At 68.2% G+C, this 56140-nt stretch carries 54 protein-coding genes and 1 tRNA gene (2 of these 55 only partly in view); 26 read left to right on the forward strand and 29 right to left on the reverse strand.

Going from position 1 to position 56140, the window contains the following annotated elements; all coding sequences use genetic code 11:
- Window positions 1-1815: the 3' portion of a catalase/peroxidase HPI gene (gene katG / locus B3Z70_RS06550; RefSeq protein ID WP_292045099.1), read on the forward strand. The gene continues 456 nt to the left of window position 1, outside the view; only the last 1815 of its 2271 coding nucleotides appear in the window; its start codon lies beyond the left edge, outside the window; the stop codon is at window positions 1813-1815.
- Between the two features lie 138 nt (window positions 1816-1953).
- On the opposite strand, the gene B3Z70_RS06555 is transcribed toward katG, so the two are convergent.
- Together B3Z70_RS06555 and B3Z70_RS06560 are read right to left on the reverse strand one after the other, a co-directional pair.
- Window positions 1954-2730, reverse strand: coding sequence for a glutaminyl-peptide cyclotransferase (locus B3Z70_RS06555; RefSeq protein ID WP_292045101.1), 777 nt, complete (start codon window positions 2728-2730; stop codon window positions 1954-1956).
- 5 nt (window positions 2731-2735) lie between these two features.
- The gene (locus B3Z70_RS06560; RefSeq protein WP_292019923.1) at window positions 2736-3563 is read right to left on the reverse strand and encodes a TerC family protein; all 828 of its coding nucleotides are present in this window, start codon (window positions 3561-3563) and stop codon (window positions 2736-2738) included.
- A gap of 379 nt (window positions 3564-3942) precedes the next feature.
- Here B3Z70_RS06560 and B3Z70_RS06565 point away from each other — a divergent pair, with 379 nt between their 5' ends.
- The 8 genes from B3Z70_RS06565 to B3Z70_RS06600 all read left to right on the forward strand — a co-directional run bounded on the left by B3Z70_RS06565 (window position 3943) and on the right by B3Z70_RS06600 (window position 11238).
- Complete coding sequence (locus B3Z70_RS06565) at window positions 3943-4497, forward strand: F0F1 ATP synthase subunit delta (RefSeq protein WP_292045104.1); 555 nt, start codon at window positions 3943-3945, stop codon at window positions 4495-4497.
- Between the two features lie 72 nt (window positions 4498-4569).
- Entirely contained in the window at window positions 4570-6102 is a 1533-nt protein-coding gene (gene atpA, locus B3Z70_RS06570; protein ID WP_292045105.1) for a F0F1 ATP synthase subunit alpha, read from the forward strand.
- A 33-nt stretch (window positions 6103-6135) separates the two neighbouring features.
- Window positions 6136-7014 (forward strand): F0F1 ATP synthase subunit gamma, encoded by an 879-nt coding sequence (locus B3Z70_RS06575; protein WP_292045108.1) that lies wholly within the window; start codon window positions 6136-6138, stop codon window positions 7012-7014.
- A 37-nt stretch (window positions 7015-7051) separates the two neighbouring features.
- On the forward strand, window positions 7052-8587 hold the full coding sequence (gene atpD / locus B3Z70_RS06580) for a F0F1 ATP synthase subunit beta (RefSeq protein ID WP_409514372.1): 1536 nt from the start codon (window positions 7052-7054) through the stop codon (window positions 8585-8587).
- Window positions 8588-8589: 2 nt separating this feature from the next.
- Window positions 8590-9108 (forward strand): hypothetical protein, encoded by a 519-nt coding sequence (locus B3Z70_RS06585; protein WP_292045109.1) that lies wholly within the window; start codon window positions 8590-8592, stop codon window positions 9106-9108.
- A complete protein-coding gene (locus B3Z70_RS06590) occupies window positions 9108-9377 on the forward strand; it encodes an ATP synthase F1 subunit epsilon (RefSeq protein ID WP_292019913.1) in 270 nt (89 codons plus the stop codon). The genes B3Z70_RS06585 and B3Z70_RS06590 overlap by 1 nt, the downstream gene beginning before the upstream one ends.
- A 225-nt stretch (window positions 9378-9602) precedes the next feature.
- Entirely contained in the window at window positions 9603-10073 is a 471-nt protein-coding gene (locus B3Z70_RS06595) for a hypothetical protein (protein WP_292045112.1), read from the forward strand.
- Window positions 10074-10104: 31 nt separating this feature from the next.
- Window positions 10105-11238 (forward strand): serine hydrolase domain-containing protein, encoded by a 1134-nt coding sequence (locus tag B3Z70_RS06600; RefSeq protein ID WP_292045113.1) that lies wholly within the window; start codon window positions 10105-10107, stop codon window positions 11236-11238.
- Here B3Z70_RS06600 and rarD read toward each other — a convergent pair.
- Both rarD and B3Z70_RS06610 read right to left on the reverse strand, forming a co-directional pair.
- Window positions 11235-12158 carry an EamA family transporter RarD gene (gene rarD / locus B3Z70_RS06605; RefSeq protein WP_292045116.1) on the reverse strand — a complete coding sequence of 308 codons (924 nt, stop codon included), beginning with the start codon at window positions 12156-12158 and terminating at the stop codon, window positions 11235-11237. The genes B3Z70_RS06600 and rarD overlap by 4 nt on opposite strands.
- Window positions 12159-12222: 64 nt before the next feature.
- Window positions 12223-13269, reverse strand: coding sequence for an aspartate-semialdehyde dehydrogenase (locus B3Z70_RS06610; RefSeq protein WP_292045118.1), 1047 nt, complete (start codon window positions 13267-13269; stop codon window positions 12223-12225).
- A 149-nt stretch (window positions 13270-13418) separates the two neighbouring features.
- Between B3Z70_RS06610 and zapE the strand changes: the two genes are divergently transcribed.
- On the forward strand, window positions 13419-14510 hold the full coding sequence (gene zapE, locus B3Z70_RS06615; protein ID WP_292045120.1) for a cell division protein ZapE: 1092 nt from the start codon (window positions 13419-13421) through the stop codon (window positions 14508-14510).
- Window positions 14511-14783: 273 nt separating this feature from the next.
- Here the strand turns inward: zapE and mdh are convergent, their stop codons facing one another.
- The gene (mdh, locus tag B3Z70_RS06620; RefSeq protein ID WP_292045122.1) at window positions 14784-15746 is read right to left on the reverse strand and encodes a malate dehydrogenase; all 963 of its coding nucleotides are present in this window, start codon (window positions 15744-15746) and stop codon (window positions 14784-14786) included.
- 140 nt (window positions 15747-15886) lie between these two features.
- Between mdh and B3Z70_RS06625 the strand changes: the two genes are divergently transcribed.
- Window positions 15887-16780, forward strand: coding sequence for an SIMPL domain-containing protein (locus B3Z70_RS06625; protein WP_292045124.1), 894 nt, complete (start codon window positions 15887-15889; stop codon window positions 16778-16780).
- Complete coding sequence (locus B3Z70_RS06630) at window positions 16780-17178, forward strand: HIT domain-containing protein (RefSeq protein WP_292045126.1); 399 nt, start codon at window positions 16780-16782, stop codon at window positions 17176-17178. Before B3Z70_RS06625 ends, B3Z70_RS06630 begins: the two co-directional genes overlap by 1 nt.
- A 130-nt stretch (window positions 17179-17308) precedes the next feature.
- On the opposite strand, the gene B3Z70_RS06635 is transcribed toward B3Z70_RS06630, so the two are convergent.
- Entirely contained in the window at window positions 17309-18145 is an 837-nt protein-coding gene (locus tag B3Z70_RS06635; protein WP_292045127.1) for an aldo/keto reductase, read from the reverse strand.
- Between the two features lie 47 nt (window positions 18146-18192).
- Here B3Z70_RS06635 and B3Z70_RS06640 point away from each other — a divergent pair, with 47 nt between their 5' ends.
- Complete coding sequence (locus B3Z70_RS06640; RefSeq protein WP_292045128.1) at window positions 18193-19182, forward strand: alpha/beta fold hydrolase; 990 nt, start codon at window positions 18193-18195, stop codon at window positions 19180-19182.
- A gap of 71 nt (window positions 19183-19253) precedes the next feature.
- Here B3Z70_RS06640 and B3Z70_RS06645 read toward each other — a convergent pair whose 3' ends face one another.
- Window positions 19254-20948: a GNAT family N-acetyltransferase gene (locus B3Z70_RS06645; RefSeq protein WP_292045129.1), complete on the reverse strand. Its 1695-nt coding sequence runs from the start codon at window positions 20946-20948 to the stop codon at window positions 19254-19256.
- Between the two features lie 156 nt (window positions 20949-21104).
- Here B3Z70_RS06645 and B3Z70_RS06650 point away from each other — a divergent pair, with 156 nt between their 5' ends.
- Window positions 21105-21608: a hypothetical protein gene (locus B3Z70_RS06650; RefSeq protein WP_292045131.1), complete on the forward strand. Its 504-nt coding sequence runs from the start codon at window positions 21105-21107 to the stop codon at window positions 21606-21608.
- A gap of 148 nt (window positions 21609-21756) precedes the next feature.
- On the opposite strand, the gene B3Z70_RS06655 is transcribed toward B3Z70_RS06650, so the two are convergent.
- Entirely contained in the window at window positions 21757-21999 is a 243-nt protein-coding gene (locus B3Z70_RS06655; protein WP_292020101.1) for a GlsB/YeaQ/YmgE family stress response membrane protein, read from the reverse strand.
- Window positions 22000-22175: 176 nt separating this feature from the next.
- On the opposite strand from B3Z70_RS06655, the gene B3Z70_RS06660 reads away from it, so the two are divergent.
- Together B3Z70_RS06660 and hisN are read left to right on the forward strand one after the other, a co-directional pair.
- On the forward strand, window positions 22176-22553 hold the full coding sequence (locus B3Z70_RS06660; RefSeq protein WP_292045133.1) for a helix-turn-helix domain-containing protein: 378 nt from the start codon (window positions 22176-22178) through the stop codon (window positions 22551-22553).
- A 48-nt stretch (window positions 22554-22601) separates the two neighbouring features.
- On the forward strand, window positions 22602-23387 hold the full coding sequence (hisN, locus tag B3Z70_RS06665; protein ID WP_292045135.1) for a histidinol-phosphatase: 786 nt from the start codon (window positions 22602-22604) through the stop codon (window positions 23385-23387).
- Between the two features lie 273 nt (window positions 23388-23660).
- On the opposite strand, the gene B3Z70_RS06670 is transcribed toward hisN, so the two are convergent.
- The 3 genes from B3Z70_RS06670 to B3Z70_RS06680 all read right to left on the reverse strand — a co-directional run bounded on the left by B3Z70_RS06670 (window position 23661) and on the right by B3Z70_RS06680 (window position 26540).
- A complete protein-coding gene (locus tag B3Z70_RS06670; RefSeq protein ID WP_292045138.1) occupies window positions 23661-24710 on the reverse strand; it encodes an alpha/beta fold hydrolase in 1050 nt (349 codons plus the stop codon).
- On the reverse strand, window positions 24707-25633 hold the full coding sequence (locus B3Z70_RS06675; protein ID WP_292045139.1) for a class I SAM-dependent methyltransferase: 927 nt from the start codon (window positions 25631-25633) through the stop codon (window positions 24707-24709). Before B3Z70_RS06675 ends, B3Z70_RS06670 begins: the two co-directional genes overlap by 4 nt.
- 91 nt (window positions 25634-25724) lie before the next feature.
- Complete coding sequence (locus tag B3Z70_RS06680; RefSeq protein WP_292045140.1) at window positions 25725-26540, reverse strand: class I SAM-dependent methyltransferase; 816 nt, start codon at window positions 26538-26540, stop codon at window positions 25725-25727.
- A gap of 267 nt (window positions 26541-26807) precedes the next feature.
- Between B3Z70_RS06680 and B3Z70_RS06685 the strand changes: the two genes are divergently transcribed.
- On the forward strand, window positions 26808-27272 hold the full coding sequence (locus B3Z70_RS06685; protein ID WP_292020089.1) for an Hsp20 family protein: 465 nt from the start codon (window positions 26808-26810) through the stop codon (window positions 27270-27272).
- A 52-nt stretch (window positions 27273-27324) separates the two neighbouring features.
- Here the strand turns inward: B3Z70_RS06685 and B3Z70_RS06690 are convergent, their stop codons facing one another.
- Both B3Z70_RS06690 and B3Z70_RS06695 read right to left on the reverse strand, forming a co-directional pair.
- Window positions 27325-27801, reverse strand: a complete 477-nt coding sequence (locus B3Z70_RS06690; protein WP_292045141.1) for an RNA pyrophosphohydrolase — start codon at window positions 27799-27801, stop codon at window positions 27325-27327.
- The gene (locus B3Z70_RS06695; protein WP_292045286.1) at window positions 27801-28994 is read right to left on the reverse strand and encodes a divergent polysaccharide deacetylase family protein; all 1194 of its coding nucleotides are present in this window, start codon (window positions 28992-28994) and stop codon (window positions 27801-27803) included. The genes B3Z70_RS06690 and B3Z70_RS06695 overlap by 1 nt, the downstream gene beginning before the upstream one ends.
- A gap of 182 nt (window positions 28995-29176) precedes the next feature.
- On the opposite strand from B3Z70_RS06695, the gene ppc reads away from it, so the two are divergent.
- Complete coding sequence (ppc, locus tag B3Z70_RS06700) at window positions 29177-31876, forward strand: phosphoenolpyruvate carboxylase (RefSeq protein WP_312124337.1); 2700 nt, start codon at window positions 29177-29179, stop codon at window positions 31874-31876.
- Window positions 31877-31944: 68 nt separating this feature from the next.
- Here ppc and B3Z70_RS06705 read toward each other — a convergent pair whose 3' ends face one another.
- On the reverse strand, window positions 31945-32910 hold the full coding sequence (locus B3Z70_RS06705; protein ID WP_292045142.1) for a magnesium and cobalt transport protein CorA: 966 nt from the start codon (window positions 32908-32910) through the stop codon (window positions 31945-31947).
- A 227-nt stretch (window positions 32911-33137) separates the two neighbouring features.
- Here B3Z70_RS06705 and B3Z70_RS06710 point away from each other — a divergent pair, with 227 nt between their 5' ends.
- Window positions 33138-33425 carry a UrcA family protein gene (locus B3Z70_RS06710; RefSeq protein WP_292045144.1) on the forward strand — a complete coding sequence of 96 codons (288 nt, stop codon included), beginning with the start codon at window positions 33138-33140 and terminating at the stop codon, window positions 33423-33425.
- Window positions 33426-33506: 81 nt separating this feature from the next.
- On the opposite strand, the gene B3Z70_RS06715 is transcribed toward B3Z70_RS06710, so the two are convergent.
- Window positions 33507-35690: a M3 family metallopeptidase gene (locus B3Z70_RS06715; RefSeq protein WP_292045146.1), complete on the reverse strand. Its 2184-nt coding sequence runs from the start codon at window positions 35688-35690 to the stop codon at window positions 33507-33509.
- 130 nt (window positions 35691-35820) lie between these two features.
- On the opposite strand from B3Z70_RS06715, the gene B3Z70_RS06720 reads away from it, so the two are divergent.
- Window positions 35821-36678, forward strand: coding sequence for a glutamate racemase (locus tag B3Z70_RS06720; RefSeq protein ID WP_292045147.1), 858 nt, complete (start codon window positions 35821-35823; stop codon window positions 36676-36678).
- Between the two features lie 173 nt (window positions 36679-36851).
- Here B3Z70_RS06720 and B3Z70_RS06725 read toward each other — a convergent pair whose 3' ends face one another.
- The 5 genes from B3Z70_RS06725 to argH form a co-directional block, all read right to left on the reverse strand.
- Entirely contained in the window at window positions 36852-37838 is a 987-nt protein-coding gene (locus B3Z70_RS06725; RefSeq protein ID WP_292045148.1) for a cation diffusion facilitator family transporter, read from the reverse strand.
- 74 nt (window positions 37839-37912) lie between these two features.
- On the reverse strand, window positions 37913-38569 hold the full coding sequence (locus B3Z70_RS06730) for a hypothetical protein (protein ID WP_292045149.1): 657 nt from the start codon (window positions 38567-38569) through the stop codon (window positions 37913-37915).
- 51 nt (window positions 38570-38620) lie between these two features.
- A complete protein-coding gene (lysA, locus tag B3Z70_RS06735; protein ID WP_292045151.1) occupies window positions 38621-39895 on the reverse strand; it encodes a diaminopimelate decarboxylase in 1275 nt (424 codons plus the stop codon).
- A 3-nt stretch (window positions 39896-39898) separates the two neighbouring features.
- A complete protein-coding gene (locus B3Z70_RS06740) occupies window positions 39899-40129 on the reverse strand; it encodes a hypothetical protein (RefSeq protein WP_292023698.1) in 231 nt (76 codons plus the stop codon).
- Window positions 40126-41565: an argininosuccinate lyase gene (gene argH / locus B3Z70_RS06745; protein ID WP_409514371.1), complete on the reverse strand. Its 1440-nt coding sequence runs from the start codon at window positions 41563-41565 to the stop codon at window positions 40126-40128. Before argH ends, B3Z70_RS06740 begins: the two co-directional genes overlap by 4 nt.
- Here argH and B3Z70_RS06750 point away from each other — a divergent pair.
- Window positions 41564-42223: a TlpA family protein disulfide reductase gene (locus B3Z70_RS06750; RefSeq protein WP_292045152.1), complete on the forward strand. Its 660-nt coding sequence runs from the start codon at window positions 41564-41566 to the stop codon at window positions 42221-42223. The genes argH and B3Z70_RS06750 overlap by 2 nt on opposite strands.
- A gap of 24 nt (window positions 42224-42247) precedes the next feature.
- Here B3Z70_RS06750 and B3Z70_RS06755 read toward each other — a convergent pair whose 3' ends face one another.
- Window positions 42248-42556, reverse strand: a complete 309-nt coding sequence (locus B3Z70_RS06755; RefSeq protein ID WP_292045153.1) for a hypothetical protein — start codon at window positions 42554-42556, stop codon at window positions 42248-42250.
- 71 nt (window positions 42557-42627) lie between these two features.
- Window positions 42628-42704: transfer RNA gene (locus B3Z70_RS06760), tRNA-Met, on the reverse strand.
- Between the two features lie 201 nt (window positions 42705-42905).
- On the opposite strand from B3Z70_RS06760, the gene B3Z70_RS06765 reads away from it, so the two are divergent.
- The 4 genes from B3Z70_RS06765 to B3Z70_RS06780 all read left to right on the forward strand — a co-directional run bounded on the left by B3Z70_RS06765 (window position 42906) and on the right by B3Z70_RS06780 (window position 48060).
- Complete coding sequence (locus B3Z70_RS06765) at window positions 42906-44147, forward strand: PQQ-dependent sugar dehydrogenase (protein ID WP_292045155.1); 1242 nt, start codon at window positions 42906-42908, stop codon at window positions 44145-44147.
- A gap of 59 nt (window positions 44148-44206) precedes the next feature.
- A complete protein-coding gene (locus B3Z70_RS06770; RefSeq protein WP_292023686.1) occupies window positions 44207-44431 on the forward strand; it encodes a hypothetical protein in 225 nt (74 codons plus the stop codon).
- Between the two features lie 213 nt (window positions 44432-44644).
- Window positions 44645-45850: an acetyl-CoA C-acetyltransferase gene (locus B3Z70_RS06775; protein ID WP_292045156.1), complete on the forward strand. Its 1206-nt coding sequence runs from the start codon at window positions 44645-44647 to the stop codon at window positions 45848-45850.
- A 17-nt stretch (window positions 45851-45867) separates the two neighbouring features.
- Complete coding sequence (locus B3Z70_RS06780) at window positions 45868-48060, forward strand: 3-hydroxyacyl-CoA dehydrogenase NAD-binding domain-containing protein (protein ID WP_292045291.1); 2193 nt, start codon at window positions 45868-45870, stop codon at window positions 48058-48060.
- Between the two features lie 384 nt (window positions 48061-48444).
- Here B3Z70_RS06780 and recA read toward each other — a convergent pair whose 3' ends face one another.
- The 6 genes from recA to B3Z70_RS06810 all read right to left on the reverse strand — a co-directional run bounded on the left by recA (window position 48445) and on the right by B3Z70_RS06810 (window position 54320).
- Entirely contained in the window at window positions 48445-49527 is a 1083-nt protein-coding gene (recA, locus tag B3Z70_RS06785; protein ID WP_292023682.1) for a recombinase RecA, read from the reverse strand.
- 173 nt (window positions 49528-49700) lie between these two features.
- The gene (locus B3Z70_RS06790; protein ID WP_292045157.1) at window positions 49701-51548 is read right to left on the reverse strand and encodes a M20/M25/M40 family metallo-hydrolase; all 1848 of its coding nucleotides are present in this window, start codon (window positions 51546-51548) and stop codon (window positions 49701-49703) included.
- A gap of 70 nt (window positions 51549-51618) precedes the next feature.
- A complete protein-coding gene (locus tag B3Z70_RS06795) occupies window positions 51619-52578 on the reverse strand; it encodes a right-handed parallel beta-helix repeat-containing protein (protein WP_292045158.1) in 960 nt (319 codons plus the stop codon).
- Between the two features lies 1 nt (window position 52579).
- A complete protein-coding gene (locus B3Z70_RS06800; protein WP_292045160.1) occupies window positions 52580-53383 on the reverse strand; it encodes a phosphatase PAP2 family protein in 804 nt (267 codons plus the stop codon).
- Entirely contained in the window at window positions 53380-53877 is a 498-nt protein-coding gene (locus B3Z70_RS06805; RefSeq protein ID WP_292045161.1) for a hypothetical protein, read from the reverse strand. The genes B3Z70_RS06800 and B3Z70_RS06805 overlap by 4 nt, the downstream gene beginning before the upstream one ends.
- 77 nt (window positions 53878-53954) lie before the next feature.
- A complete protein-coding gene (locus B3Z70_RS06810) occupies window positions 53955-54320 on the reverse strand; it encodes a ribonuclease (protein ID WP_292045162.1) in 366 nt (121 codons plus the stop codon).
- Window positions 54321-54422: 102 nt separating this feature from the next.
- On the opposite strand from B3Z70_RS06810, the gene B3Z70_RS06815 reads away from it, so the two are divergent.
- Window positions 54423-55427, forward strand: a complete 1005-nt coding sequence (locus B3Z70_RS06815) for an LLM class flavin-dependent oxidoreductase (protein WP_292045164.1) — start codon at window positions 54423-54425, stop codon at window positions 55425-55427.
- A 337-nt stretch (window positions 55428-55764) separates the two neighbouring features.
- Here B3Z70_RS06815 and B3Z70_RS06820 read toward each other — a convergent pair whose 3' ends face one another.
- A protein-coding gene (locus tag B3Z70_RS06820; RefSeq protein ID WP_292045165.1) for a M20/M25/M40 family metallo-hydrolase crosses the window boundary here: on the reverse strand, window positions 55765-56140 show its final stretch. It continues 1229 nt past the right edge of the window; 376 of the gene's 1605 nt are visible here — the last part of the coding sequence; its start codon lies off the right edge, out of view — the gene reads right to left on this strand; it ends in the stop codon at window positions 55765-55767.

Raw genomic sequence — 56140 nt, forward strand, 5'->3', positions numbered from 1 at the left:
CTGCTGATCCTGACCGGAAACGTGGCGCTGGAGACCATGGGTTTCCGCACCTTCGGCTTCGCCGGCGGGCGCGAGGATGTCTGGGAGCCGGATCAGGACGTCTATTGGGGGCGCGAGAGCACCTGGCTGGGCGGCGACCTGCGCTACGCCCACGGCTCGCACGGGGTGGAGAAGCCCGCCGACGAGGCCGTGCTGGTCTCGGACGACGACGCGGACGGCCATGAGCATTCGCGCGATCTGGAGAACCCGCTGGCGGCGGTGCAGATGGGGCTGATCTACGTCAACCCGGAAGGGCCGGACGGCAATCCCGATCCGCTGGCGGCGGCGCACGACATCCGCGACACCTTCGCGCGGATGGCCATGGACGACGAGGAGACGGTGGCCCTGATCGCCGGCGGCCATACCTTCGGCAAGACGCACGGCGCCGGGCCGGCCGATCATGTCGGACCCGAACCGGAGGCGGACGGTCTGGAGGCGCAAGGGTTGGGCTGGACCTCCAGCTTCGGCAGCGGTCACGGCGGCGACGCCATCACCAGCGGGCTGGAAGTCACCTGGACCCAGACGCCGGCCCAGTGGAGCAACTTCTTCTTCGAGAACCTGTTCGGCTTCGAATGGGAGCTGGAGAAGTCGCCGGCCGGGGCGCACCAGTGGGTGGCCAAGGATGCGGGCGAGATCATTCCCGACGCCCACGATCCGTCCAGGAAGAAGCGTCCGACCATGCTGACGACCGATCTGTCGCTGCGGTTCGACCCCGAATACGAAAGGATCTCCCGTCGATTCCTGCACAATCCCCAAGCGTTCGCCGAGGCTTTCGCGCGGGCCTGGTTCAAGCTGACGCACCGCGACCTGGGGCCGCGCTCGCGTTACATGGGGCCTGAAATCCCGCGCGAGGAGCTGATCTGGCAGGACCCGATCCCGGCCGTGGATCATCCGCTGATCGATGCGGCGGACGCGGCCGATCTGAAGGCGCGGATCGCCGAGACCGACCTGAGCCCGGCCGAACTGGTGGCGACCGCCTGGGCCTCGGCCTCGACCTTCCGGGGCGGGGACAAGCGCGGCGGGGCGAACGGCGCGCGCATCCGCCTGGCCCCGCAAAAGGACTGGGCCGTCAATCAGCCCGAACGGCTGGACAGGGTGCTGAAGACGCTGGAGCGGGTGCGGTTCGCCTTCAACCAGGACCAGACGGGCGGCAAGGCCGTGTCGTTGGCCGACCTGATCGTGCTGGCCGGCAATCTCGGCGTCGAACAGGCGGCCAAGGCGGCGGGGCAGGATGTGGCCGTGCCGTTCCATCCCGGACGCGCCGACGCCAGCCAGGCGCAGACCGACGTCGAATCCTTCGGCTATCTGGAGCCGGTCGCCGATGGGTTCAGGAACTATCAGAAGGCGCGTTACAGCGTGCCGGCCGAGGCCCTGCTGATCGACCAGGCCCAGCGCCTGACCCTGACGGCGCCGGAGATGACGGTGCTGATCGGGGGCCTGCGCGCCATCAACATCAATGTCGGCGGGGCGACGCACGGCGTGCTGACCGACCGGCCGGGGGCGTTGTCGAACGACGTCTTCGTCAATCTGCTGGACATGGACGTGAAGTGGACGGTGACCTCGGACGCCAAGGATGTGTTCGAGGGCCGCGACCGGCGCACGGGCGAGGCGAAATGGACCGGCACGCGGGTCGATCTGGTGTTCGGCTCCAACGCCGTGCTGCGCGCCCTGGCCGAGGTCTATGCCGGGGCGGACGCCCAGGCCAGGTTCACGACCGACTTCGTGGCGGCCTGGACCAAGGTGATGGAGCTGGATCGGTTCGACCTGCGGGGGTGAGCGAGATCCGCTTCCCATCGTCATTCCGGGGCTGAGCGGAAGCGAGGAACCCGGAATCCAGGGCGGCGGCCTATATGGCTGGCGCTGATCCCCTGGGTTCCAGGTTCGTCCTGCGGACGCCCCGGAATGACGAAAAGACTATTTCAGCCTGATCTCGAACAACTGCGGCCAGCGTTTGCCGGTGACGAACAGGCGTTTGCCGGCGGCGTCCCAGGCGATGCCGTTGGCGACGTCATCGTTGGGGTCCAGGCCGGCGTCCTTGGGGACCAGGGCGGCGAGGTCGATGAAGGCCTTGACCACGCCGGTCTCGGGATCGATGCGGGCGATGCGGCTGTCCTGCCAGATGTTGGCGAAGACCTCGCCGTCGATCCATTCCAGCTCGTTGATCTGGTCCAGCGGCCGGCCGTCGGCGGTGACGGAGACGCGGCCGGTCTCGGCCAGGGTCTCGGGATCGAGGAAGCGCAGCTGGTCGGTGCCGTCGCTCATGATCAGCCGCCGTCCGTCGGTGGTCAGGGCCCAGCCCTCGCCCGGATAGGAGAAGCCGCCCAGCGGCGAGAAGTCGTCCAACGTCCAGATGAAGCCGATGTGGTTGCGCCAGGTCAGGCTGTAGAGCTTGCCGTTCAGCGTGGTCATGCCTTCGCCGAAATAGATGGTCGGCAGGTCGCGCTGGCGCTGCACCGCACCCGTTTCCAGGTCCACCTTGCGGATGAAGGATGGATACAGGCCGGTGCTCTCGTAAAGAGCGCCGTCGTGGAAAAAGAGGCCCTCGGTGAAGGCCGTGCGGTCGTGCGGATAGGCGCGCACGACCTCGTAGGGCTGGACCGGAACCTCGGCGGCGGCGGGACCGGACAGACCGCCCGCCGCCAGCAGCAGGCCGGCGAAAAGACCGGCGAGGCGGGACGACGGACGGATCATGATCCTCAGCCCTGCTCGGCGGCGGCTTCGGCCTCGGCCTTCTGGGCGCGGGCCTCGGCGGCGTTCGCCTCGCTGCGGGCCAGTTCGGCCTTTTCCTTCTTGGACGCGGACCGGCGACCCAGCATGTTCAACGCCTCCACCCCGGCCGAGAAGGCCATGGCCGCATAGATGTAGCCCTTGGGCACATGATAGCCGAAGCCGTCGGCGATCAAGACCATGCCGATCATCAGAAGGAAGCCCAGCGCCAGCATGACCACGCTGGGGTTCTTGTTGATGAAGTTGGCCAGGGGATCGGCGGCCAGCAGCATCACCGTCACGGCCACCAGGACGGCGATCACCATGATCGGCAGATGTTCGGTCATGCCCACGGCGGTCAGGATCGAGTCGATCGAGAAGACGATGTCCAGAAGGATGATCTGGAAGATCGCGGCGCCCGCGTTGGTGATCATGACGTCCTTCTTGTCCAGGACGGCTTCGCTGGGCGTGGGGTCCACCGTGTGGTGGATTTCCTTGGTCGCCTTCCACACCAGGAACAGGCCGCCCGCGATCAGGATCAGGTCCTTCCACGAGAATTCGTTGCCCATGACGGTGAAGACCGGCTGAACCAGGCCCACCAGCCAGGCGATGATCGACAGCAGGGCCAGACGCATGACCAGGGCCAGGCCGATGCCGATGCGCCGCACCTTGGAGCGCTGATGCTCGGGCAGTTTGTTGGACAGGATGGAGATGAAGATCAGGTTGTCGATCCCGAGCACCACCTCCATCACGATGAGGGTCACCAATGCGGCCCAGGCGGCCGGATCGGAGAGAAGCGGGGTTATGCTGTCGAGCATCGGGGTTCCTGAAGGGGACAAAAGCTTGAGCGGAAAGCGCTAGGGCCGACGCCGGTTCCGATCAAGCGGACGGGTGCGGCGTCATGGTCGCACCCCCGGGGGTCGGGGCATAGTCTCCTCCCTGCGGAGCGGAGGTGGCTCGAAGCGCAGCGGAGAGACGGAGGGGCTTTCGCCGCATCGCAGGCCCCCTGCGGCATCGACGCGCCTTCACGGAATGTTGCGACTGGCGAAACCCCGTGCTATCAGGCGCCCGGCTTGAAGGGGGCGTGTTCACGGATACGGCCTCTGTCGTGCTTTCCCTAAGCATTTCAAGCTTTTGACCGTTGTGAACCTTCGCATTCGGTCGCGACCCTGACACAACGACCTCGGACCCTAATCAGTGGCTGATGATTTCAGAACGACGGAAGTCGGCGATCGCTATGCACAGGCGCTGTTTGACCTGGCGCTGGAAACCGGCCGCCTGGACGCCGTTCGGGCCGATGTCGTCTCGCTGAAGACCGCCTGGACCGAGAGCGCCGACCTGCGCCGCCTGGCGACGTCGCCCGTCATTTCGACCGCCGATCAGGCCAAGGGTCTGGTCGCCGTGGCGACCCAGGCGAAGTTCGAGAAGAACACCATCAACTTCCTGGGTCTGCTGGCCCAGAACGGCCGCGCCAGGGACCTGGGCGCCGTGGTCGCCGGTTTCGAGCGCCTTTACGCCAAACACGCCGGGATCGTCGCCGCCGAGGTGGTGTCGGCCCAGCCGCTGGACGCCAAGCAACTGGCCGCCATCAAGACCGCCCTGAACGCCAGCCTGGGCAAGGCGCCGGAGCTGACCACGCGGGTCGACCCGTCGATCCTGGGCGGCCTGAAGGTCAAGGTGGGGTCCAAGCTGTTCGACGCCTCGCTGAAGACCAAGCTCGACCAGATGAAGTTCGCCCTCAAGCGCGCCTGAGCGCTCTGAGCCCCAAAGACTGCAGCGCGCCCGCTCGGCTCGCCCCGAAGAAGACCTAGACAGAGAGATCCCATGGACATCCGCGCCGCTGAAATCTCGGCCATCCTGAAGTCGCAGATCGCCAACTTCGGCGTCGAAGCCGACGTTTCCGACGTCGGCAGCGTGCTGTCCGTCGGCGACGGCATCGCCCGCATCCACGGTCTGGACAATGTCCAGGCCGGCGAAATGGTCGAGTTCACCAAGGCCGGCGTGAAGGGCATGGCCCTGAACCTGGAACGCGACAATGTGGGCGCCGTGATCTTCGGCGCCGACGCCGCCATCGCCGAGGGCGACGACGTGCGCCGCCTGGGCGAGATCGTGGACGTGCCGGTCGGCAAGGGCCTCTTGGGCCGCGTCGTCAACCCGCTGGGCGAGCCGATCGACGGCAAGGGCCCCATCCAGTTCACCGAGCGCCGCCGCGTCGACGTCAAGGCGCCGGGCATCATCCCGCGCAAGTCGGTGCACGAGCCGATGCAGACCGGCCTGAAGGCCATCGACACCCTGATCCCCGTCGGTCGCGGCCAGCGCGAGCTGATCATCGGCGACCGTCAGGTCGGCAAGACGGCCGTCGCCGTCGACACCATCCTGAACCAGAAGAACGTCAACAAGACCGACAACGAGAGCGCCAAGCTCTACTGCATCTACGTCGCCATCGGCCAGAAGCGCTCGACCGTGGCCCAGATCGTCAAGACCCTCGAAGAGTCCGGCGCCCTGGAATACACCATCGTCGTCGCCGCCACGGCGTCCGAGCCGGCTCCGCTGCAGTTCCTGGCCCCGTTCGCCGGCACCGCCATGGGCGAGTTCTTCCGCGACAACGGCATGCACGCCCTGATCGTCTATGACGATCTGTCCAAACAGGCCGTCGCCTATCGCCAGATGTCGCTGCTGCTGCGCCGTCCGCCCGGCCGTGAAGCCTATCCGGGCGACGTCTTCTATCTGCACAGCCGCCTGCTGGAACGTTCGGCCAAGCTGAACGAAGACTACGGCTCGGGCTCGCTGACCGCCCTGCCGATCATCGAAACCCAGGCGAACGACGTTTCGGCCTATATCCCGACCAATGTGATCTCGATCACCGACGGCCAGATCTTCCTGGAATCGGACCTGTTCTATCAGGGCATCCGTCCGGCCGTGAACGTCGGCATCTCGGTGTCGCGCGTGGGTTCGTCGGCCCAGACCAAGGCGATGAAGAAGGTCGCCGGCACCATCAAGGGCGAACTGGCCCAGTACCGGGAAATGGCCGCCTTCGCCAAGTTCGGCTCGGACCTGGACGCCTCGACCCAGAAGCTGCTGGCGCGCGGCGCCCGCCTGACCGAGCTGCTGAAGCAGCCGCAATATTCGCCGCTGGCGATGGAGGAGCAGGTCGTCTCGGTCTACGCCGGCACGCGCGGCTATATCGACGGCATCGCGGTCGGCGACGTCGGTCGCTTCGAGAAGGAGCTGCTGGCCCGCATCCATGCGAACCACGCCGGTCTGCTGGAAGGCATTCGCGCCAAGAAGGACCTAACGCCCGAGCTGGAAGCCGAGCTGAAGGACATCCTGGCCGCCTTCGTGAAGACCTTCGCCTGAGTTCGACCGGATAAGCTGAGAGAGTAGCGCCGGATGGCCAGCCTAAAGGAAATGCGCAATCGGATCGGAACCGTGAAAGCCACGCAGAAGATCACGAAAGCCATGCAGATGGTCGCCGCGGCCAAGCTGAAACGCGCCCAGGATCAGGCCGAGAGCGCCCGGCCCTATGCGCAGAAGATGGCCTCGGTCATCGCCAACCTGGCCGCCGGCGTGTCCGGCGCCGACGCGCCGCGCTTGCTGGCCGGCACGGGCGGCGACCAGCGTCACCTGATCGTGGTCGCCACGGCGGACAAGGGTCTGGCGGGCGGCTTCTCGACCAACGTCATCCGCGCCGCGCGCGAGCGGATCAACAGCCTGATCGCCAACGGCAAGGATGTGAAGATCATCGCCGTCGGCAAGAAGTCGCGGGACCAGCTGTCGCGCCTGTATGGCGACAAGGTGATCCACACCTTCGAACTGTCGGAACACAAGACCATCGGCCTGCCTTCGGCCCAGCCGGTCGCCGAAATGATCGCCACGGCGTTCGAGGACGGCCAGGCCGACGTGGTCACCCTGTTCTACAGCCAGTTCAAGTCGGTGATCCAGCAGGTCCCGACCGGCAAGCAGCTGATCCCGGCCGTGGTGGAGGGCGACGCCCAGCCGATCGACCTGAACGGCGCGGTTTACGAGTACGAGCCCTCGGAAGAGGAAATCCTGGAAACCCTGCTTCCGCGCAACCTGACGACCCAGATCCTGGCCGCTCTGTACGAGAACCAGGCGGGCTTCTTCGGGTCGCAGATGGCGGCGATGGACAACGCCACGCGCAACGCCGGCGACCTCATCAACGCCCTGACGCTGCAGTACAACCGCAAGCGCCAAGCCCAGATCACCACCGAGCTGATCGAGATCATCGCCGGCGCCGAAGCCCTCTGATCCCGAACGCACAGACATTCCGACACGGACCCCAGCCATGACCGACACCGTCGCCCCCAAGAAGCCCGCCGCCCGCAAACCCGCCGCCAGGAAGGCGGCCCCGGACGCCGCGCCCGTCAACGCCGCCGCCACCGGCAAGATCGCCCAGGTCATCGGCGCCGTCGTGGACGTCGAGTTCACCGGCCACCTGCCGGCGATCCTGAACGCCCTGCACACCCAGAACATCGACCAGAAGACGGGCGAGCCCTTCACCCTGGTTCTGGAAGTCGCCCAGCACCTGGGTGAGAACATGGTCCGCACCATCTCGATGGACACGACCGAAGGCCTGACGCGCGGCCAGGCCGTGACCGACACCGGCTCCTCGATCCAGACCCCGGTCGGACCGGGCGTGCTGGGCCGCATCATGAACGTCGTCGGCCAGCCGATCGACGAAGCCGGTCCGATCCAGACCACCGAATACCGCCCGATCCACCGCGAGGCCCCCTCGTTCGAGGAGCAGACCACTTCGTCGGAAATCCTGGTCACGGGCATCAAGGTGATCGACCTGATCTGCCCCTACACCAAGGGCGGCAAGATCGGCCTGTTCGGCGGCGCCGGCGTCGGCAAGACCGTCACCATGCAGGAACTGATCAACAACATCGCCAAGGCTTACGGCGGTTACTCGGTCCTGGCCGGCGTGGGCGAGCGCACCCGCGAAGGCAACGACCTGTATCACGAGATGATCGAGTCCAACGTGAACGTGGACCCGACCAAGAACGACGGCTCGACCGAAGGCTCCAAGTGCGCCCTGGTCTATGGCCAGATGAACGAACCGCCCGGCGCCCGCGCCCGTGTCGCCCTGACCGGCCTGGCCCAGGCCGAGTATTTCCGCGACGAGGAAGGCAAGGACGTCCTGCTGTTCGTCGACAACATCTTCCGCTTCACCCAGGCCGGTTCGGAAGTGTCGGCTCTGTTGGGCCGCATCCCGTCCGCCGTGGGCTATCAGCCGACGCTGGCCACCGAGATGGGCAACCTGCAGGAACGCATCACCTCGACCAAGAAGGGCTCGATCACCTCGGTCCAGGCCATCTACGTCCCCGCCGACGACCCCACCGACCCGGCGCCGGCCGCCTCGTTCGCCCACCTGGACGCAACGACCATGCTGTCGCGCGACATCGCCGCCCAGGCCATCTTCCCCGCCGTCGATCCGCTGGATTCGACCTCGCGGATCATGGACCCGCTGGTCATCGGCGAAGAACACTATCAGGTCGCCCGTTCGGTCCAGGAAGTGCTGCAGCAGTACAAGGGCCTGAAGGACATTATCGCCATCCTGGGCATGGACGAGCTGTCGGAAGAGGACAAGCTGGTCGTGTCGCGCGCCCGCAAGATCCAGCGCTTCCTGTCGCAGCCCTTCTTCGTGGCCGAACAGTTCACCAATTCGCCCGGCAAGTTCGTCGAGCTGGCCGACACGATCCGCTCGTTCAAGGGCATCGTGGCCGGTGAATACGACCACCTGCCGGAAGCCGCCTTCTACATGGTCGGCGCCATCGAAGAGGCCGTCGCCAAGGCCGAGAAGATGGCGGCGGACGCCTGATCATGAGCAAGGCTCTCGTCAGCCTCGTTCTTCTCGCCCTGGCGACGCCAGTGTCGGCGCAAGCCCAGGTCGGTGGAGATTTCGAGGCGATGGCGGGAGCCTGCGAGGCATTCGTGGCGGAAGGTCGTTTTCCGCCCGCGTCGGATGAGGCAAGCTTCTTCCATGGGAAGGGCTACAAGTCAGCCGCGTCGACGGTTCAAACCAACGAAGTGTCACGAACCTATACCTTGTCCGGCACGCCGATTGACCCGGTTCGGATCATGGTGGTTCGAGCCTCGCAGCCGGGCAGCGAGAGCTGTTCGGTACTCGACCTGAATGGGCCTGAGGCCGGTGATGGTTACATCACGAAAGCCAGGACCACACAGGCTTGGACCTTCGATAGCGATTCAAACGACGTGAACGGCAAGGGTGTTCTTTTCACCAAGAGCGTCGCCCAAAGCGTGATTTACATGGCGATATGGGGGACGGGCGGGACTTATCCTATTTCCGTCGCCACCTATCAAATCGGAACATCAGACTGATGGCTGGCAAACTGAACTTCTCCCTCGTCTCGCCGGAACGCGAGGTCTTTTCGGGTCTCGTGGACCAGGTCGATGCACCGGGCGTGGAGGGCGACTTCGGCGTGCTGCCGGACCACGCCCCCTTCATGACCGCCCTGCGCGAAGGCCTGGTCACCGTCTATAACGGCGGGGCCAAGACCCAATACGACGTCCACGGCGGCTTCGCCGACGTCAACGGCGAAGGCCTGACCATCCTGGCCGAACAGGCGACCGAGGTCGTCGGGGGCTGAGCCTTTCGACGGTCGAACGATTTGAGGCCCCGTGCTCCGGCGCGGGGCCTCTTTTCTTTGCGGCATTGACGGGAAGACGTATGCGCGCAACCTTGAGTCCGAGATCAGGGGGCGACAATGCGGTCATCCAACAAGTCGACCGCCATCATCAGTGCGGCGACCATCCTTGTCGGGGGTTGCACGGCGTCGGCGACCCGGCCGACCCGACCCGAGCCTTGGAGCGCCTTGACCTCTCCCACGGCGGCCATGAGCATTGTCTTTTCGGATGTCTGCATGACGGCGGTGCGCGATGGCTCGTCGATCGAGGCGCTGGCGCTGGATCATTGGCTGCGGCCGGTCTCGCCGGCCTCGACCGGATCGCCCATGGCGACGGCGGCATGGCGGCTGGCTTCATACTCCAACGTCTTCGTCATGGCCTTGCCTGACGGCGGTTGTTCGGCGTCCGTCGAAGCAGGCGACCCTCAAGCGCTTCAGGACGCGGCGGCCGCCCTGACCACCCGCCACGGCGTCTTCATCAGGGGCCAGACCGTCGTCGGCGATGACAACCACCGCACCGCATGGTGCACCGGCGAGGCCCAGCGACCGCTTATCGCTGTTCTGGTCAAGCGAACCAATGGCCGTCGTGCGGCCTTTGTCGCCAATGTCTTTCGCGCCGAACGCGACAGGCCGGGGTTCTGCGCGCCTGCGCCCGGCTGACAGATCGGCGGCTGGCGGCTAAGACCGACATATGACCGATCTCATCGACATTCACGGCGTCTGCGCGCCCGGTTTCGAGGCTGTGCGCGAGGCCTTCGCCGCCAACTTCACCGATGCGCCCGAGGGGCTGGACGAACAGGCGGCGCGGTTCAGCGTGGTGATCGAGGGAGAGGCGGTCGTCGATCTGTGGGGTGGTTGGGCCGATACGGCGAAGACGACGCCGTTCACGGACGCGACCCTGACCTCGGTGTTTTCGACCGGCAAGGCGGTGATGGCCCTGTTGATGGCGACCGCGGTCGAGGCGGGGCAGGTGGATTACGACCAGACGGTCGCCTCGCTGTGGCCTGCATTCGGGGCGGCGGGCAAACAGGACGTGACCGTGGCCCAGTTGATGAGCCACCAGGCGGGCCTGCCGGGTTTCTCCGAAGCGGTGGAGCCTTCGATCTGGTTCGATGCGCCGGCCGTGCTGGAGCGGTTGGCGGCCCAGGCGCCGATGTGGGCGCCGGGAACGGCGTCCGGCTATCACCCGATCACGGTCGGCTATCTGGCCAATGAGGTCTATCGCCGGGCGACCGGGCGGACCATGGGCCAGGCGTTGCGTCAGGACTTCTCCGATCTGGACCTGTGGATCGGCCTGCCCGAGAGCGAACACGGGCGCGCAGCCCAGATGAGGAAGCCCACGGCGGCGCCCAGCCTGGGCGTCATCGATCCGATCAAACAGGCCGCCTTCCTGGATCGCGGTTCGGCGCCGGGCGGGCGGGGCTCGACCGAATGGCGCAAGATGGAGATTCCCTCGGCCAATCTGCACGGCACGGCCCTGGGGCTGGCGCGGATGCTGGGCGTGGTCGCCAACGGCGGGGCTCTGGACGGCCGGTCGGTGCTGTCGGCGGGGACGCTGGAGCAGCTGACGCGCGAACGAATCCACGGGCCGGACAAGGTGCTGCCCTATACGATCAGCTGGGCGGCGGGGCTGATGCGCAACGACGGGCTGAAGGTGTTCGGGCCGGGCGAGGCGTTCGGCCACTACGGCTGGGGCGGGTCGATGGCCATGGCCGATCCGTCGCAGCGGCTGTCGGCGGCCTATGTGATGACGCGCCAGTCGCCGCACCTGATCGGCGACCCCCGGCCGCGGCGCCTGCTGGAGGCGCTGTACGGCGCGCTCTAGACGGTTTCGGACAGGGCCACGGCGCGCCGTGCGGTGCGCGAGCGGTTGAGGGCGCCCAGGGCGAAGACGGCCGCGCCGGTCCAGATGAAGACGAAGGAGACGATGCGCAGCGGCGTCAGCGCCTCGCCCGTCAGGACGCCGCAGGCGAACTGAAGCGTCGGAGCCAGGAACTGGATGAAGCCGATGGTCGACAGGGGCAGGCGCCGCGCCGACCAGGCGAACAGGACCAGGGGCACCACCGTGGCCAGGCCGCTGAACAGCGCCCAGGCCAGGCCCTTGGGCGAGGCGAAGCCGGCGGCCTGACCATGGGTGGTCAGCCAGGCCAGGAAGACGGCCCCGATGGGCAGCAGCACCAGGCATTCGACGAACAGGCCGGTCTGGGCCGAGGCCGGGACGCGCTTTCGGATCACCGCATAGGCGCAGAAGGTGACCGCCAGCGTCAGGCCGATGATCGGCACATGACCCAGGGCCACGGTCTGGACCGCGACCCCGACGGCGGCCAAGGCGATGGCGGCGGCGCTCCAGCGGTCGATCTTTTCGCGGAACGGGACCGCGCCCGCCGCCATGTTCAGCAGGGGATTGATATAGTAGCCGAGGCTGGCCTCCAGCGTCGCGTGATGGGTGGTGGCGAAGACATAGAGGCTCCAGTTCGTGCCGATCAGCAGGGCCGACAGGGCCAGCCAGGCCAGGGTGCGCGGGCTGGCCAGCACCTGACGCGCCTCGCCCCATTGGCCCGCCATCAGCAGCACCGCCCCGGCGACGAAGACCGACCAGACCGCCCGGTGGGCCAGGATCTCGGGCGCGCCGAACCCCGCCGCCGCCATGGCCATGAACAGCAGCGGCAACAGACCCCACAGGGTGTAGCAGGCGACGGCCGTGCCGACCGCGCGGGGGTCGTTGGGAGATGGCGTGGCGCTCATTGCGGCGTCCTTTGAGCCCTCGCCGTCATCCTCGGGTCAGGCCCGAGGACGACGGGTGGAGTGATTACACCGTGATCGAACGGTATCCCGACGACGACTTGATGACGCCGGTCTCGTCCAGAAGCTGGGCGATCTGGACGGCGTTCAGGGCGGCGCCCTTGCGCAGGTTGTCGGACACGACCCACAGGTTCAGGCCGTTCTCGACGGTCGGGTCCTTGCGGATGCGCGACACATAGACGGCGTGTTCGCCGGCCGCGTCGACGGGGGTGATATAGCCGTCGTGCTCCTGCTTATCGATGACCAGCACGCCGGGCGCCTCGCGCAGGATGGCGCGGGCTTCGTCCGGGGCGAGGGGGCGGTCGAACTGGACGTTCACGGCCTCGGAGTGGCCGACGAAGACCGGCACGCGCACGCAGGTGACGGTGACCTGGATATTCGGGTCCAGCATCTTATGCGTCTCGTCCGACATCTTCTGCTCCTCGTCGGTCGAACCGTCTTCCAGGAACGCGCCGATGTAGGGGATGACGTTGAAGGCGATCTGTTTGGGGAACTTCTTGGGACGCGCGTCGCCCAGGCCGTAGATGGCCTTGGTCTGGTTCCACAGCTCGTCCATGCCTTCCTTGCCGGCGCCGGAGACCGACTGATAGGTCGAGACGACCACCCGCTTGATCCTGGCCGCATCGTGCAGCGGCTTCAGCGCCGTCACCAGCTGGATGGTCGAGCAGTTGGGGTTGGCGATGATGTTCTTCTTGGTCGCGTCCTTGATGGCGTCGGGGTTCACCTCGGGCACGATCAGGGGCACGTCGGCGTCCTTGCGGAAGGCCGAGGAGTTGTCGATGACGATGGGACCGGCCTTGCCGATCTTTTCCGACCATTCCCTGGACACCGCGCCGCCTGCGGACATCAGCACCACATCGACTTTGGAGAAGTCGAACTGTTCGATGTCCTGGCATTTGATGGTCTTGTCGCCGAAGGAGACCTCCACCCCCTTGGACTTGCGCGAGGCGATGGCGTGGATTTCATCGACGGGGAATTCCAGCTCCTCGAGGATGTTCAGCATTTCGCGGCCCACATTGCCCGTGGCTCCGACGATGGCGACGCGATAACCCATAATGCTTGGTCCTTCGGACGCGCCGACGCTTGGCCGGTGGGGCCGAGCGGCTTGAGCGCTTTTTGGTGTGGCGGTTGGAGACTGCAAATAGGCGTTCGCAGCCGCGAAGCAATCGCTTTTCACTTTGCTGGGCTTTAAGCAGTCCTCCCATGACCTCCCGCATCCGCAACGCCTACGACATCCGCGTGGAAGAGGGCGTTTTGACGCCCGATCCGGCGCAGGAGAACGTCATCACCGCGCTGGAACGGCTGGAGGTCGATCTGGCCAAACGCGGCCTGTTCGGCAAGGCGCCGGAGGTGCGGGGCGTCTATCTGTACGGGCCGCCCGGACGGGGCAAGTCGATGCTGATGGACCTGTTCTATTCGGCGACGCCCGAGCCGCGAAAGACGCGCGCGCACTTCCACGCCTTCATGGCCCGCATCCACGATCTGGTGAAACAGTGGCGCGAGGGGGATGCGAAGACCCGCAAGGCCGTGTTCGGCACTCATAAGGGCGACGACCCCATCCCGCCGATCGCCAAACTGATCGCGTCGGAAGCCCGGCTGTTGTGTTTCGACGAACTGCAGGTCACCGACATCGCCGACGCCATGATCCTGGGGCGGTTGTTCGAGGCCCTGTTCGAGGACCGGGTGGTGCTGGCCATCACCTCGAACCGCGCGCCGGAAGACCTCTACAAGAACGGCATCAACCGCCAGCTGTTCACCCCCTTCATCGACATCATCCGCGAGCGTTGCGTGGTGGTGGAGACGGCAGGGGCGCGGGACTGGCGGCTGGACCGGATGACCTCGGCCCAGGTCTGGCACACGCCCGACGACCGCGCGTCGTTCGAGGACCTGTGGCGCGAACTGAAGGGCGGCGAGCCGGAAGAACCCGCGCACCTGACCGTGCTGGGGCGCGACGTGGTGGTGCAGCGGACCGTCGGCTCGATGGCGCGGGCGACCTTCAACGACCTGTGCGCCAGGCCGCTGGGGCCGCAGGACTATCTGGCCATCGCCCAGCGGTTCCACACCCTCTTCCTGGAGGACGTGCCGATCCTGAGCTCGGCCAACCACCATGAGGCGCGGCGTCTGGTGACGCTGGTGGACGCGCTCTACGAGGCCAGGACCAAGCTGATCGTGCTGGCGGCGGCCAGGCCCGAGGCGCTCTATACCGAAGGGGTGGGGGCGTTCGAGTTCGAGCGCACCGTGTCGCGCTTCAACGAGATGCAGAGCAAGGACTGGCTGGCGCACGTGCGGGATTGACGGTGCGGCCAGGCGCGATGGCGGAGGCATGCGCGACATCACGGAATGAAGCCTCGTCATCCTAGGCCTTGTGCCTAGGATCCATACGCCCGGTGCTTCATGGCTGAATTCGCAAGCCGAACGACGGTGTTTATGGATGCTAGGCACAAGGCCTAGGATGACGTGCAGCAGGTACGAAAAAGGGCCGCGGATTGCTCCGCGGGCCCTTCCGTACCAAAAAAGCGCTCAAGCAGCGCGGCTCCGTGAGCCGCGCGGTAGCGCCCTCGCTGGCCCTTAAGCCAGCGAGGAATCGATGTCCTTGCAGGCCTGCAGCAGGCCCTGGACCGAGGCGACGGACTTTTCGAACATCGCATTTTCTTCGTCGTTGGTGGTGAACTCGACCACCTTCTCGACGCCGCCGGCGCCGATCAGGGCGGGGACGCCGACGTAGAGGTCCGACAGGCCGTATTCGCCCGACAGCCAGACGGCGCAGGGCAGGACGCGCTTCTGGTCCAGCAGGTAAGACTTGGCCATGGCGATGGCGCTTTCAGCCGGCGCGTAGAAGGCCGAGCCGGTCTTCAAGAGGGCCACGATCTCGCCGCCGCCCTTGCGGGTGCGCTCGACGATGGCGTCCAGATCGGCCTGGCTCAGGAAACCGGCGGCCACGGCGTCCGGCAGCGGCAGGCCGCCAATGGTCGAGTGGCGCACCATCGGCACCATGTCGTCGCCGTGACCGCCCAGGGTCCAGGCGTGGATGTCCTGAACCGAGACGCCGGTCTTCTCGGCCAGGAAATAGGCGAAGCGGGCCGAGTCCAGAACGCCGGCCATGCCGACGACCTTCTCCTTGGGCAGACCCGAGAACTTCTGCAGGGCCCAGACCATGGCGTCGAGCGGGTTGGTGATGCAGATGACGAAGGCGTTGGGGGCGTGGGCCTTGATGCCCTCGCCGACGGCCTTCATGACCTTCAGGTTGATGCCGATCAGGTCGTCGCGGCTCATGCCCGGCTTGCGCGGCACGCCGGCGGTGACGATGCAGACGTCGGCGCCCGCGATGTCCGCGTAATCGTTGGCGCCCTTCAGGGCCACGTCCTGGCCGAAGACGGCAGAGGCCTCGGCGATGTCCAGGGCCTTGCCCTGCGGCGTGCCTTCGGCGATGTCGAACAGGATCACGTCGCCCAAGGCTTCGCGCGCGGCCACGTGGGCCAGGGTTCCGCCGATCATGCCGGCGCCGATAAGGGCGATCTTCGCGCGAGCCATGGATGTCTCCGTTTTATTGCGTGTGCGAAAGGGGGATTAATCGTGCGGGCGGTCTAGACCCGTGGCGCGCCCGTCGCAAGAACCTCGCTTTACGGCCTTGGTCAGGCTTGCGAAGGTCCGGCGACAACCGGAGGATTTCGATGCGCCGTTCATTCGCTTTCGCCCTGCTGCTGGCCTCGGTCGCCGCGCCCGCGCTGGCCCAGACGCCGCCCGCGACCATCGGCGACCGCTATATCCCGGCGCCCTGGTGGATGCGCGATCCGGTGATCGCCTCGGTCGGCCAGGTGCGGGTCGAGATCCAGGCCAACCGCGCCTTCGTCTCGGCCAGCTTCCAGTCGGTGGATCGCAGCGTGACGGAGGCCTCGCGCGCCGCCGCCGATCAGGTGCGGGCGCTGAGCCAGGCGCTGTCGGCCTATGGCGCGGACAAGGTGCGGGTCGAGACCAGCGTCACCACCCAGCCCATCTATGACCAGTATCGCGATGGCGACGGGGTGATGCGCGACAACACCCGCGCCGACCGGATCGCCCGCTATCAGGCCGATGCGTCCGTGCGTGTCGCCGTGCGCGACGTGGCGCTGATCGAGCGGGTTTACGCCACCATCGTCGCCTCGCGTCCGACCTCCATCGGCCAGGTCAGCTTCAGCCTGGACCCCGAAAACAGCTGGAAGGCCAATCTTCAGGCCGAGGCGATGAAGGATGCGCGGCGCCGGGCCGAGGCGGCGGCGGCGAATGCGGGCGCCGCCCTGGGCCGGGTCAGGATCATCGATCCGTCGGGCCGGGTGTGCCAGACGGACGTGCTGGCGGGCTGGCCCTCCTACGTCGCAGGAAGCGGTCAGGAGACGACGGTGGACGAGGTGGTGGTGACGGGATCGCGTGCTTCCGGCGGTGCGAACTTTATCCCGCCTCCGCCAGTTAACATCACGCCAGTCCCCAGGGAGTTGCGCGAGTCTGACATCGAGGCGGCGCGATTGACGTTGCAACCGCCGCTGCAGACCCTGACCGACAGCGCCTGCGTCATCTACGGACTGAACTGATGGGGTTTTCCGTCGCGCCGGCCTTCGAGGCCGGATCGGTCGCGGCCGCCGACTGGCCGCTGTGCCATGTGCGGCTGCAGGACGATGCACGGTTTCCCTGGCTGATCCTGATCCCGCGCGTCGAAGGGGCGGTGGAGCTGGAGGATCTGAGCGCGGATCAGCGGGCGATGCTGATGGAGGAGACGGTGCGGGCCGGGGTGCTGGCCAAACGGCTGGGGCCGGTCGAAAAGCTGAACGTCGGCGCCATCGGCAATGTCACCGCCCAACTGCACGTCCATGTGGTGGGGCGCCGCCGCGACGACGATCTGTGGCCCGATCCGGTCTGGGGGCGGGGGCCGGCCGTTCCGTATGCGCAGGATGAGCGGGCGCGGCTGCTTGATGTGATCGCGGGCGGCTGACCCTGTTTACATCGTCATCCTAGGCCTTGTGCCTAGGATCCATACGCCCGGTTTCGACGACGGCGTACTCTATGGGAAACGCCGGGCGTATGGATCCTCGCCACGAGGGCGAGGATGACGGCGAAATACCTCAGATGATATCCAGCGGCATGGCCTGGGTCGGCGGGGGGAAGGCCTGGTCCAGGCGTTCCAGGTCCTCCGGGTCGAACCGGATGTCCAGGGCGTCGGCGTTGGCCTCGACGTGTTCGACGCTGCCGGCCTTGGGGATGGCGATGACGCCGTCGTGGCGCAGGACGGCGGCCAGGGCCACCTGGGCCGGCTCGGCCGAATGGCGGTTGGCGATGTCCAGGATGAGCGGGTGTTCCAGCAGACCGCCGCGCCCCAGCGGCGAATAGGCCATCATCGGCATGTCGCGCGCCTGCATCCACGGCAAGAGGTCGTATTCCACCCCGCGCGAACCCAGGTTGTAGAGCAGCTGGTTGACGGCGCAGTCCTCGGCGCCGTCGATCTGCATCAGCCGCTCCATCGCATCCAGGTCCAGGTTGGACACGCCCCAGCGGGCGATCATCCCCTCGTCCACCAGCTCGCGAAACGCCTCCACCGTCTCCTCCAGCGGGACGTTGCCCTCCCAGTGCAGCAGATAGAGGTCCAGCCGGTCGATCTTGAGCCGCTCCAGCGAACGTTCGCAGGCCAGCATCATCTTCATCTCCGAGGCGTTCTCGGGCCGCACCTTGGAGACGATGAAGACCTCGTCGCGGCGCCCGGCGATCACCTCGCCCACCAGCCGTTCCGAGCGGCCGTCGCCATACAGTTCGGCCGTGTCGATCAGGCTCATGCCCAGGTCGATGCCGCGCGACAGGGCGTGTTGCTCCTGATCGCGCCGGGCGGGGTCGTCGCCGATCTCCCAGGCGCCTTGGCCGAGGGCGGGAACGGTCGTACCGTCGGCGAATGTGACGAGGCGGGTCATGTCCGTCCTGAACGAAGCGTGGTGAGACCACCACTGGAAGGGTTGGAATGCGAACGCGGCTTATCAAGACCGACGGGCTTGTCCAACAGGTGCTGGAAGGCGGGTTCGAGAAGGACAACGCGCCGCTGGTCCTGCTGATCCACGGCTTTCCCGAACTGGGGATCAGCTGGAGGGCGCAGGTCCAGGCGCTGAGCGCAGCGGGCTATCATGTCGTCGCGCCCGACATGCGGGGCTATGGCGGAACCGACAAACCCGAAGGCGCGGCGGCCTATTCGATCCTGAACCTGGTCGGCGACATGGTCGATCTGGTCCGGGCGCTGGGCCAGACGTCCTGCGTCGTCGTCGGCCACGACTGGGGCGCGCCGGTCGCCTGGCATTGCGCCCTGCTGCGGCCGGACGTGTTTCGCGCCGTCGCGGGTCTGTCTGTGCCGTTCCAGCCGCGCCGGACCAAGGGACCGCCCACGGCGGCGATGGCGGCCATCACGAAACGGGCGGGGCTGGGCGACCTCTACATCGTGCGCTTCCAGGCGGCGGACGCGCACCTGGCGCTGGAGGCCGATCCGGCGACGACGCTGAGAAAGCTGTTCTACGCCTATGACGGGGCGACGCCGGCGGCGCGGAAATCGACCGGCTTCATGCCCGAGGGCGTGGCCTTGCTCGACACCATCGCCAACGACGCGACCCTGCCGCCGTGGATGAGCGCGGACCATTTCGCGGAATATGTGCAGGCCTTCTCGGCCGGCGGGTTCGCGGGGCCGTTGAACTGGTATCGGGCGCTGGACCTGAACTGGTCGCAGACGGCCTTCGTGCAGGACCAGAAGATCACGCCGCCCGCCCTGTTCGTGGTCGGCGAGGACGATCCGGTGCGCCACTACGCCGGAAGCGCGGAGGCGGGGCTGAAGGATTGGGTTCCAGGGCTGACCCGGTCGGTGGTCGTGCCCGGCACCGGACACTGGATCCAGCAGGAGCGAGCGGACGCGGTGAACGCGCTGCTGCTGGAGTTCTTGAACGCGCTTCCTTCCACATCATCGTCCTAGCTATCTTCGTGGAAGCGTTTGACGGAGGCCTCCTGGGTCGTGGGGTTCATCCGCTCGCCCTGGCCGTCGGTTCAGGGATGGCTCGGCTTGGTTGTCCGGTGCTCGACGCCTTGTCGGGTTCGCAGACCCAGCATCCCCAGCCATCCCCCGCTGGTCAGCAGGGCCACGTCCAGCAGGGCCAGCGGCAGGGGCGTGGAGACGGGCGCGGCGATGAAGCGCGAGCGCCAGTCTGGCGCGAACTTGGCCTTGTAGCTGCGCAGACCCTGGAAGCCGTAAAGCGCGCCCCCCTCGTCGAACACCAGGGCGCCGACGCGGGCGAACACCGGCGCGATCCGCCGATCCTCCAGCCCCGCCAGCGGCGCCATGCCCAGGTCGAAACTGGCCAGGCCCTGATCTCTGGCCCATTGGGCGCAGCGGATGAACAGATAGTCCATCACCCCGTTCGGCGCCTCCGGGTGATGGCGCATCAGATCCACCGCCGCCTCGTCCGGCGCCGTCAATAGATTGGCGAAGGCCACGATCCGCCCCCCCTGGCGCACCACCGCCAAGGGCGTCAGGTCCAGATAATCGACGTCGAACCGACCCAGGGAGAAGGCCTTCTCCGCCCCCTCGTGCATGGCCAGCCAGGCGTCGGACACCGCCTTCAGCTCGTCGGCGATGGGCCGCGCCGATCCGGGCGGCAGCATCTCGAAGGTCGCGCCCTCGCGTTCCGCCCGGTTGATGGCCGTGCGCAGATTCTGCTTGGGCTTGCCCTCCAGCGAGAAGGCGGCGGTGTCGATCACCGCCGTCTCGCCGACCTTGCGCACCGCCAGCCCCATGGTGGCCAGATCGCCCAGCACCTCTTCGCTGACGGAATAGAAGACCGCCGCCCCGCCGTAGCTGTCGGCCGTCTCGGCGAAAGACCACAACAGTTCGCGGCGCTCGGACCTGAGGCCCGCCGGTTCGCCCATGGCGATCCAGCGCCGCCCGCGCACGCGATAGGCCAAAAAGCTGGCCCCCGACGGACTGAACATCAGCGCCTTGTCGCCCAGCATGGCCAGCCAGGCCTCGGGCGTCGCCGAATCCGCAGCCGCCAGCGCCGCGCGAGCGCGTTCGATGTCGGCGGGCTTGGCCGGGCCATGGCTGTGGGCGCCGGGCGAGCTGAGCAGCGACCGGCCGGCCACCACCAGCGTCAGGATCGCCAGCACCAGGCCCGCGCGCAGGAAGCCCGAGGCCTGGCGGTCGCTGAGGAAACGCCACCACAGCTCGTCGTTATAATCCACGTCGCGATAGGCGAAGAAGCCCAGCCACAGCATGGCCATGACCACCGCCGTCAGCAGCAACAGCCAGCTGGGTCGCAGCGGCTCGCTGAGGCGCGAACGTCGGTTGAAGGCGGTGCGGCACGGCGCCAGCAGGGCCGCCACGATCAGAAGGTCGGTCGCCTGTTGCCAGTCCAGACCCTTCAGCACCGAGAACACCGCCCCGATCCCCAGCACGGCCAGCGCCGCCCAATAGGCGCCGCGTCGCCGCCGCCACAGGCCCGCCGACAGCATCAGCAACAGAAAGCCAGCGATGCTGCCCACGAAGTGCGACAGGTCGACCAGGATCGGGGACACCACGCCGGTCAGCTTGCGCAGGCGGTCGTCGAACTCGGGCGTGACGGCCGAGACCAGCATCAGGGCGCCGGCCCCGAAGGCCAGGACGGCGAAGACCAGCGGCGTCAGCTCATAGGCCAGGCCCAGAAGACGGCGGATCAGGCCGGAGGTGTGCGCGGGGCGGTTGGACAAGCAGAAAGCCTTCGATTCGCGGGCGCCCGACCATAGACCAAGAATCGTCCAACCGGGGCGTTCGCGAGGTCATTTCGGGGCGGATGAAACAATCCGTAACGTGGGGAGTATATTGCGGTGCGGGCGTCGGGCCCGCGTAACAGGGGACAGTTTCCCATGACCATCAAGACCGCTCTTCTGGCCAGCGCCGCCGCCTTCATGTTCGCCGCGCCCGCCCTGGCGCAAGAAACGCCCGCACCCGCTCCGACAGAGGCGCCCGCCGCGGCCGCCGCTTCGCAACAGTCGCTTTCGCTCAACCCCGGCATGACCGTCAGCGGGCCTGACGGCGAGCTCGGCAAGCTGGAAGGCGTTCAGAACAACGCCGAAGGCAAGCAGGAACTGACCGTGCGCGGCGCCGACGGCCAACTTCGCGCGGTGCCGCTGAGCGGCATCCGTCAGGAAAACGGCGGCGTGGCCGTGGCCTATACCAAGGCCGAATACGACGCCGCCGCTGCCATCCCCGGCGCCCCGGCCGCTCCGGCTCCGGCGGCTGATCCCGCTGCTGCTCCGACGGCGCCGGCCGCCGATCCGGCTGCGCAGCCGACCGATCCGTCGGCGACGCCGCCGACCACCGCCCCGGACGCCGCCGAACCGGCCCCGGCGCCGACCGAACCGAACTGATCGGTCGATAGGCCAAGAGAACAAGGGCGGTCGGGCCATCCCGGCCGCCCCTTTTCGTGTCTGAAATCACGCCGCGTCCGCCTCGTGACGCAGCAAAAAGGGGGCGGCTTTCGCAAGCCGCCCCCTTCTTCATGCGACGCCGATGCGATCAGGCGCGACGTTTGACCAGACCCAGCAGGAACAGCAGGATGATGGCGCCGATGGTGGCGATGATGGTCGAACCGATCCAGCCGCCCCAGCTGATGCCCAGGGCGCCGGCGACGAAGCCGCCGATCAGGGCGCCGATGATGCCGACGATCAGATTGGTCAGCAGGCCGTGGTTGCGGCCCATGATCTGTTCCGCGAGCCAGCCCGCGACGATGCCGATGATGATCCAGGCGATAATACCCATGGTGAAAACCCTTCCTGTAAAAGCCAAGCTGTCGCTTTAAATGCGCCTCAATCGATCCGGTTGCGCCGGGCGTTGCACGAATGACGTTTCGCTTGTCGCGCGAACCGGCACGACCATTGCCGCCATGAAGGGGTGTCGTCCCGCATCGGGACAGACGTCGCGACGAGGATCACGTCATGGCCGACGATATCGACCTGCATCTGGGCCGCCGCCTGCGCCGGCGTCGGCGTCTGCTGGGCCTGACCCAGCAGCAGCTGGCCGTTCAGGTCGGCATCCGTTTCCAGCAGATCCAGAAATACGAATGCGGCGCCAATCGCATCTCGGCCGCCCGCCTGTGGCAGCTGTCCGAGGCGCTGGAGACGCCCGTCGCCTATTTCTACGACGGCCTGGCCGAGGCGCTGGATCAGGACGCCGCGCCTCTGAAAGGCGGCGAGGTCTTCTCGCGCAAGGAGACGCTGGACCTGATCCAGGCCTATTACCAGTTGGACGAGCGCCCCCGTCGCCGCCTGCTGGACCTGGCCAAGTCGCTGCATTCCGACAGCGCCCCGGCCTGAAGCGCATCTGGGGCGCCCAAGCCAGCGAAAGCGCGGTAAGGGAGCCGCATGACCGAATACGAAGCCTTCGCCATCGAACTGGCGCGCGAAGCCGCGCGCGTCACCTTGCCCTTTTTCCGCTCGGACATCGGCCATGAGGACAAGGGCGGCGCGGCCGGCTTCGATCCCGTCACCGAGGCGGACAAACAGGCCGAGGCCGCCATCCGTCGCCTGATCGCCGACCGCTATCCCGACCACGGCGTCATCGGCGAGGAATACGGGGCCGACCGTCCCGAGGCGGAACAGGTCTGGGTGCTGGACCCCATCGACGGCACCCGCGCCTTCATCTCGGGCCTGCCGCTGTGGACCACCCTGATCGCGCTGCGTCAGGCGGGAACGCCCTCGGTCGGCGTCATCGCCCAACCCTATCTGGACGAGATTTTCGTCGGCGGCCCGTCCGGCGCCCGCCTGCTGCGCGGCGAGACCGAGACGCCGCTGGCCGTCAGGGCGTGCGAGAAACTGACCGACGCCGTCATCTCCACCACCGACCCCGACATCTTCAACGGCGCGGAACTGGGCGCCTGGACCCAGGTGCGCGCCGCCGCCCGCCTGGCCCGCCTGGGCTGCGACGCCTATGCCTATGCGATGGTGGCGGCCGGCAAGATGGACATGGTCGTCGAGACCAGCCTGAAGCCCTGGGACTGGTCGGCCCTGGTCCCCGTGATCCAGGCCGCCGGCGGCAAGGTCGTCAACTGGCGCGGCGCGGCCCCCGACGACAACGGCCAGATCCTCGCCGTCGGCGACGCCCGCCTGATCGACCAGGCCCTGGTGACGCTGAAACGGGCGGCGATCTAGAGCATTCGGCGGTCGAGTTGGCCTGCAACGCATAGGGGGTCGTCACAACGGCCACAGCGAAGTCACGGCGAACACAGGGGAGACGTGATCCGGTCTGGCAGGTATTGAGGACCTGCGGCGGCGAAGCCGCAGATTGATAATGGCTGGTGGAGACCTGGGCCGACACAGGTTTGGTCTCGCCGTGGTCGTCGTGACCTGGCTGTGTCCGTTGTGATGAACGCCTTTCAGGCCCGCATCACCTCGCACGCCGATTGCTCCAGGCGGCGCTGTTCGTCAGGCCACGGACGGTTCTTCGGCCGTGACGTCCACGGTTCGCGCCGAGGGATCGACTGCCGCATCCGCCGTCGGCGACACCAGATCGGCCATGGCGTCGAACTCGTTCAGGAAGACCGCGCGCATATCGTCGGCCTCCATGATGACCTCGTGCTTGGCGCCGGCGACCTCGACATAGCGGCCGCGCGGCAGGCGTTTGGCGGCCCAGCGGGTGGTCTGTTTCCACACCACGTCGTCGGCGTCGGCCTGGACGATGGCGACCGGGACCCTGACCGCCTTCAGCGCCTTGGGCTTCAGCGCGCGCTCGCCGGCGTCCAGCGCAAAGGCCAGCCAGCCGTAGGTCGGCCCGCCGATGGCCAGGTGCGGGCAGGCGAACAGTTGCTGGCGCCACATCTCGTAGCGGCTGGCGTCCGAGGTCAGGGCGTCCTCGGCGAAGTTATGGTCGAACGGATCGTCCGGGTCGCCCAGGATGTAGTCGCCGGCCTGGCCGTGGCGGATGTTCCAGCGCACCACCAGTTTGACCGACCACATCGACCGCTTGCCGGTCTTGATGCGCAGCATGGGGCTGGACAGGACCGCGCCCGCGAACCGCTCCTCGCCGCCTTCCAGCGTCAGCAGGTTCAGACAGGCGCCCATCGAATGGCCCACCATGATCCACGGCTTGGGACACTGGTCCTCATAGGTGTTCAGCAGGCGATTGTAGTCGTCCAGAAACTCCTCGACCGCGCGGGCGTGGCCCTTCAGACGGTCGGGCAGCAGGCGGGCGGACAGGCCCTGGCCCCGCCAGTCGTGGGTCAGGACGCACCAGCCCCGCGCCAGGAAGTTGCCGATGACCTCGTAGTATTTCTCGATCGGCTCGGTGCGGCCGGGGCTGAGGACCACCGTTCCGCGCACCTTGTCCGCGCTGAGGTGCGACGGCGTCCACAGGCCGGCGCGCAGGCGCATTCCGCCCGCGCCCCGGAACCAGTCCCCCTTGCCGCCAGGGGGCGGATAGGCGCCGGGCACCCCCATCAGGGGGGCGTTGGCGGCGAAGGCTTGGGCGCGGTTCACTCGGGCTTCCTGAACTTCAAGGTCATGCGATCGCTCTCGCCGATCGCCTCGTATTTGGTCCGGTCGAAGGTCGGATCGGCCGGTTGTCCGCGCGGCGCGGTCAGGCGGGTCGGCGCCAGGGTGTCGACCCCGAACGGATGATCCTTGGTGTCCTTGGAATTGGCGTTGATCTCGGACGCCTCGACGAAGACGAAGCCCGCCTCGGCGGCCAGCTGGCGCACGAAGGCTTCCTGGACATAGCCGTTGGCCGCGACCGGGTCCTGATCCTGCGCCGGCGCCAGACGATGCTGTTCGACCCCCAGGACGCCGCCGGGCCGCAGCGCCGCGAAGGCGTCGGCGAAGGCTTTTTCGGCGATCCCCGCCGCCATCCATCCATGCAGGGTGCGCATGAACAGGCACAGGTCCGCCGTGCCGGGCGCCGTCACCGGCCCGGAGGCTGCGCCGAACACGCTGAACTGCGGCTCGCCATACAGTTTCTTGTCGCTGGAGAAGCGGGTGCGGAAGGCCGCGTTCAGGACCGCCTGGGCCGGATCGGCCGTCGGCCCCTCGGGGAACAGGGCCGCCACATAGGCGCCGCCGCCCCTGGCCAGATAGGGGGCCAGGATTTCGGTGTACCAGCCGCTGCCCGGCCAGAACTCGACCACCGCCATCTTGGGCTGAAGCCCGTAGAAGCGCAGCGTCTCCATCGGGTGGCGGAAGGCGTCGCGAGCCTTGTCCTGGGCCGAGCGCCACGATCCCTGGACCGCCCAGTCCAGCGATCCCTCGGGCGGGCCGGAAGGGGCGGGCGGAGCGTTCGGCGCGGCGGGCGCCTTTGGCTCGTCCTTGCGGCCGCAGGCGGCCATGCCGGTCAGCGCCATAGCGGTCGCGCCGCCCAGCAGAAACCGACGCGACACGCCGCGCCCCATCGCCTGACCTTCCGCCATTCCATACTCCCGCGAGGGTGCGGCCCCGCGCCCGACACACCCGGCGGATCGGGCTTAATCGGGTTCGCGGGCCGGGTCAAAACGGAACGGCCTATTCCGGCTTGCGGAATCGCAGGGTCATCCGGTCGCTCTCGCCGACGGCGTCTAAGGCGGCGCGTTCCTCGGCCGTCAGGGTCCGGCCGGACGGATCGTTGCGGGCCGCCGACTGGCGAATGGGCGGCAGGGTCCAGACGCCGAACGGGTGGTCGTGATCGTCCTTGGGATTGGCGTTCAGCTCGCTGCGCGCCTCCAGCACGAAGCCGGCGTTGCGCGCCTCGTGGATCACATAGCTTTCGGGCACATAGCCGGTGGAGGCGACCTCGGCGGCGTTCAGTCCCTCGGCGCTGCGATGCTGTTCGACGGCCAGGACGCCGCCGGGCTTCAGCGCCTTGAAGAAGGCCTGCAGATAGGGCTGGGTGCGGCCGTCGCGCGCCCAGTTGTGGAAGGCCCGCGCCACCAGGACGAAGTCGGCCTGGCCGTCCGCCACGCCCATGCTTTCCAGCGGCTTGTTGACCGGGACATAGCGCCCGCCTGTCGCGGCCGCATAGGGCTCCAGGATGTGGCGCCACCAGCTGGCGCCGCCTGGCTCGATCTCCACCACCGTCATGCCGGGCGTCAGCCCCCAGAAGGTCAGGGCCTCGTAGGGGTGACGATAGACGTCGCGCGCCCGGTCGGCGGCGGGCCGGGTCTCGGCGGCGACGGCGGTCTGAAGCGCCGTGTCCTCGGCGAAGGTCGGCATGGCGCTGGACAGGGCCGAACGCGGCGGCGTCCAGGCGCCTTCGGTCTGGGACGCGGGCGGCGCGGTCTGGGCCATCACGGGCGCGGCGGCCGCTGCAAGGGCGAGAAGGCTGAGGGCGGCGAGACGCATGGGCGGACGATCCTGCTCTAAAGATGGCTTCTCCATAGGCCGCCCGGCTCCCGACGCAAATGACGATGGCGCGACGCCGACGATCGGTCGCAGCCTGTCGCCCCCGCCCCTTGACGCCGCATTCGGGGTTCCCATCTGATCCATCGAGGGCGCCGATTTCGGGCTCTCCAGACTGACGGCGCCGGTTTCGGGTCGTCGATCTGATCTCCAACCGTCCGGGCCAAACCGCCGGGCGGCTCAACCTTGCTGATCCTCAGGAGGATGCTGATGCGTACCTATGATTTCTCGCCGCTGTACCGTTCGGCCGTCGGCTTCGACCGTCTGGCCAATCTGCTGGAAAGCGCCTCGCGCACCAGTTCGGAAGGCGGCTATCCCCCCTACAATATCGAGACGACGGGCGAGAACGCCTATCGCATCGAAATCGCCGTCGCGGGCTTCACCACCGATGAACTGAACATCGAGGTGAAGGAGAACCTGCTGACCGTGACCGGCCGCAAGACCGCCAACGACGACGCCGCCCCGCAGAAGACCTATCTGCATCGCGGCTTGGCCGAGCGCGACTTCGAGCGCCGGTTCCAGCTGGCCGACTATGTCGTCGTCACCGACGCCAACCTGGTCAACGGCCTGCTGTCGATTTCGCTGAAGCGCGAACTGCCCGAGGCGCTGAAACCCCGCCGCGTCGAGATCGGCGCCGGCTCGCCCCTGATCGAGGGCAAGGCCGAGGCGGCCTGAGCCGTCTTTTAGACCGACTATGGAGAGGGCGGCGTTCGCGCCGCCCTTTTTCTTATGCGGCCAGATGGCTGAACGCAGCCACGACCTGTTCATAGGCCGGGCGTTTGAACGGCACGATCAGGTCGCACGCCTCCGACAGATCGCCCCAGCGCCAGGCGTCGAACTCCACGTCCTTGTCGGCGGCCAGATCGATCTCGGTCTCCTCGCCGGTGAAGCGGAAGGCGAACCACTGCTGCTTCTGGCCCTTGAAGCCGCGCCAGGCCTTGGCGTTGTTCATCGCCTCGGGCGGAAAGTCGTAGCGGATCCAGTCCGCCGTCCGGTCCAGCAGCTCGACCGAGGTGACGCCCGTCTCCTCGTGCAGCTCGCGCCGCGCCGCCGCCTCCAAATCCTCGCCCTCGTCCACGCCGCCTTGCGGGAACTGCCAGTTATAGGGGCCGGGCGTGGCGTGGCGACGGCCATACCAGACGCGGCCGTCGCGATTGAACAGCACGACCCCGACATTGGGACGATAGGCGGAGAGATCGGTCACTAGCGGCCCGGCCGCATCGACATGGCCGAGGCGGGGGCCAGTTGCAGGCCGCGCTGCTCCAGGCCGGCCGTCCAGCGGGCGGCGGCCTCGACCGTTACCGGATAGCTGAAGCCGGTTCCCAGGGCCGAGCCGCGCAGCTTGGCCTGGGCCTCCAGCCCGTTCAGGGCGGCGATGATGGCGGCGGGGGACTGGGTGCGGTCGATGATGCGGTCGGCGCTGGCCCGCGACCAGGCGCCGGGGCGGCGCTGGAACGACCCGTCGTCCAGGAAGGCCACGCCCTTCTGGCGCAGCACCGTCAGGAAGGCGTTCATGCCCGTGTCGGAGCTTGCGAAACGGTCGCCGAGATAGTTGGTCACGCCGAAATAGCCGGTCGCGCGGCTCAGCAGCCAATCCATCTTGGCCGCCACGTCGTCGGCGCCGCCGTCGGCCAGCAGTGTATAGGGGCCGGGATCGTTGTCGGGATAGCCGGTCGGCTCCATCGGCATTTCCAGCATGACCTCGTGGCCCTGCGCCCGCGCCTGGTCGATCCAGGATTGCAGATTGTCCGCATAGGGCACGAAGCTGAGCGTCACCTCGGGCGGCAGACGTTCGATGGCGGCGCGGGTCGTCACCGCGTTCAGCCCCAACCCGCCCACGATCAGGGCCACGCGCGGCTTGCCGTTCGGACGGAACGGCCGGGCGTAGGCCTGGGCCGGCACGCGGCCGTCCGGCGCGATCATCGGCAGGGGACCGTTCGATCCGGGCTGGGACAGGCCCGCGATCGGCGCCTTCACCAAGGGCGAGGCGGCATGGACCGGCGCCGTATAGGCCGGCGGCGCGGACCCCGACACGCTGCCGCCGTCCGGCAGGGTGATGACCGCCTCGCCGTTCGCCGCCGGATCGCCGCCGCCCGCCAGATTCTGATAAAGCCCCATCGCCCCCATCGAGAAGGCCTCGAACCCGCTGGGGGCCGGGGCGGCGGGGGCGGGCTTGTCGCGCTCCAGCGCCACATGGGCCGAGGGCGCGCCCGCATTGGGGTCGCCCAGCACGGTCAGGAACAGGGCGCCGGCGCCCAGAAGCAGCAGACCCGCAAGGCCCGCCGCGACCGGCGGCTTCCTCAGCGCATCGACGACGGGCTTGAGCCCAGCGCCGTCCCTGACGCGCGGAGCGGCTCCGGCGGCGGCGGCGAGGGCGGACTGGCGTTTTGCGAACATGGGCACGGGCGGGACCGATCTGGACTCCTACGCCCCATCATCGCCGCGCGCCGGTTAAGAAACCCTAACGGCCGGTTCACCATGATCGCACGGTTTTGGCCTTTGACACGGTTCGTGCGTTGACGCGGCGGTTTGGCATACGTCACATGCGCATCTCCCCGTCAAAGCCCTGGACTGAAGCAATGATGAGCCCTGCCGCCGACGACGCCCTGCGCGACGAAGTCCGTCTGCTGGGGGGCATTCTGGGCGACATCATCCGCCAGGAAGGCGGACAGGCCCTGTTCGATCACGTCGAGGCGGTGCGCCAGGCCTCCATCGCCTATCACCGCGATCCCGCCTCCCATCCGGCCAAGCGGCTGGAGAAGCTGCTGACCGCAATGACGGTGGACCAGGCGGCGGGCCTGGCCCACGGCTTTGCGTTGTTCTCGCTTCTGGCCAATATCGCCGAGGACCGCTCGACCCGCCGGCGCGCGCAGGATCAGGCCGAGGCCGGCGCCCGGCCCGACACGCCCGAAGGCGCGCTGAAGCGTCTGGCGGATCAGGGCGTGGGCCAGGCGGCCGTGCGCGCCCTGCTGGACCAGTCGCTGATCTCGCCCGTCCTGACCGCCCACCCGTCGGAGGTGCGGCGCAAGAGCGTCATCGACCGGATCGCCGCCATCACCGACATACTGGACGCCTGCGACAAGGCCGGCGACGCCTGCACCCCGGCCGCCGTGTCCGAACCGCTGCGCCGCCAGATCGTCATCCTGTGGGCCACCCGCCTGGTCCGCACCCAGGGGCTGGTGGTGCAGGACGAGATCGACACCGTCGTCTCCTTCCTGGACCGCATCTTCCTGCATGTCGCGCCCAGGCAGTTGGCGGCGTGGCGGCGTCTGCTGGACGCGCCGGACCTTCAACCCTTCATGCGGGTCGGCACCTGGGTCGGGGGCGACCGCGACGGCAATCCGAACGTGGACGCCACGGTCATGGCCGCCGCCTTCCGCACCCAGGCGCGGGCCGTGCTGACCTTCTATCTGGACGAGGTTCACGCCCTGGGCGCCGAGCTCAGCCTGGCCGCCGAACTGGCCCAGGTGTCGCCCGAGCTTCAGGCCCTGGCCGACGCCGCGCGCGACCCCTCGCCCCACCGGGCGGACGAACCCTATCGCCGCGCCCTGACCGGCGTCTATGCGCGCCTGGCCGCCACGCACCAGACGCTGGGCGACGCCCCCGCGCCGCGCCGCGCCGCCGTCGAGGCCGAGCCCTATCCCGGCCCCGACGCCTTCGAGGCCGATCTGAAGACCCTGCACGACAGCCTGGTGTCGCACCACGGCGGCGTCTTCGCCGACGACCGGCTCAGCGACCTGATCACGGCGGTCGAGGTGTTCGGCTTCCACATGGCGACCCTGGACATGCGCCAGAACGCCGATGTGCATGAGCGCGTCGTCGCCGACCTGCTGAAGGTCGCCGGCGTCGAACTCGACTATCTGGCGTTGGACGAGGAGGGGCGTCTGAAAGTCCTGGCCGACGAACTGGCGTCGTCGCGCCTGCTGTTCAGCCCCTATGCCGACTACGAGCCGGAAACCCTGAAGGAGCGCGCCATCCTGCAGGCGGCCGCGACCGCGCTCGCCGCCTTCGGGCCTCAGGCGATCCGCACCCATATCGTGTCCAAGACCGATGCGGCCTCGGACCTGCTGGAGGTCTATCTGCTGTTGAAGGAGGTCGGGCTGTATCGGCCCGAGGACCCCGCCGCCTGCCCCATCCAGGCCGCGCCCCTGTTCGAGACCATCGAGGACCTGCGCGCCGCCCGCCCGACGCTGGAGCGTCTGCTTCAGGAACCGTCCGCCCTCGCCGTCGCCAAGGCGCGCGGGGTGCAGGAGGTGATGATCGGCTACTCGGACTCCAACAAGGACGGCTCCTACCTGACCTCGGGCTGGGAGCTGCACGAGGCGTCGCGCGCCCTGGTCGAGGTGACGCAGAACCATGACCTGAAGCTGCAACTGTTCCACGGGCGCGGCGGCACGGTCGGTCGCGGCGGCGGCTCGGCCTTCGCCGGCGTCCTGGCCCAGCCGGAAGGCACGGTTCAGGGCCGCATCCGCACCACCGAACAGGGCGAAGTCATCGCCAACAAATACGGCGAGCCGGAAATCGCCCTGCGCAATCTGGACGCCCTGACCTGCGGCGCCGTCCTGGCCTCGCTGGGCCAGGGGACGGACCACGCCTTCACCGCCGAACATGGCGCAACCCTGTCGGACCTGTCGGCCCGGTCGATGGCCGCCTATCGCAAGCTGGTCTATGAGACGGACGGCTTCGTCGACTATTACCGCGCCGCCACCCCCATCGCCGAGATCGCCGATCTGAAGATCGGCTCGCGCCCGTCGTCGCGCACCGCCTCGACCCGGATCGAGGATTTGCGCGCCATTCCCTGGGTGTTCAGCTGGTCGCAGAGCCGGGTCATGCTGCCCGGCTGGTTCGGCTTCGGCTCGGCGGTTCAGGGCTGCGACATGGGCGAGCTGAAGGCGATGGCCGAGGCCTGGCCCTTCTTCAAGACCCTGGTCCAGAACATGGAGATGGTCATGGCCAAGTCGGACATGACCATCGCCCGGCGCTACGCCACCCTGGTCCCGGACGCCTCGCTGGCGGCCTCCATCTATGGCGAGATCCGCGCCGAATGGGACCGTACCCACGACGCCATCCTGGCCATCACAGGCCACGATCAGCTGCTGGGCGGCCAGCCCGAGCTGGACCGGCTGATCCGTCTGCGGATGCCCTATGTCGAGCCGCTGAACCACGTCCAGATCGAACTGATCCGCCGCCGCCGCGCCGGCGACGACGACCCCCGCGTCCGCGAAGGCATTCTCTTGGCCATCAACGGCGTGGCGGCGGGTTTGAGGAACAGCGGGTAAGGCCCGCGCCGCCGCCGTCGCCCCTCCGTCATCCTCGGGTCAAGTCCGAGGATGACGGCGATTATGGGCTACAGCCACTTCGTCTTCTTGAACGTGATGAACAGGCCCGTGCAGATGGACGCCATCAGGGCCAGCGCGGCGAGGTAGCCATAGCGCCAGTGCAGTTCGGGCATGAACTCGAAATTCATGCCGTAGATTCCGGCGATGGCGGTCGGCACCGCCAGCAGCGCGGCCCAGGAGGCCAGCTTGCGGGTGATGACGCCCTGGCGCTGCTGCTCCAGCAGATTGGCGACCTCGAACACCGACGACAGAATGTCGTTCAGCCCGCCCAGCCGGCTGGCGACGCGGCGCACATGGTCGCCGACGTCGCGGAAATAGAGGCGCACGTCCGGGTCGATGCAGGGCATGTCCAGCGACTGCAGCCGCCCGACCACCTCCTCCATCGGCCCCAGGATGCGGCGGAACTTCAACAGTTCACGGCGCAGGGTGAACAGGCGCCGAATCTCGACCCGCGACAGAAAGGCGTCCAGCGTCCGCTGCTCCATCTCCAGAACGCTGTCCTCGGCGTCGTCGACGATGGGGGCGTAGGCGTCGACGATGAAGTCCAGAATGCCGTGCAGGACGAAATCCGGCCCCTTCTTCAGCTGCAGCGGCGAGGCCTCCAGCTGCGCCCGCAGCAGATTGTGCGACCGCGCCGAGCCGTGACGGATGCTGACCACATGGTCGTCGCCGACGAAGACATGGGTTTCGCCATAGGCGATGCGGTCGTCGATCTTCAACGCCGTGCGCGCCACCACGAACAGTTCGCGGCCATAGACCTCGACCTTGGGCATCTGGTGCGCGGCCAGGGCGTCCTCGACCGCCAGGGGATGCAGCTTGAACCGCTGGACCAGGACGTCGATCTCGGCGTCGGTCGGATCGACCAGACCGACCCAGACGAACTCGTCGCCCGCCAGCGCCAGCCCCTCGGCCGTCAGCGGCGCCTCGCGCACGCGCTGGCCGTCACGATAGACATAAGAGGCGACGACCGGCATGGACGCTCCGTAGGTGATCCGCCTCAGACTTAGAGCGTGCGGCGGCGGAGTTGAAGCGCCCGCATCGCCCCGACGCGCGGCTGGCGGCTGCAACCTGACCGAAATGTCATGACGCCGAATTATGAATGCGCCGTCTTTCGGCCTCGGAAGCTTCGCCGTTTCGATCCGATCCAGCGTCACCGTTCCCTGCCCCGGACGACAAGGGGCGGAAAAATGGAAATAGGATCATGTTCAGCATCGCCTCTCTGACGACCGCCGCTGTCCTCGCCGCAGGCTCGGCCGCCGCCGCCCCGATCGAAGCCCGCATCCCCTATGGCGACCTCGACCTGTCGAGCCGCGCGGGCGCGACGGCGTTCGACACCCGCGTCCAGCGCGTCGCGCGGACGCTCTGCACCGGTCGACAGCCCGTCGAACGGCTAAGCTGCATGGACAAGGTGCGGGACGAAGCCCTGTCGCTTCTGCCCGACCGCGCCCGGACCGACTATGCGCGCGGCCGCGTCGCCTTCGACGCCTGAAACGAAAGGACGCCGCCGGACGGATCGTCCGACGGCGTCCCATTCATGACGCTGAAAACCGCCTGAAGGGCGGCGCCCCCATCAGGAAACGGGGAAGCCGCGCACCTTCAGCAGGGCCGCCACGTCCGGGTCGCGACCGCGGAAGGCGCGATAGGCTTCGGCGCGGTCGGTGGTGTTGCCGGGCGCCAGCATGATCGACTTGAAGCGGCCGGCGATGTCCGGGTTGAACACGTCGCCCGACTCTTCGAAATAGGCCCAGGTGTCGGCGTCCATCGTCTCGGACCACAGATAGCTGTAGTAGCCCGCCGAATAGGCGTCGGACGTGAACAGGTGATTGAACTGCGGCAGGCGGTGCCGCATCACGATCTCCTTGGGCATGCCGATGCGCGCCAGGCTGGCCTTTTCGAAGGCGTCGATGTCGGTCGGCGGCACGGCCTGGGTGTGCAGGTCCATGTCCACGATGGCCGAGGACAGATAGCTGACCGTCGCATAGCCCTGATTGAAGGTGGCGGCGGCCTCGATCTTGTCCACCAGCGCCTGCGGCATGGCCTGGCCCGTCTGATAGTGTTTCAGATAGCCGTCCAGGATCGGGCGGCTCAGCACCCAGTGCTCGTGCACCTGCGACGGATATTCCACGAAGTCGCGCGGCGTGTTGCCGAACGACGGATAGGTCACCACCGACGAGAAATAGTGCAGGGTGTGGCCGAACTCATGGAACAGGGTCTCGGCGTCGTCCAGCGAGATCAGGACGGGCTCGCCCGGCTCCGGCTTGGTGAAGTTGTTGTTGTTCGAGCCCAGGATGATCTTGGAGCCGTCCAGCTGCGAGAACGAGCGATAGGTGGTCATCCAGGCGCCCGAACGCTTGCCCGGACGGGCGTAGTCGTCGGTGTAATACAGGCCGATCAGCTTGCCGGTGGCCTTGTCGTGCAGCTCATAGACCTCGACGTCCGGCTCGAAGGTCGGGACCGAACCCTTGGGCAGTTTGGTGAACTTGAAGCCGTACAGACGCTCGGCCATGGCGAAGGAGCCGGCGCGGACCGCGTTCAGCTCGAAATACGGCTTCAGCTGGTTCTGATCCAGGTCGTACTTTGCCTTGCGGACCTTCTCGGCGAAGTAGAGATAGTCCCACGGCTCGATGTCGAAACCGGCGATCGCCTTCATGTCGGCGACCTCCTCGGCGACGCGGGCCTTGGCCGGCGCCCAGACGCGGTTCATCAGGGCCTCGGCCGCCGCCGGCGTCTTGGCCATGGTGTCCTGCATCCGCAGTTCGGCGTGGTTGCGATAGCCCAGGAGCTTGGCGCGCTGATCGCGCAGCTTCACGATCTCGGCGATGGTGGAGTTGGTGTCGTTGGCGTCGCCGTTGTCGCCGCGATTGACGAACTTCTTCCAGACCTGTTCGCGCAGGGCCCGGTCGTCGGCGAAGGTCAGGAAGGGATCGACCGCCGAACGGGTGTTCAGGATGGCCCAGCCCTGGAGGTTGCGGCTGCGCGCCGCGCCGGCGGCGGCGGCCTTGTTGGACTCGGGCAGACCCGCCAGGCCCGCCTCGTTCGGGATCACGGTCCAGGCGTTCTCGTCGGCGACGACCTTCTGGCCGAAGCGGGTGAAGGCGTTGGAGAGGGCGGTGTTGATCCGGCCCAGTTCGGCCTTGCCGGCCGCGTCCAGATTGGCGCCCGAACGGATGAAGGCGTCGCGACGGCGCTCGGCCAGACGCTTCTGCTGGGCGCTCAGGCCCGCCGCGTCGGCGGTGTCGGCGACCGTCTTGACCCGCTGGAACAGCTTTTCGTTGAAGGTGATCTCGTCAGAGGCGGCCGACAGCAGGGGCGACAGTTCGGTGTCGACCGCGTCATAGGCTTCGCCGCCGATGTTGGAGGTCATGACGCCATAGATGTTGGACGCCCGGTCCAGCGGCTCTCCAGCTAGCTCCAGCGCCGCCATGGTGTTGGCGAAGGTCGGGGCCTCGGGGTTGTCGGCGATGGCGGCGATGTCGGCGCGTTGCAGTTCGATGCCTTCCAGCATGGCCTCGCGCAGCTTGGCCGGCGTCACCTTGTCGAAGGGCGGCACGCCGTCGTACTTGCCGGTCCAGACCTGCAGCAGCTCGGCGCGCGGCGCCTGGGCGGGCAGGACGGCGCGGGCGATGCGCGCTTCCTCGGCGACGCTGGCGGCCGACGGCGCGGCGGCGGACCCGCCAGAGGCGGCGCCGGTGGAGGCGCAGGCCGACAGGGCCATCAGGCTGCCGCCCGCGATGAGAAGCTGGCGTCTATGCATGGAATGCTCCGAAAGAAGATCATGGTCGGTCACACACTTAGGCGCACGAAACGCCCCCGTCACCTGATGGCGGCGTAATCTTCGCTCCAATCCGGTTGGATACGTCGTCGCACTGTTCTAAATGCGGGCCATGGCCATTGGTGTTTTCGACTCCGGCGTGGGCGGCCTGACCGTCCACCGCGAACTGACGCGGCGTTTCCCCCAGCGGGACTTCGTCTATCTGGCCGATCAGGCCCACGCCCCCTATGGCGGGCGCGGCGGCGAGGACATCGTCGAACTGACCAAGGTTGGCTGCGAACGGCTGTTCGACGCCGGCGCCTCGGTCGTGGTCCTGGCCTGCAACACCGCCAGCGCCATCGCGCTTCGCCGACTGCAGCAGACCTGGCTGCCGGGTCTGCGCGAGCGGCTGGGTCGCCCGGTCAACATCCTAGGCATCATCGTGCCGACCATCGAGGCGGCGACCGGCAAGCCCTGGAGCTTCGAGGCCGAGCGCCCGCAGGAGGGCGAGAAGGTCGCCTCCATCGACATCACCGGCGTCTTCTGCACCGCCGCCACCGCCATCAGCCGCGTCTACGAGATCGAGATCGACAAGCGACGCGAGGACATCGCCGTCTTCTGCGAGCCCTGCCCAGGCCTGGCCGGTCTGATCGAGCTGGGCGCCCCGGCCGAGGAGCTGAAGGTGGTGATCGACGACCACGTCGATGCGCTGCGCCGCCGCATCGGCCGTCACCCGGACAAGGCCATCCTGGGCTGCACCCATTATGAGATCGTCGCCGAACTGTTCGCCCAGGCCCTGCCGGCGGGCACGGTGCTGATCGAACAGCCGACGGCGGTGGCCGACGCCCTGGAACGCTATTTCAAGGCGCACCCCGAATACGACCTGGGCGACAGCGGCCGCCGCGACTTCCTGACCACCGGCCAGGCCGGCCCCCAATCCGAACTGGTCGCCCAGTTCTGGGGCGCGCCGGTGACGTTCGAACAGGCGTAGGGGCTGCTCCCCACGCCCCACGCCCGTCATCCTAGGCCTTGCGCCTAGGATCCAGACTCCCGGTGGCAGGCCATCGAGCGAGTGCGTCGCGGCGGCCGCTTTGCGACGACATCCGAGTTTATGGATCCTAGGCACAAGGCCTAGGATGACGAGCTATATAGAGTGGTCGAGCATCAGCACCCCGGACAATCCGGCAGCGGCTCGCTCTCCAGCTGCAGCGTCGTGTGGTTGATGGCGTAGCGCCGCGCCACGGCCTGGGCTTCGCCGATCAGCGCCGCCGAATCCGTCCGGTCGTGGACCAGGTGCGCGGTCAGGGCCGTGTCCGTGGTCGACAGGGCCCAGACGTGCAGGTCGTGCACCGCCCGCACGCCCGGCAGGCCGACCAGCGCCTTCTCCAGCGCGGGCACGTCCACGCCGCTGGGCGCCCCGTCCATGGCCAGATTGACCGAATCCTTCAGCAGTCCCCAGGTGGACCACAGGATCACCACCACGATCGCCAGGCTGACCAGCGGATCGACCACCGACCAGCCGGTGGCCAGTATGACCGCGCCCGCGACCACGACGCCCAGCGACACGCCGGCGTCGGCCATCATGTGCAGATAGGCCCCCTTGGCGTTCAGGTCGTGCTGGGACTTCATGAACAGCAGCGCCGTGCCCAGGTTGATGACGAAGCCGATCCCGGCCACCACCATGATGGTCGCGGACCCCACCGGCGCCGGTTCGTTGAAGCGCCGCACGGCCTCGAAGGCGATGGCCCCGCAGGCGAAGATCAGCAGAAGCGCATTGCCCAGCGCGGCCAGCACCGTCGCCTTGCCGAACCCATAGGTCCGCCGACCGCCCGCCGCCCCGTGCGCCCCGCGCCGCGCCAGCCAGGCCGCCCCGCCCGCCATGGCCAGACCCAGGACGTCGGACAGATTGTGCCCCGCATCGGCCAACAGGGCGGTGGAATCCGCCATCAGCCCGGCGCCGAACTCGCAGGCCACGAAGATCAGATTGACCACCAGCCCGACCGCATAGCGCCAGTCGCCGGTATCGACCGGCCCGTGGCTGTGGCCGCCATGGCCATGGCTGTGACCGTGCGCGTGCGAATGGCCGTGACCATGATCGGCGTGATCGTGGCCATGGTCGGGGTGGGAGCTGTGATCGTGGGCGGCGTTCATGGTTTCGCCTATACGCCCTTTGCCGAAACAGCCAAGCCGATACTTGATAACAGATTGAATGTTATCACATAATGTCAGTGCTGGTGCATGGCCACCACGAGGCCCAGCGCGATCAGGGCCAGGCCCAGCACGGCCCCTTCGTAACGCGCCCACCGCTCCAGCCGCAGGATGGAGGCGCCGGCGCTGGCCAGGGCCGTGAACACCGCCATGCCGGCGACCGTCCCGATCGCGAACATCACCGTCAGCATCGCCAGGGCGCCGATCCCCGCCGAAGCCGAGGACAGATAGATGGGCAGCAGCACCTCGCCCGGCGACACCGCCATCATGGCCACCAGTCCCAGGAAGGCGGCCTTGTCCGACACGGCCGGATCGGGCGTCTCCAGCGCCGGGCCGCCTGCCAGGGCCGGACGCCGCAGGGCCGAACGCGCCAGATAGAAGGCCCCGAATAGGAACAGCAGCACCGCCGCCAGGTGCGGCAACACCCCCTCGATCCATTGGTCCAGCGCCAGGCCCGCCGCCACGATCAGGCCGCCGACCACCGCCGTCGTGGCGATATGGGCTAGGCCCGCCGCCGTCACCGCCAGCAGGATGCGGTGCGGCCGCCAGCCCTGCGCCCGTCCGACCAGGGTGAAGGGCAGCCAGTGGGTCGGCAGGGCGGCGTGCAGAAAGGCCGCCACGAAGCCGCCCCCCAGCAGGGACAAGAGCACGGACTGTTCGGCGCCGGGGGACATGAGCCGGCCTATAGCGTGTTACTTTATAACAGTCGAGCGGAATTCGACTCTTTACAGCCAGTCGGCGAACGGCTCGCGATCCAGCATCTCTTCATAGGTGGGGCGCGGGCGGATCACGGCCCATTGATCCCCGTCCACCAGCACCTCGGGGATCAGCGGCCGGCTGTTGTATTCGCTGGCCATGACCGCGCCATAGGCCCCCGCCCCGGTGAAGACCACCAGATCCTCGGCCTCCAGCGGCGCCAGGTCGCGGTCGCGCGCGAAGGTGTCGCCCGTCTCGCACACCGGCCCCACGACGTCATAGGCCAGGGCCTTGCCGCCGCGCGGCGCCACCGGGCGGATGTCGTGGAAGGCGTCATAGAGGGCCGGCCGCATCAGGTCGTTCATCGCCGCGTCCAGCACCAGGAACCGGCGCCCGTCCGAACGTTCGTTGACCTGGATCACCTGGCTCAGCAACACCCCGGCGTTGGCGGCCAGCAGCCGGCCCGGCTCGAACGCCGCCTCGACGTCCAGCCCGTTCAGCACCCGCGCGGCCATGGCGACGTAATGGGCCGGCGACGGCGGCTCGACGCCGCCCGAATAGGGCACGCCCAGCCCGCCGCCCAGGTCCAGCCGCGTCACCGCATGACCCTGGCCGCGCAGAGCGCGCGTCATCTCCGCCAAAACGGTGAAGGCGGCCTCCAGCGGGGCCAGGTCGGTGATCTGGCTGCCGATATGACAGGCCAGACCGACCGGCTTGACATGGGGCGAGGCCGACGCCTGGGCGTACAGGTCCATCGCCTCCGCGACCGGCACGCCGAACTTGTCGCCCTTGCCGCCGGTCGTGATCTTGGCGTGACCGCCCGCCCCCACATTGGGATTGACCCGGATGGCGATGGCCGGCGCCGCATCCATCATCGCCGCGACGGCGATCAGCCGGTCCAGCTCGGCGCCGGATTCGACATTGATCTGACGCACCCCGACGCTGATGGCGAAGGCCATTTCGACGTCGGTCTTGCCCACGCCGGAAAAGATGATCCGGTCGGCCGGCACGCCCGCCGCCAGCGCGCGCCGGATCTCGCCCTCGGACACGGTGTCGGCGCCGGACCCCAGTTTCGCCAGGGTGGCCAGGACCGAAAGGTTGGAGTTGGCCTTGACCGCAAAGGCGATCAGGGCCTCGCCCAGCGCGTCGCGATGCGCGTCGGCGGCGGCGCGCAGCAGGCCGTAATGCCGCTTCAGCGTCGCGGTCGAATAGACATAGGCGGGCGTGCCCACCTCGTCGGCGATCAACTCCAGCGGCACGCCCTCGGCATGCAGGGCGCCGTCCTTCAGGTCGAAATGGTGCAAGGTCTATCGCGGATCGTTCTGGGCGGCGCCGGCGCCGATGGGATTGGAGGGCCCGCCGTCGATCGGCACGCTGCTGGACGGACGGTTCATCGTCGCCGGCTCGGGCAGATGCGGCGCGCGGCTGTCGCGCGGCGCGCGTTCGGTCTGGCGCACCGGCGATTCCAGATCGGCCATGCGGCCGCAGGCGGCGGTCAGAAGGGCGAGCGCGCCCGCGAGGATCAGGGTCTTTTTCACAGGCGATCTCTCCAGTCGGCGATACGCGCACGGACCTGTTCCGGCGCGGTTCCCCCATAGCTCTGACGACTTTCGCACGAAGCCTGGGCGGTCAGCACCTTGTAAACCGCTTCGGTGATCCCCGGCTCCAGTTTCTGCATCTCTTCCAGCGGCAGTTGCGCCAGATCCACGCCCAGCCCCTCGGCCCGCTTCACCGCAGCGCCCGTGACATGGTGGGCCTTGCGGAACGGCAGGTTCAGTTCGCGCACCAGCCAGTCGGCCAGATCCGTGGCGGTCGAGAAGCCTGCCCCGGCGGCCGCGGCCATACGCTCTGTGTTGGGACGCAGCGCCGCGACCATGGCGGTCATGGCGTTCAGGGCCATGTCCAGGGCGTCGAAAGCCTCGAACACCGGCGGCTTGTCCTCCTGCATGTCCTTGGAATAGGCCAGCGGCAGGCCCTTCATCACGGTGGACAGGGCGACCAGCGAACCCATGATCCGGCCGGTCTTGGCCCGCACCAGTTCGGAGGCGTCGGGATTGCGCTTCTGCGGCATGATCGAAGAGCCGGTGGTCAGATCGTCGGGCAGCGTGGCGAAACCGAACATCGGCGTCATCCAGACCACGATCTCCTCGGCCAGACGCGACAGATGCCCCGCCGTGATCGAGGCGGCGGCCAGGCTTTCCAGCGCGAAATCGCGGTCCGACACGGCGTCCAGGCTGTTGGCCATCGGGCGCTCGAAGCCCAGGTCCCGCGCCGTCATGTGGCGGTCGATGGGGAAGGGCGAACCGGCCAGCGCCGCCGCGCCCAGCGGGCTTTCGTTCATGCGGGCGCGGGCGTCGGCGAACCGACCGGCGTCGCGCCCGAACATCTCGACATAGGCCATCAGATGGTGGCCCAGCGTCACCGGCTGGGCGGTCTGAAGATGGGTGAAGCCCGGCATCAGGTCGCCCGCGTGTTGTTCAGCCCGGTTCAACAGGGCGGCCTGCAAGGCCTTCAACTGGGCGACGGAGCGGTCGCAGGCATCGCGGACCCACAGGCGGAAGTCCAGCGCCACCTGGTCGTTGCGGCTGCGCGCCGTGTGCAGACGGCCCGAGGGTTCGCCGATCAGCTCGTTCAGCCGCGCCTCCACATTCATGTGGATGTCCTCGAACTGGTCGCGGAAGGGGAAGGTCCCGTCCACCATCTCGGATTCGATGGCGTCCAGCCCGCCCAGGATGGCGTCGGCGTCGGCCTGTTGGATGATTCCCTGCTTGGCCAGCATTCGGCAGTGGGCGCGCGAACCGGCCAGATCCTGACGCCACAGACGCTGATCCACGCCGATGGAGACGTTGATCGCCTGCATGATCTCGGCCGGGCGCGACGAAAAGCGTCCGCCCCACATGTCTTGACCCGCCGGCTTCACCGGCGCAGTCGAACCGGCGGATGACGTGGCGTCGGCAGGAGTGGATTGGGTCATGAGCGGCTCTAGAAAGGCGATCTGGGCGATAATCGGCGCGGTCGTGGTGGTCAGCACCATCGCCGGCGCCGGCGGCATGGCGATGTCGCTATACGCCAATCATCGCCAGGACGCGCAAGTGCAAGAGGCCGCAAACGCCAATGCGGCCCCGAAAAGCGACCTGGCGCGCTTCGCCGTCGGCTCGCTTTCCACCCTGTCCACCCCGACCGACCACGCCCCGGCGCCCGAATACGCCTTTCGCGACCGCACCGGCACGGCCGCCCGCTTCTCGGCCTTTCACGGCAAGGTGGTGGTGGTGAACCTGTGGGCCATGTGGTGCGCGCCGTGCAAGGCCGAGATGCCGACGCTCCAGGCGCTGGCCAAAGCCTATGCGGCCAACGAGGATCTGGTGGTCCTGCCGATCAACGTCGACGCCACGCCGGACGCGGCGGCCGAGGCCAGACGCTTCCTCGACGACCACGCGCCTCTGCCCTTCTACAGCGACGCCCAATTCCAGCTGCCGTTCGAGTTTCCCGGCAAGGGCGCCATGCCCCAGACCATCCTGCTCGACCGCGAGGGCCGCATCCGCGCCGTCAAGACGGGCGAGGCCGACTGGTCCGGCCCGGAGGCCCGCGCCCTGATCGACGCCCTGCTGGCGGAAGGCCCCAAGCCGCAATAAGGCCCGCCGCCCGACCGGGCAGGATCAGTTCTTGGCCGGAACCCGCGTGTCGGTCGCCGGGTCGATGGCGCCGGGCTTGCCCTCGGCCGCGGCCTGCGCCTGCTCGTTCTCCAGCTTGTCGGCGACCTTGCCCGCCCCCGTCTCAACCGCCTGAGCGGCCTTCATCGCCCCGCCCTCGATCACCTCGCCGGCCTGGGAGGCAGCGCTGGCGGTCTTGTCGGCGGCCGTCTCGGCATGAACCTCGGCCTTGTCCTGCTCGGCCTGGGTGCAGGCGGCAGCGCCCAACGTCAGAACGGCGGCGGCCGCCATCAGGGCTGTGGTGCGGATCGTCACGGCGTCTCTCCAGTCAAGGTTGAAAGCTCGACCGTAAACGCAGGATGGCGGCGCGGGTTGCAGCGAAAAAGTGGTGACTGGAGGCGGGATCGAACCGCCGACCTGTGGGTTATGAATCCACCGCTCTAACCATCTGAGCTACCCAGTCCCGGGCGTCGCGGGGCCGGGGCCAGCCGCGAAGGAGGCGTGCCTATATCGCCGTCGGGCGTCGTGTTCAAGTCGTCTTGGGCCAGATCGTGCGGCGCCGGATCGTGCGGCGATAGAGCGCATGACTGCCGCCGACCGGAACGGTAACGCTGGAGCGGCCGTTTTCGACCGATACGTCCCACGCCTTTTCGGAGCCTGCGCCATGCGCCTGATCGTCGCCGCCGCGTCCACCTCCCTGCTCGTCCTCGCGGCCGCCTGCGGGGCCAGCGGCGAAAGCGCGTCATCGGCGCCTCAGGCCCGGGCCGGCGCGCCGCTGGAGACGCGGCCAGCCAACAATCCCGACCAGCGACCGGCCTTCGACGGTCAGACCCGCGCGCCGGGCGTCAAGAGCGAACAGGCCATGAGCCACACCGTCGTCGCCTCGGGCCTGGTGCATCCCTGGGGGCTCGCCGCCCTGCCGGACGGTCGCTGGCTGGTGACGGAAAAGCCCGGCCGCCTGCGCATCGTCACCGCCCAGGGTCAGGTGGGCGAACCGGTCGCGGGCCTGCCCGCCGTCGATGCGCGCGGCCAGGGCGGCCTGCTGGACGTCATCGTCGGCCCCGACTTCGCCCAGGACCGGATGATCTACTGGAGCTACGCCGAGCCCCGCCAGGGTGGCAACGCCACCTCGGTCGCGCGCGGGCGGCTGTCGGACGACGGATCGCGGGTGGAGAATGTCCAGGTCATCTTCCGCGCCCTGCCGGTCTATGACGGCGACAAGCATTACGGCTCGTCCCTGGCCTTCGATCTCGCCGGGCATCTGTTCGTCACCCTGGGCGAGCGGTCCGACAAGCCGATGCAGCCCCAGGCCCAGGATCTGGGCTCCCACATGGGCAAGACCATTCGCATCAACGCCGACGGCTCCGTGCCCCAGGACAATCCTTTCGTCGGCCGCGCCGGGGCCCTGCCCGAGATCTGGAGCCTGGGGCACCGCAACGTCCAGGGCGTCGCCGTCCAGCCGGGAACCGGCGCCGTCTGGACCATCGAACACGGCACGCGCGGCGGCGACGAGGTGAATATCGACAAGGCCGGCCTGAACTACGGCTGGCCCGATGCGGCTTACGGCGTCGAGTACGCGGGCGGCCGGATCAACACCGGCGCGACCCAGGCGCCGGGCACGGAGCAGCCCGTCTATTACTGGGATCCGGTGATCGCGCCGGGCGGGGCGACCTTCTATCAGGGCGCCATGTTCCCGGGCTGGGAGGGGAACCTGCTGGTCGCGGGCCTGAAGGAAAAACACATCGCCCGTCTGGTGATCCAGAACGATCGCGTGGTCGGCGAGGAGCGCCTGCTGACCGATCTGGGCGAGCGCATCCGCGACGTGGCGGTCGCCGCCGACGGTTCGGTCTGGGCCATCACCGACGAGCAGAACGGCAAGCTGGTCAGGCTGGCGGCGACGCAGTAGGGTTTCATCGCCAGGGGGCGAAGTCGGGGCGCGCGCGTCCCAAAGGGAGCAACCGAGCCATGCGTATGCTGATCCTCTCCACCGCCCTCGCCCTGCCGCTGCTGGCGGCCTGCGGCACGACCGGCGGGACCAACACCTATCAGCAGGAGCTGGATACGCTGGAGGCGGCCTGCACCCGCGACCAGGGCATCCTGACGCCGACCGGCCTTCAGACGGGTCGGCCCCAGACCGAATACGCCTGCAAGATCACCGGCGGCGCGACCCGGATTCCCCGCGCCAACTAAGCCTTGCGGCCGAAGCGACGTCTTCGGCCCGCCACCCTGTAATGACGGAGAAGTTTTAACCGGGGCTGCCCCTGGCAGGCCTTCACGCGGCTTATTACTTGACGTTGACGTAAACGTAGGGTTTTTGACGTTCACGCTTCGAACCGCCCCTCGCCCTCCAAGCCGCGCGACATCGCGTGTCGCGCATGGGGGCCAAACATGGAGACGCCTCTCATGGCCGACGCCTATATCTACGACGCCGTCCGCACCCCGCGCGGCAAGGGCAAGAAGGACGGCTCGCTGCACGAGATCACCGGCCTCAGCCTGGCGACCCAGGTTCTGGAGGCCCTGCGCGACCGCAACGATCTGGACACCTCCAAGGTCGACGACGTCATCCTGGGCTGTGTGACCCCGGTGGGCGAACTGGGCGCCGACATCGCCCGCACGGCGGTCCTGTCGGCCGGCTGGTCGCAGGATACGGCCGGCGTTCAGGTCAACCGCTTCTGCGCCTCGGGCCTGGAAGCCGTGAACATGGCCACCGCCAAGGTGAAGTCCGGCGAGGCCGATTTCGCCGTCGGCGGCGGGGTCGAGGTCATGAGCCGCGTGCCGATGGGGTCAGACATGGGCGCCTGGCCGACCGACCCGTCCTCGGCCTTCCCGACCTATTTCGTGCCCCAGGGCGTGTCGGCGGACATGATCGCCACCAAATACGGCTTCAGCCGCGACGACGTGGACGCCTATTCGGTCGAAAGCCACAAGCGCGCCGCCAAGGCCTGGGCCGAGGGCAGGTTCAAGAACTCGGTCCTGGCGGTCAAGGACCAGCTGGGCCTGACCATCCTGGACCACGACGAGACCATTCGTCCGAACACGGACATGCAGACCCTGGGCGGCCTGAACCCCTCCTTCGCCATGATGGGCGAAATGGCCTTCGACGGCGTGATCAACCAGCGCTACCCCGAGGTCGAGCGGGTCAACCACGTCCACACGCCGGGCAATTCGTCCGGCATCGTTGATGGTTCGGCCGGCGTGCTGATCGGCTCGCTGGAAGCGGGCCAGGCCCTGGGCCTGAAGCCGCGCGCCAAGATCCTGGGCGGCGCCTCGATCGGCTCGGAGCCGTCGATCATGCTGACCGGCCCGGAATATGTGACGCGCAAGCTGCTGGGCAAGCTGGGCATGACGCCCGACGACATCGACCTGTGGGAGCTGAACGAGGCCTTCGCCGCCGTCGTCCTGTGCTATATGCAGGCCCTGAACATCGACCACGCCAAGATGAACGTGAACGGCGGCGGCATCTCGATGGGCCACCCCCTGGGCGCCACCGGCGCCATGATCACCGGCATCGCCCTGGACGAGCTGGAACGCTCGAACAAGTCGACCGCCCTGGTCACCCTGTGCATCGGCGGCGGCATGGGCACCGCCACCGTCATCGAACGCGTCTGATCCGGGAGCGAATGAATATGGAAAACTTCAAGATCGACGTCGACGCCGACGGCATCGCCCTGGTCACCTTCGACGTGCCGGGCCGTTCGATGAACACCCTGACCGGCAAGGTGATCGCCGAGATTCCGCAACTGGTCGAACGCATCAAGACCGACGACGCCATCAAGGGCGCGGTCATCACCTCGGGCAAGGCGTCGGGCTTCTGCGCCGGCGCGGATCTCGGCGACATGGCCGGCGGCGTCCTGTCGGGGGGCGGCGACCTGCAAAAGGCGTTCGACGCCGGCTGGACGCTGAACGGCGCCTTCCGCGCGCTGGAAACCTCGGGCAAGCCCATCGCGGCGGCCATCAACGGTCTGGCCCTCGGCGGCGGGCTGGAGTTCACTTTGGCGGCCCACTACCGCGTGGTCGAGAACGACAACAAGATTCAGCTGGGTCTGCCCGAAATCAAGGTCGGCCTGTTCCCCGGCGGCGGCGGCACCCAGCGCCTGACGCGCCTGGTCGGCGTTCAGAACGCCATGATGGCCATGAGTGAGGGCAAGTCCTTCCGCCCCAACGACGCCAAGGGCGCCGGCATCGTCCATGAGGTGGTCGAGAAGGGGCAGGCCGTCGAGGCCGCCAAGGCCTGGATCAAGAACGGCGGCAAGGCCGTGCAGCCATGGGACGAGAAGTCCTTCAAACTGCCCGGCGGCGGCCCCTTCCATCCGGCGGGCATCCAGAACTTCATGGTCGGCAACGCCATGCTGCGCAAACAGTCCTACGGCAACTATCCGGCCGTGGTGAACCTGATGAAGGCCGTGTTCGAGGGCACGCAGGTGCCGATGGACGCCGCCCTGCGCATCGAAACGCGCTATTTCATCAAGACCCTGATGACGCCCCAGGCCCAGGCCATGATCCGTTCGTTGTTCCTGTCCAAGCAGGAGCTGGACAAGGGCGCCGTGCGTCCGGCGGGTATTCTCAAGTCCGATCCGAAGAAGGTCACGGTCATCGGCGCCGGCATGATGGGCGCCGGCATCGCCTATGTGCAGGCGCTGGCCGGCATCGAGACCATCCTGATCGACCAGACCCAGGAAGCCGCCGACAAGGGCAAGGCCCATGTCGAGGAACTGCTGAAGAAGCGTCTGTCGCGCGGTCAGCTGACGCAGGAGAAGTATGACGCCCTGCTCGGCTCCGTCACCGCGACCACCGACTATGATCTGATCAAGGGTTCGGACCTGGTCGTCGAGGCCGTGTTCGAGAACCGCGAGATCAAGGCGGACGTGACCAAGCGCGCCGAGGCGCAACTGGCCGAGGGCGCCGTGTTCGGCTCCAACACCTCGACCCTGCCGATCACCGGCCTGGCCGAGGCCTCGGTGCGGCCTGCGGACTTCATCGGCATCCACTTCTTCTCGCCCGTCGACAAGATGATGCTGGTCGAGATCATCCTGGGCGAAAAGACGGGTCAGGCCGCCATCGCCAAGGCGCTGGATTACGTCCTGAAGATCAAGAAGACGCCGATCGTCGTCAACGACAGTCGCGGGTTCTACACCTCGCGCTGCTTCTCCACCTTCCTGATGGAGGGCATGGCGATGCTGGAGGAGGGCTACGGCCCGGCCCTGATCGACAATGTCGGCCGCATGACCGGCATGCCGCGCGGCCCGCTGGAGATGCACGACGACGTCGCCCTGGACCTGTCCTACAAGATCGCCAAACAGACAGCGCTGGACCTAGGCGACAAATATGTCCCGTCGGAAGGCGCCGACATCGTCGCCAAGATGGTCGAGGGCGGACGTTTCGGCCGCAAGAACGGCAAGGGCTTCTACGATTACGACACCAAGCCCAAGACGCTCTGGAAGGGTCTGTCCGACCTGGCCCCCGTCACCAAGGGCATCGACCAGCCGGAAGAGCCGACCGCCTTCGCCCAGATCGACGAGCTGAAGACGCGCCTGCTGTATCGTCAGGCCGTCGAAGTGGCGCGCTGCTGGGAAGAGGGCGTCATCGACGACCCGCGCGAGGCCGACCTGGGCGCCATCCTGGGCTGGGGCTTCGCGCCCTGGACCGGCGGCCCGATCAGCTTCATCGACGGCATCGGTCTGGCCCGGTTCGTCGAGACGGCGGACCGTCTGGCGACGTCGTACGGCGACCGCTTCAAGGTGCCGCAGCTGCTGCGCGACATGGCCGCCAGGAACGAGACCTTCTACGGCAAGTTCGCCCCGGAGAAGGCCGCCGCCTGATCGGCCGCGGACAGCGTTGACCTACGGAACGGGCGGCCTTCGGGTCGCCCGTTTTGGTTTGAGCCATCCCGCTCATCCCGGCGAAAGCCGGCACCCCGTTCTGTCGCTCGGCAATGCGCTGGGTCGATTGCCCGAACCAGAGCCCAAGCCGGATATCCCAAAGCACTGGGTCCCGGCTTTCGCCGGGATGAGCGGGATGGACTGGACATCCAGCAGCCCCAAAGAAAAAAACCCGCCCGACACGAGGTCGAGCGGGTCGCTCCGCCGCCCTTCGCGGGGTCGGTGGCGGGTCGCTAGGGGCGACGGAGTAGCGGTGAAAAGACCGGGCCACAGCAGATGCGAACGCTCAAAGTCCGCCTTACAGCCCAGCCCCTCGTTCTGGCGTCAGCCTTCCAGATCCTGGCCTTCGTCCGGCTCGGGCGTGCCCAGCAGTTCGTCGGCGATCTTGTTGGTGGAGGCGCGCACGGCCTTTTCGATGGAGGCGGCGATGTCGGGGTTCTGTTTCAGAAACTCGCGCACATTCTCGCGGCCCTGGCCGATGCGGGTCGAGTCGTAGCTGAACCAGCTGCCGGCCTTTTCGATCACCCCGGCCTTGACGCCCAGGTCGATCACCTCGCCCAGCTTGGAGATGCCTTCGCCATACATGATGTCGAAGATGACCTCGCGGAACGGCGGGGCGACCTTGTTCTTGACCACCTTGACCCGGGTGGTGTTGCCGACCACCTCGTCGCGATTCTTGATCGCGCCGGTGCGGCGGATGTCCAGACGCACCGAGGCGTAGAACTTGAGCGCATTGCCGCCCGTCGTCGTCTCGGGCGAGCCATACATGACCCCGATCTTGTGACGGATCTGGTTGATGAACAGGACGATGCACTTGGACTTGGAGATGGAAGCCGTCAGCTTGCGCAGCGCCTGGCTCATCAGCCGCGCCTGCAGGCCCGGCAGGCTGTCGCCCATCTCGCCCTCGATTTCGGCGCGGGGCGTCAGGGCGGCGACGGAGTCGATGACCACGATGTCCACGGCCCCCGAACGGACGAGCGTATCCACGATCTCCAACGCCTGCTCGCCGGTGTCCGGTTGCGACACCAGAAGATCGTCCAGGTTGACGCCCAGCTTCTGGGCGTAGACCGGGTCCAGCGCGTGTTCGGCGTCGACGAAGGCGGCGACCCCGCCCTTCTTCTGCACCTCGGCGACCGTGTGCAGGGCCAGGGTGGTCTTGCCCGACGATTCAGGGCCGAACACCTCGATCACCCGCCCGACCGGCAGGCCGCCGATGCCCAGCGCCATGTCCAGACCCAGCGAGCCGGTCGAGACGCTCTCGATCTCGTTCACCACGCCCGCCTTGCCGAGCTTCATCACCGAGCCCTTGCCGAAGGCGCGGTCGATCTGCGCGATCGCCGCCTCCAGGGCGCGCTGCTTGTCGCCGTCGTCCTTGCCCACCAATTTCAATGCCGCCTGCGAAGCCATTGCCTTCGTCTCCCTTGCCATGATTCCCGTCATTAAGCTTGGGAGAGACCCGCCTGGACCCGCCCCCGTTTCGTGAGGGCGACTATGTGCATGGTTTGTTCTGGTTCACAAGATGTTCTCTCGATCAAAACGAGAACATCAGGTCGAATACGACCGTTTCTGACGCATTCCAATCAAGCGATCAGTCGCGCCCCAAGTCCCGCGACCATTGCCGCCACGACCAATCCGCCTGCGATTAGGCTCAACGCCCGGACACCGCCATCGGCGCTGGGCGACAGGGGGCGGGCCAGGAGCAGGATCAGAAGCGCGATGACGCCCAGAACACCCGGCAGGTCCATGCCGACGCCCAGAAACACGCCATGCGCCTGCATCAGCAGCCATCCGCCGACCACCGCCGTCGCCAGGGCAGCGGGGATCAGGGCGGTCCAGGTCGTCAGACGCGCGGAGATCAGGGCGGCGGCCGCTGCCGTCAAGGCGGCGATCACGGCGGGCCAGATCAGAAGGAAGGCCGCCTCGGGCGCCATAGCTTGAACGATGGCGCCCAGAACCAACACCATCCCGATCAGCCCCAGCCACCCGCCCCAGGGCGTCTCCTCCGCCGCACGCGGCCATAGGCCGAGGCCCACGGCGACGGCCGCCGCGCCCAGCACGACCGGATCGACCCCCGACAGGGCGGTCGTCAACGCCGCCGCCGCGACGAGGCCGAACGCGACCGTCCGCCCGCCGGCTCGCCCCGCGATCAGCAGCAGCGCCAGGCCCGACAAGGCAAGCGCCACCCCGATCTCCAGCACCGGCAGGCGGCGCAGCAGGGTGTAATAGGTCTCGGGCGACTGAACCCGTCCCCCCAGCGGCCCGGCCAGCACCCGCACCGCCTGGCCCGCGACCAAGGCGGCGGCCAGCAGCCACACCCCGTCCGCCGCGCCGCGCAGGACCGCGCCCACCTTCAAGACCTGAACGCGACGCACCCGCCAGACCGTAAAGCCGGTCGCCAGGGCGGCGATGGCCAGCAGGGCCCAGCCCGCGACCGGCGGATGCCGCACGACCGTCAGGCCGAACAGATCGGCATAGACGGCGTTCTGCGTCGCCTGAGGCAGGGTCGGCGCGCGCAGCCAGGCGTCCGCGACCTCCAGCGCCTGCGATCCGATATGTTGCAGACTGCCCTGATCCAGGGCGTCCGGCGTGGCCGCGGGCGAATGATACTGATCCGGCCGCCCGATGAAGGCCAGGTTGATCCCGGCCAGTCCCTTGGCCGCCGCCACGGTGAAGTCGGTGCCGTTCGGCATCAGCCGATAGACGAAGACGGCCAGGGCGTTGCTGGACGGGCCGCCCGTCGCGGCGCCGGTCGCCTGGGCATAGTCGGCGATGGTGTTTGCGTTGCCCGGCCCGGTCTCGAACATCATGGCCCGACCGCCGCCGCCCCGCGCTTCCAGATTGACGACGGCGCCGATCCGGTCGCGCCACGGATGGGCGGCGAAGAAGACCCGCGCCCCGTCCAGGTTCAGTTCCTCGGCGTCGGTCAGCAGAACGATCAGGTCGCGGTCCGCCCCGCCCCGCGCCCTGATCGCCCGCACCGCCTCCAGAATGGCCGCAACGCCCGTCGCATCGTCGGCCGCGCCGGGCGAGTTGGGCACGCTGTCGTAATGGGCCATCATCAGGACGGCGGGCCGGTCGGGATCGCGACCGGGCAGGACGCTAACCAGATTGGCGGCCGCCAGTCCCTGCGCGCTGCGACCCTCGCGCTCCATCCGTTGCACGGCGCGCGGCGACAGGGGGCCGGTCTGGATTTGAGGCGCCAGGCCCAGGGCCGTCATCCGCTGCATCAGATAGGCCTGGACCCGCGCGTGGTCGTCGGACCCGACCGGATGGGGCGCGCGGGCGATCTCGCGCACATCGGCCATCGCGCGCGCGGCGGAAAAGACTTCGGCCGGCGTAGAGATCGGTCGGGGCGTTGGCGTCTGGCTGGCCATCACGGCCAGACCCAGGCCGACGGCCAGCGCCGTGAACAACAGGATCAGCCGCATCGTCTTCTCCCCCTGATCGTGATCTGTCCAGTCAGCCCTGCGCGGACGCCGGGCGCAAGGGGCGTCCCGATCAGCGACGCACGCTGTTGCGCGCCGTCAGATTGCCCGTGGCGCCGTCGCCGTCGTCGATGCTGGACCCGAACGGCCAGCCCCGGTCGTCGCCGCAATAGGGTCTGCGCCCCTCGCGCGAGCCGATCACTACCGCGCGCGGCCTGAGCCAGCCGGCCCCGACGAAGACATTGTCCGTAATCTGATTATAGGACGGCGTCTGGTGGCGGATCACCCCGTCCTCGCCGCAGTTGCGATACAGGAAGACCCCGCCGCGCCCGCTCAGGGACAGCCGGTTGCCGACGATGCGATTGGCGCCCGACCCGTCCATGGCGATCTGTTCGCGCCCGGTGCGAATGTCGAAATCGTTGTCCTGGATCAGGGCGCCGGCGCTCTCGGCGTCCAGATAGACGGCGACCGACGTGGACCGGCCGGAAAAGCGAGAGCGGGTCACCGTGGTTCGCGTCACCCCCGGCCCGATATAGAGGGGAATGGTCCCCATGCCCTGAAACCGCACGCGATCCATGACGACCCTGATCGGCGCCGCCGATTGGGCCGCCAGCGTATGTCCGGCCGTGCGGGACGAGGCCAGCAGGTCCCGCATCGATCCGCCCGCCCCCATGCCCCAGATGCGGACATTGCCCGCGACGCCGCATTTGTGGATGGACACATCGCTGGGCCGGGACCAGCCGTCGCCCTGGCGGCGCGACCAGACGGCCACGGTCGGGGCGCTGGTGGTCGCCTGGCCCGGCGCGCGGATGTCGCCTCCGCCGCAGTCCAGCGCCGCGCCTGACGCGGCATGGCCCTCGATCAACACCCGGCGGCGGATGTCGCGCCCGCCTGTGTCGGCCCGGCAGATCAGGCGATACGGCTGGACCGAGGGCGTGGTCAGGTCCGCCATCTCCTGCGTCGTGCAAGGCCGGGCGGCGGGCAGGTCCGGGGCGGACTGGAGCGCGAGCGCCAGGGCGAACCAGCCCGCCATCTCAGGGCAGGACGGTCGCCAGGGCCGCCCGCTCGGCCGCGCATCCGGGATTGGTCAGGCCCGTGCGGCGGGCGGCGGCCAGTTCGGCGCGCGCCGCCGCCATGTCGGCCTGGAAGGCGGGGTCGGCGACGGCCCGGGCCGCGACCTGACGGCCGATCGTCTTGCCCGCCGCCACGTCGCTGGGATAGTGCATGGCGCAGACCAGGCGGCTGATCCCGATCTGATGGCCGATCCGGCGCACGGCCTCGGCGCGATCCGGCTCCAGCGCCGCGAACGCCTCGCCATAGGCGACGCCGACCGCCGCGCCGCCCGACGGATAGGAGCCGCTGCGGCGCGCGGCCGCGTCCAGGGTCTGGCAGGCGCGGCGCTGGGGATCGTCCGCGACCGGACGGGGGCGCATCTGGCGCGCCTTGACCTGTTCGGCGACGCTGGCGGCGTCGTGGAAGAGGCGACCCATCATCCGGTCCAGCACGGGCGTCTCGGCCGAGCCCAGCCGAACCCCCAGGGCGCAATCGAAATGCTGCAACGCCAGCGGCGGCCGCACCTCGGCATGGGAGGTGGCCAGCAGCCAGCGGTCGCCGTCCTCCAGCGCCGCATAGCGGGCTGAAGCCGCCTTGTCCGCCGCATCCTGGGGCGATCCGGGCGTCGGCGGGGCGGGGATGGCGGCGGCCATGTCCGACAGCACGCCGGCCGACAGATAGCCGTCCTTGGGCAGGGTCGCGACGGACTTGGGCGATCCGGCGCAGGCGGCCAGCACGAGGACGGCGCCCGCTCCCGCCGCCAGCCGCGCCGCGCGACCGATCACGACCCGGCGCTCCAGTTCATGTGCACCGAGGTTCCGCCGTCGGGGCTGGGCGCCGCGACGACCTGCAGCGAGGGACCGTCAGCCGTGTCGCCCGCCGCGCCATAGGCCCGCGCCTCGCCCTGGTTCATGCCCGTCACCGACTTCAGCCCGGCGGCCTCGGCCCGCTGGCGATAGAAGGCCACGACCTCGTCCGGCGAGGCGTCCGTGGTGAAGGTGACCAGGCCGCCCGGCCCGGCCGCGCCATTGGCCGTCAGGGGCGCGCCGTCGATCCGGGCGCCGGGATACAGGGGGGCGAACGCCGGCGTAGTCCCCGCGGCCGCGGCGGGCGCAGGCGCATCCACCGGCGCGGCATTACCCGCCGCCGCCGGCTCGGCGGGCACAACCGGCGCGGCCGTTTCCGCCTTTGCGGACGGCCGGGCTGGGGCGTTCGCCCGGTCGCAGCCGGCGAGGCCGAACAGAGCAACGGCGGAAACCGCCGCCAAACGAAGCATCATCGAAGAAGAGTCCCTGGACCGAAGGGTCTAAGCGCCACCGTGGCGCAGGCTTGCGGCGGCGGCAAGGCGTCGCGCGCCTATTCCTTGCGCCCGCCCTCGGCCGGATCGCCGCCGGAGCCTTCGAAATCCCGCCCCGAACCCGCGATTCCGTCAGGTCCGGCGTCCGACGGCGAGTCCGGATCGGCCTCGGCCCGGCCTTCCTCGGCCAGGGTTTGATTGATCTTGCGCGAATCCGGGTCGTCGTCCGAACCGCCGGCCGATCCGCCCCGCAACGAGCCCGCGCGGGTGTCGGAGCCCGAATCGCTGCCGTCCAGGGCGTCGATCAGGGTGTCGGCCTTGTGGCCCAGGTCCGGGCGCTCGCCCATGTCGGCGGCTTCGCGCGCGTCGTCGCACTCGGCCTCGGGCTTGGTGTTTTCGGAGGGTGCGGGGTCGGCGTCCGTCATGGCGCGGCTCTTTCATGGTGGAGACAATTTAAAGCGCCCGACGCCGTTGCGGTTCCGCCGGTCCGCCCTTGAACGCCGCGCGCCAGCCCCGATCTAGGCGTCATGATCCCGTTCTCAGTCCTCGACCTGTCGCCCATCGTCGAAGGCGGCGACGCCCGCCGCGCCCTCGACGAGACCCTGGCCTTCGCCCAAGCCGCCGACCGCCTTGGCTACCGGCGGTTCTGGCTGGCCGAACACCACAACATGCCCGGCATCGCCAGCGCCGCGACCGCCATCGTCATCGGCCATGTGGCGGCGGGGACGCAGCGCATCCGCGTCGGCTCGGGCGGCGTCATGCTGCCCAATCACGCGCCGCTGGTCGTGGCCGAACAGTTCGGCACGCTGGAGACCCTGTTCCCCGACCGGATCGACCTGGGCCTGGGCCGCGCGCCGGGCACGGACGGCGCCACCGCCCGCGCTCTGCGTCGCTATTTCGAAGGCGCCGACCAGTTTCCGCGCGACGTGGTCGAACTGATCCAGTGGTTCGAACCGGCCGCCGAGAACCAGCCCGTCCGCGCCGTGCCGGGCGCCGGCCTGCGCGTGCCGATCTGGCTTCTGGGCTCCAGCCTGTTCAGCGCCCAGCTGGCCGGACAATTGGGCCTGCCTTACGCCTTCGCCAGCCATTTCGCCCCCGAACTGCTGCTGGAGGCCCTGGCGCTGTATCGCCGCAGCTTCACCCCCTCGGACCGGCTGGCCCAGCCCCACGCCATGGCCGCCATCAACGTCTTCGCCGCCGATACGGATGCGGAAGGCGTGCGCCTGTCCACCTCCATGCAGCAAAGCTTCGCCCGCCTCTCGACCGGCAAGCCCGGCAAGCTGCCGCCGCCGGTGGACGACATCGCCACGGTCCTGACGCCCCAACAGATCGAGGCCGCCAGGGGCCGCCTGCTCTATTCCGCCGTCGGCGGGCCCGAGACGGTCAAGCGCCAGCTCGCCGACTTCATCGCCCTGACCGGCGTGGACGAGCTGATGGTCACCGGCATGGCCTTCGACAACGCCGCCCGCATCCGCAGCCTGGAAATCGTCGCCGAGGTGCGCGAGCAGCTGGAACAGGCGCAAGCGGCCTGAAAGCCCATCGTCCTTTCACAGGTCCCCAATCCCAGGGCTTGTCCTAGGTACAGGTTCGTCACGAGCATGCACGATGTCCAAGCGCCGAGACAGCGATCGCAAGCTTCGCTACGCGCCGCTGATCCGGGAGTTGGGGCTCAATCCCATGGCGGTGGCGCAGTGGCCTAAGCGGGCGACAGTCGAGGAAACCGGACCGAAGTCGCCCGGTTCAACGCTTTCGAACCGAAGCCGAACAGGCGATGGCTGTTGCTTTCAGGCGCACGCGGCTGCCGTTGGGTGATTGTTCTACATCTGGCGACCAGCGATCCGCATCTGACGCATTCAAGGCGACCGCGCCTCAATCCGCCGGATATTCGAACGGATCGCTCGGCGTCGGCTGGGTGGGCAGGGGCATCCGGGGCAGGGGCTCGTCGCGGTTGGCGGCGTTCAGCAGGAAGCTGGCCAGGATGATGGCGGCCTGGCGCAGGTCCTCGGCCTTCAGGTGGTCGTAGCTGTCGATGCTGGTGTGGTGGATGCGCGCGGAATAGTCGAGCGGATCCTGGATGAACTGATACCCCGGCACGCCCACCGTCTGCATATAGACGTGATCGGTGCCGCCCGAGTTGCGCAGCGACACGGTGGTCGCCCCCATGCTGGCGAAGGGCGCCAGCCATTCCTGGAAGATCGGGGCGGCGGCGACATTGCCTTCGGCGTTGATGCCGCGAATCTTGCCC

This window comes from Brevundimonas sp. UBA6550 (genome assembly GCF_002434505.1).
Classification (GTDB): Bacteria; Pseudomonadota; Alphaproteobacteria; order Caulobacterales; family Caulobacteraceae; genus Brevundimonas.

Bases quoted from the DNA above. Each gene is read 5' to 3' on its own strand.
- B3Z70_RS06600 (WP_292045113.1), top strand. From the start codon at position 10,105: ATGACCGATCTCATCGACATTCACGGCGTCTGCGCGCCCGGTTTCGAG.
- B3Z70_RS06790 (WP_292045157.1), bottom strand. From the start codon at position 51,548: ATGCGGCTGATCCTGTTGTTCACGGCGCTGGCCGTCGGCCTGGGTCTG.
- B3Z70_RS06705 (WP_292045142.1), bottom strand. From the start codon at position 32,910: ATGCCGGTCGTCGCCTCTTATGTCTATCGTGACGGCCAGCGCGTGCGC.
- B3Z70_RS06610 (WP_292045118.1), bottom strand. From the start codon at position 13,269: ATGGGTTATCGCGTCGCCATCGTCGGAGCCACGGGCAATGTGGGCCGC.
- rarD (WP_292045116.1), bottom strand. From the start codon at position 12,158: ATGAGCGCCACGCCATCTCCCAACGACCCCCGCGCGGTCGGCACGGCC.
- B3Z70_RS06630 (WP_292045126.1), top strand. From the start codon at position 16,780: ATGGGGTTTTCCGTCGCGCCGGCCTTCGAGGCCGGATCGGTCGCGGCC.
- B3Z70_RS06780 (WP_292045291.1), top strand. From the start codon at position 45,868: ATGGAAAACTTCAAGATCGACGTCGACGCCGACGGCATCGCCCTGGTC.
- B3Z70_RS06655 (WP_292020101.1), bottom strand. From the start codon at position 21,999: ATGGGTATTATCGCCTGGATCATCATCGGCATCGTCGCGGGCTGGCTC.
- B3Z70_RS06585 (WP_292045109.1), top strand. From the start codon at position 8,590: ATGAGCAAGGCTCTCGTCAGCCTCGTTCTTCTCGCCCTGGCGACGCCA.
- atpD (WP_409514372.1), top strand. From the start codon at position 7,052: ATGACCGACACCGTCGCCCCCAAGAAGCCCGCCGCCCGCAAACCCGCC.
- B3Z70_RS06750 (WP_292045152.1), top strand. From the start codon at position 41,564: ATGAGCGGCTCTAGAAAGGCGATCTGGGCGATAATCGGCGCGGTCGTG.
- B3Z70_RS06805 (WP_292045161.1), bottom strand. From the start codon at position 53,877: ATGATGCTTCGTTTGGCGGCGGTTTCCGCCGTTGCTCTGTTCGGCCTC.
- B3Z70_RS06555 (WP_292045101.1), bottom strand. From the start codon at position 2,730: ATGATCCGTCCGTCGTCCCGCCTCGCCGGTCTTTTCGCCGGCCTGCTG.
- hisN (WP_292045135.1), top strand. From the start codon at position 22,602: ATGACCGAATACGAAGCCTTCGCCATCGAACTGGCGCGCGAAGCCGCG.
- B3Z70_RS06775 (WP_292045156.1), top strand. From the start codon at position 44,645: ATGGCCGACGCCTATATCTACGACGCCGTCCGCACCCCGCGCGGCAAG.
- B3Z70_RS06765 (WP_292045155.1), top strand. From the start codon at position 42,906: ATGCGCCTGATCGTCGCCGCCGCGTCCACCTCCCTGCTCGTCCTCGCG.
- B3Z70_RS06650 (WP_292045131.1), top strand. From the start codon at position 21,105: ATGACCATCAAGACCGCTCTTCTGGCCAGCGCCGCCGCCTTCATGTTC.
- B3Z70_RS06675 (WP_292045139.1), bottom strand. From the start codon at position 25,633: ATGGCGGAAGGTCAGGCGATGGGGCGCGGCGTGTCGCGTCGGTTTCTG.
- B3Z70_RS06730 (WP_292045149.1), bottom strand. From the start codon at position 38,569: ATGTCCCCCGGCGCCGAACAGTCCGTGCTCTTGTCCCTGCTGGGGGGC.
- B3Z70_RS06695 (WP_292045286.1), bottom strand. From the start codon at position 28,994: ATGTTCGCAAAACGCCAGTCCGCCCTCGCCGCCGCCGCCGGAGCCGCT.
- argH (WP_409514371.1), bottom strand. From the start codon at position 41,565: ATGACCCAATCCACTCCTGCCGACGCCACGTCATCCGCCGGTTCGACT.
- B3Z70_RS06725 (WP_292045148.1), bottom strand. From the start codon at position 37,838: ATGAACGCCGCCCACGATCACAGCTCCCACCCCGACCATGGCCACGAT.
- B3Z70_RS06715 (WP_292045146.1), bottom strand. From the start codon at position 35,690: ATGCATAGACGCCAGCTTCTCATCGCGGGCGGCAGCCTGATGGCCCTG.
- zapE (WP_292045120.1), top strand. From the start codon at position 13,419: ATGACCTCCCGCATCCGCAACGCCTACGACATCCGCGTGGAAGAGGGC.
- B3Z70_RS06660 (WP_292045133.1), top strand. From the start codon at position 22,176: ATGGCCGACGATATCGACCTGCATCTGGGCCGCCGCCTGCGCCGGCGT.
- B3Z70_RS06640 (WP_292045128.1), top strand. From the start codon at position 18,193: ATGCGAACGCGGCTTATCAAGACCGACGGGCTTGTCCAACAGGTGCTG.
- B3Z70_RS06575 (WP_292045108.1), top strand. From the start codon at position 6,136: ATGGCCAGCCTAAAGGAAATGCGCAATCGGATCGGAACCGTGAAAGCC.
- mdh (WP_292045122.1), bottom strand. From the start codon at position 15,746: ATGGCTCGCGCGAAGATCGCCCTTATCGGCGCCGGCATGATCGGCGGA.
- B3Z70_RS06770 (WP_292023686.1), top strand. From the start codon at position 44,207: ATGCGTATGCTGATCCTCTCCACCGCCCTCGCCCTGCCGCTGCTGGCG.
- B3Z70_RS06560 (WP_292019923.1), bottom strand. From the start codon at position 3,563: ATGCTCGACAGCATAACCCCGCTTCTCTCCGATCCGGCCGCCTGGGCC.
- B3Z70_RS06795 (WP_292045158.1), bottom strand. From the start codon at position 52,578: ATGGCGGGCTGGTTCGCCCTGGCGCTCGCGCTCCAGTCCGCCCCGGAC.
- ppc (WP_312124337.1), top strand. From the start codon at position 29,177: ATGATGAGCCCTGCCGCCGACGACGCCCTGCGCGACGAAGTCCGTCTG.
- B3Z70_RS06590 (WP_292019913.1), top strand. From the start codon at position 9,108: ATGGCTGGCAAACTGAACTTCTCCCTCGTCTCGCCGGAACGCGAGGTC.
- atpA (WP_292045105.1), top strand. From the start codon at position 4,570: ATGGACATCCGCGCCGCTGAAATCTCGGCCATCCTGAAGTCGCAGATC.
- B3Z70_RS06625 (WP_292045124.1), top strand. From the start codon at position 15,887: ATGCGCCGTTCATTCGCTTTCGCCCTGCTGCTGGCCTCGGTCGCCGCG.
- B3Z70_RS06685 (WP_292020089.1), top strand. From the start codon at position 26,808: ATGCGTACCTATGATTTCTCGCCGCTGTACCGTTCGGCCGTCGGCTTC.
- B3Z70_RS06680 (WP_292045140.1), bottom strand. From the start codon at position 26,540: ATGCGTCTCGCCGCCCTCAGCCTTCTCGCCCTTGCAGCGGCCGCCGCG.
- B3Z70_RS06810 (WP_292045162.1), bottom strand. From the start codon at position 54,320: ATGACGGACGCCGACCCCGCACCCTCCGAAAACACCAAGCCCGAGGCC.
- B3Z70_RS06815 (WP_292045164.1), top strand. From the start codon at position 54,423: ATGATCCCGTTCTCAGTCCTCGACCTGTCGCCCATCGTCGAAGGCGGC.
- B3Z70_RS06720 (WP_292045147.1), top strand. From the start codon at position 35,821: ATGGCCATTGGTGTTTTCGACTCCGGCGTGGGCGGCCTGACCGTCCAC.
- B3Z70_RS06635 (WP_292045127.1), bottom strand. From the start codon at position 18,145: ATGACCCGCCTCGTCACATTCGCCGACGGTACGACCGTTCCCGCCCTC.
- recA (WP_292023682.1), bottom strand. From the start codon at position 49,527: ATGGCTTCGCAGGCGGCATTGAAATTGGTGGGCAAGGACGACGGCGAC.
- B3Z70_RS06710 (WP_292045144.1), top strand. From the start codon at position 33,138: ATGTTCAGCATCGCCTCTCTGACGACCGCCGCTGTCCTCGCCGCAGGC.